Origin of the sequence: Acidovorax sp. SUPP3434, assembly GCF_030159015.1 — a bacterium.
Lineage (GTDB): Bacteria > Pseudomonadota > Gammaproteobacteria > Burkholderiales > Burkholderiaceae_C > Paracidovorax.
Map to the genome: position 1 here is coordinate 342846 of NZ_BQXL01000002.1, position 55443 is coordinate 398288.

Consider the following 55443-nt stretch of genomic DNA (forward strand, 5'->3'; position numbering starts at 1 on the left):
ACTCGGCCATGGTCGATCTCGTCCTGATGGACATCATGATGCCGGAGATGGACGGCTTCACCGCCATGAGCGAGATCCGCAAGCGCCCCGAATGGCGGCGCCTGCCCATCATCGCGCTCACCGCCAAGGCCATGAAGGACGACCAGGAAAAATGCCTGGCCGCCGGCGCCAACGATTACATCGCCAAGCCGCTGGATGTCGAGAAACTGCTGTCGCTCGTTCGCGTGTGGATGCCCAAATGAGCGAAGACCCGGCGGCGCAGCAGCAGCGAAAGAAGACGTTCGACATCGAGCAGCACCTGCTGGTCGAGGCCATCTACCGGCGCTACCACTACGACTTTCGCGGGTATGCGCAGGCCTCGCTCAAGCGCCGCCTGCAGACGGCGCTCACACGGTTCCATTGCCGCACGGTCTCGCAATTGCAGCATCTGATCCTGCACGACCCGGAGGTCTTTCCCGCCATGCTGGAATACCTCACGGTCCAGGTGAGCGAGATGTTCCGCGACCCGACGTACTTTCGCGCACTGCGCGAGACCGTGGTGCCGGTGCTGCGCACCTACCCGTCGCTCAAGATCTGGGTGGCGGGCTGCAGCACGGGCGAGGAGGTGTATTCGCTGGCCATCCTGCTGCGGGAGGAGGGGCTGCTGGAGCGCACCCTGATCTATGCCACCGACATCAACGCCAACGCCCTGCAGAAGGCCGAGGCGGGCATCTACGCCATCGAGCGCGTGCCGGCCTTCACCGAAAACCACGCCAGGTCCGGCGGGCGCACCTCCCTGTCGGAGCACTACACCGCCGCCTACGGGCGCGTGGTGCTCGACAAGAGCCTGCGCAAGCACATCGTGTTCTCGGACCACAGCCTGGCCACCGACAGCGTGTTCGCCGAAGTGCAGCTCGTGTCCTGCCGCAACGTGCTGATCTATTTCGACCGCGACCTGCAGGACCGCGCGCTGGGTCTGTTCCGCGATGCGCTGTGCCGCAAGGGCTTTCTCGGGCTGGGGTCGAAGGAGTCGCTGCGCTTTTCTTCGCATGCCGGCGAGTTCGAAGAGCTCGTGCCGCAGGACCGCCTGTACCAGAAGAAGGGTGGGGCATGAGCGACCGCATCCGCCCGCAGGCGGTGGTGATCGGCGGCTCCGCGGGGAGCATCGAAGCGCTCTCGGTCCTGCTGCCGGCGCTGCCGTCCGGCCTGCGGGCCGCGGTCTTCGTGGTGCTGCACCTGCCGCGCGAGCGGCCCAGCCTGCTGTGCGAAATCTTCCAGCCGAGCTGTGCCGTGCCTTTGCGCGAAGCCCAGGACAAGGAGCCGGTGGAGCCCGGGACCGTTTACTTCGCGCCGCCGGACTACCATCTGCTGATCGATGCCGGGCCTTCGCTGGCCCTGTCCGTGGACGATCCGGTGCATTTTTCGCGCCCGTCCATCGATGTGCTGTTCGAATCCGCGGCGGACGCGTATGGTGAGCGCTTGCTTGGCATCCTGCTGTCGGGCGCCAACAGCGACGGAGCGCAAGGGTTGGCAGCCGTGCAGGCCGCGGGGGGCACCACGGTCGTGCAGGACCCGGACAGCGCCCCCATGCCCTTCATGCCCGAAGCCGCGATGAGCGCCTGCACCCCCGGCCATGTCCTTTCCCCGCAGCGCATCGCTTCGCTGCTCGAGACCCTGTTCCATCGGAGAGCTTCTTGATACCCGCCCCCATCCCGCCGTCCCCCATGCGCACTGCCCCGGTGAAGTGCCTGATCGTCGACGACGTGGAGGAAAACCTGATCGCCCTGGAGGCCTTGCTGCAGCGCGATGACGTGCAGGTTCTCAAGGCCGCTTCGGGCTCCGAGGCGCTGGAGCTGCTCCTCGTGCACAACGACGTGGCCCTGGCGCTGCTGGACGTGCAGATGCCCGAGATGAACGGCTTCGAGCTGGCCGAGCTGATCCGCGGCAGCGAGCGCACCCGGCATGTGCCGCTCATCTTCATGACGGCGGGCTCACGCGACCAGAACTGGCAGTTCAAGGGCTACGAGACCGGTGCGGTCGACTTTCTCTACAAGCCCATCGATCCGCATGTGCTGGTGAACAAGGCCAACGTGTTCTTCGACCTGCAAAAGCAGAAGGTGGCCCTCGCGCGCGAACTGCAGGAACGCACCGAAGCCCTGCGGGTGAACGAGATGTTCATGGCCGTGCTGAGCCATGACCTGCGGGGGCCTTTGAGCGCCCTCCTGGCGAGCGCGCTGGTGCTGCAGCGGCCGCAGGAGCCCAACAAGGTGCAGGCCATCGCCGGCAAGATGCAGTCGAGCGCACAGCGCATGGGCCGAATGATCGAGGACCTGCTGGATGTGACGCGGGCGCGCCAGTCCGGCGGGCTGCCCGTGAAGACCGGGCCCGCCGACCTGGGCGAGCTGGTGCAGCGCCCGGTGCACGAGCTGCACGTCAGCCACCCCGACCGGACCATCGAGATCACGCAAAAGGGCAACCTGACGGGCCAGTGGGATGCCGAGCGCCTGTGCCAGGTGGCGGCCAACCTCCTGGGCAATGCCATTCACCACGGCGATGCGGCCGAGCCGGTGCAGGTGATGCTGGACGGCACGGCGCCCGACCGGGTGGAGTTCACCGTGCGCAATGCCGGCACGATTCCCCCGGCACTGGTGCCCCACCTGTTCGATCCGTTCCGGGGGCGGGAGCGCGAGCCGGGGCAACACCAGGGGCTGGGGCTGGGCCTCTACATCGTGCACCAGATCGTGCAGCGCCATGGCGGCCGCATCGACGTCTGCTCGCGCGAGGGCCACACGGCCTTTCATGTGCAGTTGCCCCGCCAACCGGCCGTGGCCCGGCCCGCAGCGCGCTAATCCCTGCGCCACGGGCCACACGCGGTCTGGGCCGGCTTCAGTGAGTGTTGGGATCTATTGGCGTGGCTGCGGCGGCTGCGCTGCCAGAAGAACGAAAAAAAGGGGGCACGAAGCCCCCTTTCACTGTGGCGGCGCTCTGCGGTCAGGCAGGGTGATTGGAGCTGGATCCGCGCAATTGGTCGCGGATCGAATCCATGAGCTCTTCCAGCTCTTCCAGTTCGAACGGCTTGAGCAGCGCACGCACATTGGGGCCCAGGGCATTCAGTCCATGGCCGAACTGGTAGCCCGAGCACAGCACGATCCAGCGCTGCGGATTTTCCGCCACCAGTTGGCGGCACAGGTCGGTGCCCGACATGCCGGGCAGGCTGACGTCGGTAACGACCAGGTCGTAGGGGCCCTGCGCATCCAGCTTCAGCGCCTCCTCGGCGGTCGCGCACAGCGACACTTCACGGTCGTCCCCCTCCAGCAGCATGCCGATGGTTTCGCGGAGCTCCGCGTTGTCCTCTACGTAAAGGATGCGCAAGGGAGGGGTCATGCTGTGGTCGGTCCGGTCGAGCGGTCTGTGAAGGTCTCCGGCTGGCGGTCGCGCGTCAGTGGAAAACGGGGTGGAGGGGTGGGCCAGCGCTTGCATCATGCCAGCGTGCGCACGGAGGGTTCGCGCGCCCATTGTCGCGTGCTGGCCGCTTGAATGAAAGCTGCTGTCTCAGCGGGGTCCACCACGCCGGCGTCCGGCTGGATGCCGGCGGCCTTCAGGATCGGCTGCGAGCCCTTGCACGCGGCGATGGCCTTGAGGTGGCCGAACGCGTCGCGGAACCAGTCCACGGCAGCGGCTTCGCGCGACAGTTGCTCGCCCGCTTCGGGCGACAGGACCGAGGCCACGGCGTCGAACACCGTGGAGGGCGTGCCGGCCAACTGGCCATTGGCCGGCAGCCGCGAGCCGTCCGCCAGCACGGCGCCGCCCACCTTCGGGGCCACGATCTTGACTGTGGCACCGGCCTTTTCCGCCGCCTTGCGCAGCGCGGCGATGGGTGCGGCGGCCGAGCCGTCCGCCACCAGGATGCCCACGCAGCGACCCTCCAGCGTGGGCTTCATGCGGTCGATGATGCGCAGCGCGGGCGACAGCGGCAGGTCCTGCACGGCAGCAGCGGCAGGGAAGGGCTCGGGTAGCTCGGGCATGCCCAGCCCATCGGCCACGCGGCCGGCCAGGCTATCGTCCACATTGCGCAATTGCGCCACCACGGCCGTCCGCACAGCCGGCGTTTCGACCTTGGACAACTCGAACACCAGGGCCGATGCCATGTGGGCCTGTTCCAGCGGGCTCTGGCTGCGAAAGAACATGCGCGCCTGGCTGTAGTGGTCGGCAAAGCTCTCGGGCCGCACGCGGCCCTTGGCGCCGCCATCGGCCACTTCGGCGAAATGCCGTGTGCCCTGTGCCAGCGAGGCGCGCGGGCTGTCTCCGAGCAGGCTGCTCGGCTCATAGGCCACGCGGCCCTTGGGCACCTGCATCTGCATGTGGCCGTCGCGCTGCATGTTGTGGAAGGGGCACTTGGGCGCGTTGATCGGGATCTGCACGAAATTCGGGCTTCCCAGGCGCGACAGCTGCGTGTCCAGGTATGAGAACAGGCGGCCCTGCAGCAGCGGGTCGTTGGAGAAGTCGATGCCCGGCGGCACGTTGGCGGGGCAGAACGCCACCTGCTCGGTCTCGGCGAAGAAGTTGTCGGGCCAGCGGTTGAGCACCATGCGGCCGATCATCTTGAGCGGCACCAGCTCTTCGGGGATGAGCTTGGTGGGGTCCAGATGGTCGAAAGGAAACGCCTCGGCCTCTTCCTCGGTGAACAGCTGCACGCCCAGTTCCCACTCGGGGAAGCTGCCGGCCTGGATGGACTCGAACAGGTCGCGGCGATGGAAATCGTTGTCCGCCGCCTGCAGCTTCAAAGCCTCGTCCCACACGGTGGACTGGATGCCCAGCTTGGGACGCCAGTGGAACTTCACGAACGTGCTCTGGCCTTCCGCGTCGAGCAGGCGGAAGGAATGCACGCCGAAGCCTTCCATGGTGCGCAGGCTGCGCGGGATGGTGCGGTCGCTCATGGCCCACATGATCATGTGCATGGCCTCGGGCATCAGCGAGATGAAATCCCAGAACGTGTCGTGCGCGCTGGCCGCCTGCGGAAAGCCGCGGTCGGGCTCCATCTTCACGGCGTGCACCAGGTCGGGAAACTTCATCGCATCCTGGATGAAGAACACCGGGATGTTGTTGCCCACCAGGTCCCAGTTGCCTTCTTCGGTGTAGAACTTGACGGCGAAGCCGCGCACATCGCGCGGGGTGTCCACCGAGCCGGCGCCGCCGGCCACGGTCGAGAAACGGCAAAACAGCGGCGTTTGCTTGCCCACCTCGGTAAGGATGCGGGCGGTGGTGTATTTCGACAGCGATTCGGTCAACTCGAAGAAGCCGTGCGCGGCGGTGCCACGGGCATGCACGATGCGTTCGGGAATGCGCTCGTGGTCGAAATGCGTGATCTTTTCGCGGAGGATGAAGTCCTCCAGCAGCGTGGGGCCACGGGGCGTGGACCGCAGCGAATTCTGGTTGTCCCCGACCGGAATGCCCTGCTGGGTGGTGAGCACCGGGTGGGCGCCTCCAGCCTGCTGCTGCAATTCGCCCCCGGTGCCGCGCAGTTCTTCGCCTTCGTGGGCCTGGGACGAGGGGGCGGAGGCCTTTTTCACGGGACGTGGAACTGCGGGTGCTTTTGCCATGGGGGGCCTTTTGGTTGAGATTGCCGTGGGACCGCCGATCTTTTGCCGTGCAGGGGGACGCTGGTGTAGGACAAGCCCGCGTCGGCCGGATTGCCCGCAGGGCGGATCACCGGGCGACCCGCCGCGCGGGCTGGCACTTCGATGCGCTGTCCACTGACAAGGCGCGCCCGCGATGGGGCACATACTCCAGCAGCGGCTGATGCGGCATCGATCGAATGACCGACCCACCAGACGCAGGCCCTTTCCCCTCTACCACCACGGCAGGCCCCATGATCCGAATGAAACTCCAGTTGGAGTTGGAGTACGCGGTAGGCGATCCCGGCGCTGACTTCGTCTTCAACATCCACGCAGCGCAGACGCATTGCCAGACCGTTCAGGACGAGAACCTGATCATCAGCCAGGACATTCCGACGCACTTGCACACCGATCCCGCCACGGGCACCCGCTGCCTGCGGCTGCACGCCGAACCCGGGCCGCTCACGCTGGCCTACACCGCGACGGTGGACCTGAACCACCACACCGCCGATCCGGCGCTCATTCCCGAGGTCGGTGTGCGCCACCTGCCCGACGATGTCGTGGGCTACATCTTTCCCAGCCGCTACTGCCAGTCGGACCGGCTGGCCACGCTGGCCTTTCGCGAATTCGGGCACCTGTGGCAGGGCTACAGCCGCGTGCAGGCCATTTGCGACTGGGTGCGCAACCACGTGGCCTTCCGCTCCAACACCTCCAACTCGACCACCTCGGCCGTAGACACGTTCGTCGAACGCGTCGGCGTCTGCCGCGACTTCGCCCACCTGATGATCGCGCTGTGCCGGGCAGTGAACATTCCTGCGCGCATCGCCACCGGCACCGACTACGGCGCCGACCCGGCGCTGGGCCCGCCGGACTTTCACGCCTACGTCGAGGCCTATCTCGGCGACCGCTGGTACCTGTTCGATCCGTCGGGCACGGCCATTCCCATGGGCATGCTGCGCCTGGCCACCGGCCGGGATGCCGCGGACGTGGCCTTCGCAACCATCTTCGGCAGCGTGCAGTCGCAGCCGCCCAAGATCCGAGCCTGGGCCGTGCAGGACCCGTCGCGGGGCTTTCAGTTGCCTCAGCATTCGTCCTTGGCATTGTCCACCGATGCGCCGCAGAGTTCGGGCGCGTCACCCTTGATGTCCGGTGGCCACTCGGTGATGGCCGGCTGAGGCCTAAGGGCCGGGAACGCAGTGGCTCGGGCCCGGGCTGTTTGCGGCCCTGCCCGGGGGCATCGCTGGCCGGCGGAAGCAGCCGGTATGCCTGGTGACCGTAAAAACTGCTCGATGCCCTAGTAATCATTGGCTCAATTGCTATATATTTCGTAGCAATCGAGACCCCGCCACAGGTGCGCCAAGGCGGTCATGGCATCTCCGATGTCCGGCGCGGGCAGGCCGGCCCTGCTTCGCGCAGTTGCATGGCACTTCGGGTGAATCCCTCCTTTCCGTTCGTGGCAGGGTTGGAATGCAGCCTCACGGAGAGGTGGCCAGGCCCTGCTGTACAGGGCCTGGCGGCAGGTACAGGGCGAACACGGGCTGGAATACCGGCTTCGGGCCCGCGCGTGCGAAACCTTTCTTTCGCCACCCTGCAACGCCGAGCGCCTTTCATGCCATCCGCTGCCCTTCCTTCATTGCTCCCTTCCCGCCGTGTGGCGGTCGACGGCGGTTTGCACGAGGGGGCTGGGTCCGGCAGCCCTTGGGCTGGTCCGCACCCTCGTGCACCGGCCTCTCCCCGTGCTTCGGCGCAACGGCAGGAGCCCACCGCGATCCTGCCGCGCTCGCCCATCCCTCCCGGTGACCCCGCCGCCGCGAGCGCGGCCAGCTTGCCGCCCCGTGCCTTGCCCCAAGCTTCGCCCCCTGGTCCCGCCTGGGGCGCGCTGGCCTCGCGCGGCATGCACCTGCTGCAGCCCCATCCCGCCGTGCTGCGGTTCGGTGCCCGGCACCTGGCGTCTCCCGTCCTGTGGCTGGGCGAGCAGATGCGAACGCATTCCGAATGGACCCTGCTGGCCGTGCACACGCTGCAAGACCCAGCCTCTGCCGCTGCATTGGCGCAGCGTGTGGCGCTGGCGGCCGGGCTGTTGGCCACCGGCACCGCCGCGCTGTCGCGGCAATTGCAGGAGCGCGACGATCCGCAGGCCGTGGCCCGCATCGCGCAAGCGCTGGTGGATCTGGATGCCGCGCGGCTGGCGGGCGAGCTGCTGGGCGAGGCGATCCAGGACCTGCTCCAGCGGCTGCCCGACCGCGACGTGGCAGGGCTTCAACTGTTCGTGGGGATCGGCGCGGTGATGGCCCACTGGCACCTGAAGCACCGCGCCCCGGCGACTGCGCCGATTTCACCCCCGGAAGTGCCGGACACCACCGCGACCCCTGGCACCACCACGCGCGGAGAACCTCCCCGCCCGCGAAGCGCAGGGCTGGACCGCGTGGTCCTGGCCAACGCGGTGGTGGCCCTCCACCATGCGGGGCAGGGCATGCTGGGCGAGGGGTATGCCCGTGGCGTGGCCGAATCGCTGTCCGAGGGCGTGCGGGAGTCCGTGGGCCAGTGGCTGGCGCGGGCACGGGAGCGGCATTAGCACCACGCGCCCGCCGCTCACCCCGCCCGGCGGAAGGTCAGGTTCACGCGGACCGCTCCCCACTCCGCGTGGTGGCCCTGCGCCACGGGCAGCACGCCGTGAAAGCGCAGTCGGTCCTCCCCGCCCCATACCACCACGTCGGCATGGCGCAGCGGCACGCGCAGGGCACGGTCGCCGCGCGCCAGGCCGCCCCAGAGGAACGTGGCCGGGAGCCCGAGCGAGACCGAAACGATGGGCGCCCGCAGGTCGCGTTCGTCGCGGTCCTGGTGCAGCGACAGGCGCGTGCCCGGGGCATACCGATTGACCAGGCAGGCGTCCGGGACGAAATCCGCAAAGCCGGCCGCTGCCGCCGCCTCGCCCGCCAGCGTGGACAGCACGGCAGGCAGGGCGGGCCACGGCCGGCCGCTGTCCGGGTCCACGGCGGCGTAGCGGTAGCCGCGCGCATCGCTCACCCAGCCCAGGGCGCCGCAGTTCGTGGTGGCCACCGACATGCGGCGCCCGCCCGGCGTGGCCATGTGGCGCCACGGCGCCTGCCGCGCGATGGCGGCCACCTGCGCGTGCAACGCCACGGCCACGGGGCGGGCGAAGCCGCGCAGCAGCACCGCGCCGGGCCCGAGGACGAGCCGGCCGCCCGGCGCTTCATCGGTGTCGAACAGGTCGTCGGTCATGGAACGAGCGAAGAATGGCCGAGGCCAGGGCCACCACCGGGGGCCTTGCTATCAGGCCGCGTCATGAAAAATGAGGCCCATGGTATGCCGCTGTCCCGAGCGCACCCGCGACACGCCGTGCCGCATCTGCACGCGGTAGGGCCCGCGCGTGCCCTGCACCGGCCGGTGGTGCACCGCGAACACCACCGCATCGCCCTGGCGCAGCGGCACTACTTCGGGCCGCGACTGCATGCGCGGGCGCTGCTCGGTCAGCACGAACTCCCCACCCGTGAAATCGGTCCCCGGCGCAGAGAGCAGCACGGCCACCTGCAGCGGAAACACGTGTGCGCCATACAGGTCCTGGTGCAGGCAGTTGTAGTCGCCCGTGCCGTACTGCAGCAGCAGCGGGGTGGGGCGCGTCTGGCCGGCCGCCTGGCACCGCGCGATGAACGCCGCGTGGTCCGGCGGAAAGCGGTCTTCCAGGCCCAGGGCCGCCTGCCACCGGTTGGCCACCGGCACGAGGTGCGGATAGAGCCCGGTGCGCAGCGCCGCGATGGCCTCGGGCAGCGGGTACTGGAAGTACTGGTATTCGCCACGCCCGAAGCCGTGGCGCTCCATCACCACGCGGCTGCGAAAGCGCGCAGGCTGTGCGTAGAGGCCGGCGAGGGCGCGGCAGTCGGCCGCGGGCAGCAGGGCGTCGATCACGGCGCAGCCCTGGCTGTCCAGCGCCTGGGCCACGGCGTCCCAGTCGATGGCGCACGGGTCGCGCGCGCTCACGCCTGGGCCTCCTTGTCCAGCAGCGCCCGCTTGCGCTCCACGCCCCAGCGGTAGCCGGAGAGCGCGCCGTCGGTGCGCACCACGCGATGGCACGGAATGGCCACGGCCAGGGCATTGGCCCCGCAGGCCTGGGCCACGGCCCGCACCGCGCGTGGCGCGCCGATGCGCTCGGCGATCTGCGCGTAGCTGGCGGTCTCGCCGGGGGCGATGGCCTGCAGCGCGGTCCACACCCGCTGCTGGAACACCGTGCCCTGCACGTCCAGCGGCAGGGCCAGCCCGCGCCGAGGCGCATCGATGAAGCCGATCACCTGCGCCATCCACTGCTCGAACGCGGCATCGGCCCCGAGCAATTCAGCGCGCGGAAAGCGGTCCTGCAGATCGCGCACCAGCGCGTTGGGGTCGTCGCCCAGCAGCAGGGCGCACAGGCCCCGCTCGCTGGCCGCCGCCAGCACCGCGCCCAGGCTGCACTGGCCCACCGCGAAGCGGATGCGCACCTGCGCGCCCCCGGTGCGGTAGCGGCTGGGCGCCATGCCGAGCACGCGGCCAGCCTCTTCGTAAAAGCGCCCCTGCGATCCATAGCCCGCGGCATAGAGGGCCTCGGTCACCGTGCCGGCGTGGGGCAGGCGCTCGCGCAGCTTTCCCGCGCGGTGCGCTGCGGCATAGGCGCGCGGCGTGAGGCCGGTGGCTGCCTTGAACACGCGGTGCAGGTGGTGCGGGCTGAGCCCGGCGGCTTGCGCCAGCGCGTCCAGCGACGGTGGAGGCTCGCTGGCTTCTATCACGCGGCACAGCCGCGCCACTGTCTCGGCATGCGGATCGAAGCCGGCGGGCCGGTCCGGGTGGCAGCGCCGGCAGGGCCGGAAGCCGGCGCGCGCCGCCGCCTCGGCCGTGGCATGGAAGTCCACGTTCTCCGGCCGGGCGGGCCGGGCGGCGCACGAGGGCCGGCAATACACGCCGGTGGTGCGGACCGAATAGACGAAGCGGCCATCGGCCTGGGCGTCCCGCGCCGCGACGGCCGCCCACCGGGGATCGGCCAGCGTGGCGGCAGCGTGCTGCGCCGCCGGGGAAATGGTGCGAGAGGTGGGGCAGGAGTGGGGGCGGGAAGCCATGGCGTCGATTCCTCGTTCAATGGTAAGGGCCTGCCCTGGAATCTACGCACGGCGCGGCGGGCCCGCACCCCGGTTCTTGCGATCGCATTCGCAAGCCGACGGGCAGTGCCCACAGGCGTGCACGGTCATGGGAGGCGGCCTAGCATCACGCGTTCGACCCTTTGCAATGGAGTTGCCATGACCACCCCCCCGGCCCCTGCCACCCCCGTCCCCCTCAAGATCGATTTCGTCTCCGACGTGTCCTGCCCCTGGTGCGCCATCGGGCTGCACGCGCTGGAGCAGGCCCTGGACCGGCTGGACGGCACGGTGGCGGCGCAGCTGCACTTCCAGCCGTTCGAGCTCAATCCCCAGATGGCGCCGGAAGGCCAGGACATCGCCGAGCACCTGGCCGAAAAATACGGTGCCACGCCCGAGCAGTCGCAGCGCAACCGCGAAGCCATCGCCGAACGCGGCGCCGCGCTGGGCTTCACGTTCGACATGGGGCAGCGCAGCCGCATCTACAACACGTTCGATGCGCACCGCCTGCTGCACTGGGCGGGCGAGGCGGGCGGCGAGGCTGCGCAGACGGCCCTGAAGCACGCACTGTTCAAGGCCTACTTCACCGATGGGCAGAGCCCGGGCGACCACGGCGTGCTGGTGCGCGCGGCGGCCGGCGCCGGCCTGGATGCGGACCGGGCGCAGGCCGTGCTGGCCTCGGGCGAATACGCCGACGCGGTGCGCGAACGCGAGGCGTTCTACCAGCAGCACGGCATCCATTCGGTGCCGGCGGTCATCATCAACGACCGCCACCTCATCCAGGGCGGCCAGCTGCCCGAGGTGTTCGAGCAGGCGCTGCGCCAGATCGCCGCCGGCCAGTGATCCGGATCAGCTGTTTGCTATATAAATAGTAGCAATGGAGGCAATGGGTACTAGGGCATGGGGGCGATTCGGTCACGAATCGCTTGGCCCGTGCCCCGTTGGTCACTTCTTGAGCGGAATCGGCGTGGCGCGGTCCACCGGCACGGCGGTCACCGCGTTCTGCGGCGAGCCTTCGATGAGCCGGTCGGAGTACGTCAGGTACACCAGCGTGTTGCGGGCCGGGTCCACCATCCGCACGATGCGCAGGCGCTTGAACAAAATGGAGATGCGTTCGCTGAACACCTCGTCCTGCTGCTTGAGCGGCGGCTTGGGGAACGCGATGGGCCCGGTCTGCCGGCAGGCGATGGAGGCCTCGGCCTTGTCCTCGGCCAGCCCGAGCGAGCCCTTGATGCCGCCGGTGCGGGCGCGCGACACGTAGCAGGTCACGCCCTGCACGGCTGGGTCGTCGTAGGCCTCCACGATGATGTCGTGGTCGCGGCCCAGAAGCTTGAACGCGGTGTCCACGGTGCCGATGGTCTCGGCCTGGGCGCACAGCGCGGCGGCGGCCAGCCCGAGTGCCAGCGCTGCACGGGGCAGGGCATGGGAGAGGCGGCGGGCGGCGGTCATGCGGCCACCTCCGCGCAGCGCTTGGCCAGGTGCGCCAGGGCTTCTTCCACCTGGTCCACCAGCACGAGGCACAGGTCGCCCGGCTGCAGCCGGTCCAGCGCCGAATCGATGGCGATGAACTCGCCGCGGATCTCCTCGATGTGCTTGGTGCGCGAGGCGCCCGCCAGGCCCTCGCGCAGCAGCGCCATCACCTCGCCGTCGGCACGGCCGCGCTGGGCCGCGTCCTGGTAGAGGATCACGTCGTCGAACGCCGCGCCCAGGATCACCGTCTGGTCGCGGATGTCCTCGTCGCGCCGGTCGCCCGCGCCGCTGATGACCACGCTGCGGCGGTTGCCCGGCAGCGCATCGACGGCGGCCACCAGGGCGCGCATCGCGTCCGGGTTGTGGCCGTAGTCGGCGATCACCGTGGCGCCCTTGAAATCCATCACGTTGAAGCGGCCGGGGGCGTTGTCGCTGTCGTTCACGAAGCCCGAGAGCCCGCGGCGGATGGTCTGCCATGGCAGGCCCGCGCCCCAGGCGGCGGCCACCGATGCCATGACGTTCTCGACCTGGAAACCGATCTTGCCGTTGCGCGTGATGGGCACGTCGCGCAGGTGGATGGTCTCGCGCCACGAGCCTTCGGCCGCGACGATGGACTCGCCGTCCATGTACACCGACCGGTGGCCCTGCGCGCGGTGTGTGGCCATCACCGGGTGGTGTCGGTCGCTGGCGAAGTAGATCACCTTGCCCGGCGTGGACGAGGCCATGGCCGCGACGATGGGGTCGGCCGCGTTGAGCACGGCGTAGCCGTCCGGCGCCACGTTCTGCACGATCACGCGCTTGAGCACGGCCAGGTCGTCCACCGTGGTGATGTAGTTCAGGCCCAGGTGGTCGCCGGCGCCGATGTTGGTCACCACGGCCACCTGGCAGCGGTCGAAGCCCAGGCCCTCGCGCAGGATGCCGCCGCGCGCGGTCTCGAACACGGCCGCATCCACCTCGGGGTGCAGCAGCACGTTGCGCGCGCTCTTGGGGCCGGAGCAGTCGCCGCTGTCGATCTGGCGGCCGTTCACGTACACGCCGTCGGTGTTGGTCATGCCCACGCGCAGGCCCTGGGCCGAGAACAGGTGCGCGATCAGGCGCGCGGTGGTGGTCTTGCCGTTGGTGCCGGTCACGGCCACCACGGGAATGCGCCCGTCCTGCCCGTTGGCGAAGAGCTTGTCCACCATGGCCTGGCCCACGTTGCGGGGCTTGCCGTAGCTGGGCGCCAGGTGCATGCGCAGGCCGGGCGCGGCGTTCACCTCGACGAAGCCGCCGCCTTGCACTTCCAGCGGCTGCAGCACGTTCTCGGCCACCATGTCCACGCCGCAGATGTGCAGGCCCACCATCTGGGCCGCGGCGATGGCGCGGGCCGCCACCTCGGGGTGCACGTCGTCCGTCACGTCGGTGGCGGTGCCGCCGGTGGACAGGTTGGCGTTGTTGCGCAGGATCACGCGCTGGCCCTTGGCCGGCACGGCGTCGGGCGTGAGGCCCTGCATGGCCAGCCGCGCCACGGCGATGTCGTCCAGGCGGATCTTGGTCAGGGAGGTGGCGTGGCCCTCGCCGCGGCGCGGATCGAGGTTGACCAGGTGCACCAGCTCGCGCACGGTGCGCTCGCCGTCGCCCAGCACCTGCGGCGGCTCGCGGCGCGCGGCGGCCACCAGCTGGTCGCCCACCACCAGCAGCCGGAAATCATGGCCCGGCAGGAAGCGCTCGACCATCACCGTGCCGTATTCGGCGGCAGTGCGGAAGGCCTCGTCGAGCTGCGAGCGCTCGGTGATGTTCACCGTCACGCCCTTGCCCTGGTTGCCGTCCTGGGGCTTGACCACCACGGGCAGGCCGACTTGCTGTGCAGCCTTCCAGGCATCATCCACCGACTCGACCGGGCGGCCCAGCGGCACCGGCACGCCGGCAGCGTGCAGCAGGCGCTTGGTGAGGTCCTTGTCCTGCGCGATGGATTCGGCCACGGCGCTGGTCGAATCGACCTCGGCGGCCTGGATGCGGCGCTGCTTGGAGCCCCAGCCGAACTGGACCAGGCTGCCCGACGTGAGCCGGCGCCACGGAATGCCGCGTGCCGCGGCGGCCTCGACGATGGAGCCGGTGCTGGGGCCCAGCCGTTCGTCCTCGTCCAGTTCGCGCAGGCGAGCCACGGCGGCCTCGGCGTCGAAATGGCCGCCTTGCAGCGCGGCCTGGATCAGCGCCTGGGCATCCTCGAAGGCCTGCCGGCCCACGGCCTCTTCGCTGTACTCGACGACGACCTGGTACACGCCGCGGTCCACCGTGGCCGAGATGCGGCTGAAGCTCACGGGGCAGCCGGCCTGCGCCTGCAGTGCCAGGGCTGCGCCGCCGAGGACATGGGCCAGGGAGACATCGGCATCGCTGCCCTCGGGGTGCAGCACGCCTACGGCGGGAAACAGCGCGCGCAGCCGGGATTCGAAGCCATCGATCTGGCGCATGGCGAGTTCGGATTCGGCGCAGGTCACCACGGCCTCGATGGCGGTGTGGCGGCTCCAGAGGTTGGGGCCGCGCAGGGCCCGGGTGCGGGATACGTCCATGGAAAAGCGTCTCTTTCTTGGGGTTGCCGGCGTGGGTGCCGGCTCGAGTCCATGCGGTCGTTGAAAGGGGTCTAGCGGGCCGGGGCGGCGCAGGGCAGCTCGGGCTCAAACGTCTTGATGCCCGCGCCGATCAGGTCCGGCGCGATGTCCAGCGCCCAGGCCGTCGCCACGATGGCCAGCAGGGTGTCGGGCTCGGTCTGCACGGCGTTGCGGCCGAACGTCAGGTCGGCCAGCGCGCCCAGCACATGCTCGGCCGAGCCGGTGGCCAGCACCACCCGGCCTGCCTTCACGAAGACGGCGCGGCCGTTGTCCTGCGCGCGGTGCTCCGCGATCGCGGGTAGCGTGCCGTCCTGGGCGTACAGCACCACGGCGCCGTCCGACAGCGGGGCCAGCTCCAGCACCTGGGGCTCGGCGGCGTTCAGTACGGCGGCGCCGCCGGGCAGCACCACGTCGATCTGCGTGCGCAGCACCTTGAACATCTGGTCCTGTTCGAACACGTCGAACTCGGCCAGCGTGTCCTTGCCGTCCATGTCGGTCACCACGCCCACCTGGCAGCGGTCGTAGGCCAGGCCGTCGCGCAGGATGGTGCGGGCGTCGTTCTCGATCACGGCGGCCTGCACCATCTGGTTCATCAGCAGGCGGTGAGCGGCTTCCCAGTGGGCGCTGTCGGCGGTGTCCACGCAGCGGCGGTCCAGGAACAGGCCCTCGCGGCAGGCCAGGCCCGTGTGGCGCCCGCCCAGATGCATGAGCCAGCCCACCACGCGGGCGATGGTGCTGGTGCCGCGCGTGCCGGCCACGCCGACCAGCGGAATGCGGCCGATCGTGCCGTCGGCGTTTTCCTCGGCCGGGAACAGGTGCTCGGCAATCGCCTGGCCCACCGGGCGCGGCGCGCCGATGGCGGGCTTCAGGTGCATGAGCAGGCCGGGGCCGGCGTTCACCTCGACGATTGCGCCGCTCTGCTCCTGCAGCGGGCGGCCGATGTCGCGCGCCACGAGGTCGATGCCGGCGATGTCCAGGCCCACGACCTTGGCCGCCAGTGCGGCGATGTAGGCCACCTCGGGGTGCACTTCGTCGGTGCAGTCCACGGCCACGTTGCCGTTGCGCTGCACCACGACCTCGCGGCCGGCCTCGGGCACGGCGGTGGCGCTGAGGTCCTGGCGCTTGAGTTCGAGTTGCACGGCCACGTTGGTGTCCACCTGGATCAGCTCGAGCGGGTATTCCTCTTCGTAGCCGCGGCGCGGGTCGGAGTTGAGCTGCGTGTCGATCAGCTCCTGCACGGTGGAGCGGCCGTTGCCGGTGATGCTCACCACCTCGCCGCGTGCGGCGGCCACGACCTTGCCGCCCACCACGAGCACCCGGTGCTCGTCGCCGGGGATGAAGCGCTCGACCATCACGTCGCTGCCCTCGGGGTAGGCCACGTGGTAGGCCGCCTCGATGTCGGCCTGCTTGCGCAGGTCCAGCGTCACGCCACGGCCATGGTTGCCGTCCGAGGGCTTGACGACCACCGGCAGGCCGATGTCCTGCGCGGCTTCCCAGGCCTCTTCGGGGCTGTTGACGACCTGGCCCTCGGGCACGGGCACGCCGCACGATTTGAGGAGGCTCTTGGTCAGGTCCTTGTCGCTGGCGATGCCTTCGGCGATGGCGCTGGTGAACTCGCTCTCGGCCGTCCAGATGCGGCGCTGCGATGCGCCGTAGCCCAGCTGCACCAGGTTGCCGTCGTTCAGCCGGATGTGCGGAATGCCGCGATCAGTTGCAGCGGTGACGATGCACGCGGTGCTGGGGCCGAGGTACTGGTCGTCCACCTCGGTGCGCACGCGCGCCACGGCGGCCTGCACGTCGAACGGGGTGTCATTGATGGCCGCCATGATGAGCTGGTGGCCCTGCTCGAGCGCCACGCGCGCCACGCGCTCGTCGCGCGCCCGGAACACCATGCGGTACACGCCGCGCTGCGAGGTGCTGCGCGTCTGCCCGAAGCCCGTGGGCATGCCCGACAGGTTGAGCAGCTCGATCACGATGTGCTCCAGCACGTGGCCGCACCAGGTGCCGCCCTCCAGCCGCTGCAGGAAGCCGCCGCGCTCGCCCACGCCGCAGTGGTGCTCGATGAGCGCCGGCAGCCAGGTGGTCAGGCGCTCGTTGAATCCCGGCAGGGCGTTGGACGGGTGGTCTTCGAGCGCGCCGAGATCCAGCCAGACTTCGAGCACTGGACGGTAAGTCCAGATGTTGGGACCGCGCAGGTAGTTGATGCGCAGCAGTTGGATGTCATTGAATGTCGCCATGGAGTGCAGCGTAAAGGAAACTGCGGCCCGAAGCGGACCGATTTGCGGAAGGAGTGTCGGTCAATTGTGCGCCCACTCGGGGGTGGCCTAGAGGATGTCAGCGTGGCCAGTGGGGAAGGCGTTACATGCAGATGCCAAAGCGGCCTGTGGAGCATCGGGGAGAATGGGGCCCAGAGCACGGGCTGGCTTCTCGGGCCGTCCAGGGCGGAAAAACCAACCAAAATGCAACATCAACATCCTGTGGACGCCTCGAGTGTCTTGAATGGCCCCGACGGGGCCGAATGGCGAGCCAGGCTCGCCCCCCACGAAAACGTGCTGGCCGCGCTGCAGGTTGACCTGAGCCCGGCCCTGCGCTTCGTGCCCGGCCTGCTGGTGCTGACCTCCCAGCGTTTGCTGTCGCGCACCGATGGCGGTGCCGTGCAGGAGTGGCCGCTGGTCGCCGGCATGGCCTTGCGCCTGTCCGACCATGGCGGCGTGGGCGCCCTGGAACTGCACGACACCGAGCGCCGCCTGGCGCTGTGGCGCTTCACCCTCGGCGCGCATCCGCAGGCCCTGCGCATGCTGCAGAAGTTCGACCAGCGCCTGGCCGCGCTGGGCATGCCGCACGATGCCACGCTCGAGTCCGAGCCCGCGGACGAGGCCCGCTGCGAGGTCTGCCACACCGCGCTGCCGCCCGACACCGAGGAGTGCCCCGCCTGTGCCCGCGCGCCGGCCCCGCAGACCTCTACCTGGGTGCTGCTGCGCCTGTGGCGTTTCGCCCGGCCGTACCGCAAGCAGCTGGCGACGGGCTTCGGGCTCACGCTGGCCTCCACTGCGGCCACCCTGGTACCGCCGTACCTCACGATTCCGTTGATGGATGACATCCTCATCCCCTACCAGAACGGCCAGCAGATTCCGGTGCACCTCGTGGGGCTGTACCTGGGCGGCCTGTTGCTGTCGGCGCTGCTGGCCTGGGGGCTGGGCTGGGCGCGCACCTACATCCTGGCACTGGTGTCCGAGCGCATCGGCGCGGACCTGCGCACCACCACCTACGAGCACCTGCTGCGCTTGTCGCTCGACTATTTCGGCGGCAAGCGCACCGGCGACCTGATGGCGCGCATCGGTTCGGAGACGGACCGTATCAACGTCTTCCTGTCGCTGCACGCCCTCGACTTCATGACCGACGTGCTCATGATCCTGATGACGGCGGCCATCCTGTTTTCCATCAACCCCTGGCTGGCGCTGGTCACGCTGGTGCCCCTGCCGTTCATCGCCTGGCTGATCCACAATGTGCGCGACCGCCTGCGCACCGGCTTCGAGAAGATCGACCGCGTGTGGTCCGAGGTCACCAACGTGCTGGCCGACACCATTCCCGGCATCCGCGTGGTGAAGGCCTTCGCCCAGGAAAAGCGCGAGGCGCAGCGCTTTCGCGATGCCAACCAGCACAACCTGGAGGTGAACGACCGGCTCAACAAGACCTGGTCGCTGTTCACGCCCACGGTCTCGCTGATGACCGAGATCGGCCTGCTCATCGTCTGGGGTTTCGGCATCTGGCTGGTGGCGCACAACCAGATCACCGTCGGGGTGCTGGCGGCGTTCATCGCCTACATCGGGCGCTTCTATACCCGGCTCGACTCCATGAGCCGCATCGTCTCGGTCACGCAGAAGGCCGCGGCCGGCGCCAAGCGAATCTTCGACATCCTGGACCACGTGAGCAACGTGCCCGATCCGGTGCAGCCGGTGACCATGGAGCGCGTCGAGGGCGCCATCGCCATGCGCAACGTGGGCTTTCGCTACGGCAGCCGCTCGGTCATCAAGGGACTGAACCTCGATATCCGGCCGGGCGAGATGATCGGCCTGGTGGGCCACAGCGGTTCGGGCAAGAGCACGCTGGTCAACCTGATTAGCCGCTTCTACGACGTGACCGAGGGCTCGATCCAGGTCGATGGCGTGGATGTGCGCCGGCTGCGCGTGGCCGACTACCGCCGGCACATCGGGCTGGTGCTGCAGGAGCCGTTCCTGTTCTTCGGCACCATCGCCGAGAACATCGCCTACGGCAAGCCCGAGGCCACGCGCGCCGAGATCGTGGCGGCCGCGCGCGCCGCCCACGCGCACGAATTCATCCTGCGCCTGCCCCAGGGCTACGACTCGCTGGTGGGCGAGCGCGGCCAGGGCCTGTCGGGTGGGGAGCGCCAGCGCATCAGCATCGCCCGCGCGCTGCTGATCGACCCGCGCATCCTGATCCTGGACGAGGCCACCTCGGCCGTGGACACCGAGACCGAAAAGGAAATCCAGAAGGCGCTCGATAACCTGGTGCAGGGCCGAACCACCATCGCCATCGCCCACCGCCTGTCCACGCTGCGCAAGGCCGACCGCCTGGTGGTGATGGACCGGGGCGAGGTGGTCGAGGTCGGCCCGCACGACGCCCTGATGGAAAAGCAGGGCGCCTACTGGCGCCTCTACGAAGCCCAGGCCCGCCGGGCCGAGGAAGACGCTGAGGCGTCGGGCCTCGTCATCGACAGCGCGTTGCTGCACCCCGCCCATCCCGCGGGCAACTCCTGATCCTTGAAAGAGAGCGCACGCCCATGACTGCTTCGCCTTCTCCCTTGTCGGCAGCCGCGTCCCCTGCGGCCGCCGTCCCTGCCACCGCTTCGGCCGTGGCCGGCATCCGCCTGCAGCGCAACGCCCACGGCCGCCTGGTGCTCACCCAGGCCGGCGGCGCCGAGCACGCCGAAGTGGTGCCGGTGAGGGCCTTTCCCATCGCCGCGCCGGCCGAGGGCATCTCCCTGGTCGGGGCGGACGGCCATGAACTGCAGTGGATCGAGCACCTGGACCACCTGCCTGCTGCCGCCCGGGCGCTGGTCGAGGAAGACCTTCATGCGCGCGAATTCGTGCCGATCCTGGAGAGGCTGGTCAGCGTCTCGGGGTTTTCCACCCCCAGCACCTGGGTGGTGGAGACGGACCGCGGCCCCGCGCAACTGGTGCTCAAGGCCGAGGAGGACATCCGCCGGCTGGGCGGGCGCACCACCTTGCTGATCGCCTCGGCCGACGGCGTGCAGTTCCGCGTGCCCGATGTGACCGCGCTGGACAAACCCTCGCGCCGGCTGCTGGAGCGTTTTCTATAGCACCCCGGCCGCGCCGGGCATGAGTCGGCGCCGGTTGCTACCGCCCTGTTTTGCGGCGTGGCGGGGCACAGGCGTGGCCGAGATGTAGGGGTAAACCCTGATTTTTGCCTTGATCCGTTAAAAAGGCCTTAATTTCCCTCTCTTTTTGCCGTTATGAAATACGACGAGGGATGAATTTCCCTTGCCGCTCCACTTTCACGAACGGACCCCGCCATGCAAATGCCACCTGTTGACCGATCGCCGAGCTGGCGTCCCCAGGGCGCCGATTTGTATTCCACGGGGGCCTCCGGCGCGGTTCCTGTCCGGCCCATCCATGCGGCCAACCCCGTCGAGTCGATGGACCGGCTGGGCGAGGGCGCCATCGTGCGGGAGCCGGACAAGCCGTCCGATCCGGACACACGCAACCGCGACTGGACCGAGGTGAAGAAGAAGGACACGGTCGAAGAGAAACAGGAGCCGCCGCCGGAGCCCATCTACAAGCAGCTGCTCGAGTTCATCCAGTCGATGTGGCGCGCCAGCGGCAGCGCCGTCGAGATGGCGCAGGAACTCAACAAGACCCCGCTGCAGGAGCGCCTGGCCCAGGAGGCCAAGGACGAGCCCCTCACCTATGCCGACCCCAAGGTCAAGCGAACGGGCGGGCTGTAAGGCGGTTTGCTATTCAATCAATAGCAGGATGCCCTAGTACTGATTGTGCTGGAGGCCGTTTTGGCTATAAATTCCCGAGTCCGGTGGCTGGTGCGGTAGCAAACGGCGCCTAGGGCTTGGCCGCGCTGGCCGGGGTTTTTGCTTCTTCGGCCCGGGCGCGGTCGCGTTCGGCCCGGTACTTGGCGGCGAACGCCCGCACTTCCTCGTACGACACGAAACCGTCGTGGTTGGTATCGGCGTCGTCGAACGCGTTGGCCAGGCGTGGGAACAGCGCCACTTCCGAGCGGCTCAGCTTGCCGTCGCCGTTGAAGTCCAGCATCTTGAATTCTTTTTGCGCCTTGATTTCGCCCTTGCTCAGGGGCTCGCTCGCCTTGGCCTGGGGCGCCGCGGCCGGAGGCGTGGCGGCCACGGCGCTGAAGGCCAGGCCGATGGCGAGCAGGGAAAACAGCGCGATGGCACGCAGGGCGGCCGCACCGGGCTGGACCGGCGCCGCGGCGGCGCGGGCGGCATGGACACGGGACGGCAGGGGAGCGGCAGGGGTGTTCATTCGGGGCATGGTGTCACAGATGGTGGGGCCGGCGGCTTTTTGCAATCGGGGGCGGCAGGGTTTCACCGGCGGTTGCAAAGGTTTGCGCTTCTTTGCCTTTCGATGGCGGGGCCGCTGGGCCGACGGCCTTCAACCGGGGTTGGAGATGCCGCTGTTCACGTGGCCCGAGGGCACGTGCCGCGCCGCCGAAGTGACATGGCCGGTCTGGTCGTCGAAGAAGAAATCGGGCTCGAACTCGCGCAGGAACCCGCCCTTGTCCAGCCCACCCAGGAACATGGCCTCGTCCACGGCGATGTTCCAGTTCATGAGCGTCTGGATGGCGCGCTCGTGCGCCGGCGCGCTGCGGGCGGTGACCAGGGCCGTGCGCAGGCGCATGCCCGACGAACTGCCCGCCGCCTGCTGAAGGCGGTGCAGCGCGGCCAGCAGCGGCTTGAAGGGGCCGTCGGGCAGCGGCTGCGCGGCCTTGTCGGTCTCGTGGCGCTGGAAGGCGGCCAGCCCCTGCGCCTGGTACACGCGCTCGGCCTCGTCGGAGAACAGCACGGCGTCGCCGTCGAAGGCGATGCGCACCTCGTGCGGATTGGCGTGGCTGGCCTGCACCGATTCGGTCAGCACGCGCGCGGCCGGGTAGCCCAGTTGCAGGGCCTGGCGCACGTCGGCCTCGTTGGCGGACAGGAACAGGTGCGCGCCCAGCGGCCGCAGGTAGCGGAACGGGTCGCGCCCCTGCGTGAACACGCCGCGCTCCAGCGGCACGTGCGCGGCGCTGGCCGAACGGAAGATGCGCATGCCGCTCACCGGGTCGTTGCGCGACAGCACCACCACCTCCACGCGCTGGTGGCCGGGCTCGTTGAAGGCCAGCAGCTTCTTGACCAGCGAGAACGCCACTCCGGGGCGCGCGGGCGTGTCCAGCCGGTCGAGCTGCAGCTGCATGTAGGTCTGCGGCTGCAGCGGATCGAACAGGCGGTTTTCCTCCTCGAAATCGAACAGCGCGCGCGAGGAGATGGCGACGACGAGCTTGTCGTCCAGGGTCATGGCCATGGAGGGCTCCGGCGGCGGAGGGAAGGCAGGCCGGTCATTATTTGACGAACTGGTTGAGCTGGATGATGGGCATGAGCACGGCCAGCACGATCAGCATGACGATGAGCCCCATGGCGACGATGAGCAGGGGCTCCAGGATGGTGGCCAGCTGCAGCGCCCGGCGCTGCACCTCGGTGGACAGCTGCGTGGCCGCGCGCTGCAGCATCACGGGCAACTGGCCGGTCTGCTCGCCCAGGCGCGCGAACATGGCGACCAGGCCGGGAAAGCGTTTTTTCTGCGCCATGGCCGAGGCCAGCGGTGCGCCCTCGCGCACCAGCACCAGCGCGTCGAGCGCGTCGGCGCGCATGGCGCGGTTGTTCAGCGTCTCGGCGGCGGCCTGCAGCGCCCGCAGGATGGGCACGCCGGCGCCCGCCAGCATGGCCAGCGTGCCGGCGAAGCGCGCCGCGTTGTAGCCGCGCGCCAGCTTGCCCACCAGCGGCAGGGTCAGCCACACGGCATCGAATTTTTCGCGAAAACGCGGCTGCGCCAGGGCATATCTTGCCCCGAATGCTATGAAAATAATAGCGATCAGCGCTGCCCAGCCGTAGTGGCGCACCGCGTCGCTGAGGGCGAGCATGGCCACGGTGAGAAAGGGCAGGGCACGCTTGGTGCCGGCGAACACGGCCGCCACCTGGGGCACGACGTAGCCCACCAGGAACAGCACGATGACGATGGCCACCACGGTGACGATGGCGGGGTAGAGCGCCGCGCCGATCAGCTTGGCCTTGAGCGCCTGCCGGTCCTCCAGGTCGTCCGCCAGGCGCTCCAGCACCAGGCCGAGGTTGCCGCTGTGCTCGCCGGCGCCGATCACGGCGCAGTAGATGGCCGAGAACTCGCGCGGGTGGGCGCCCAGGGCGCGGGCGAAGGTGGAGCCGGCGTTCACCTCGGCGCGCAGGGTGGCCACGAGGTGGCGCTGGCGTTCGTCGTCGGCCTCGTCGGCCAAGGCGGTGAGGGCGCGCTCCAGCGGCAGGCCCGAGGCGACCAGCCCGGCGAGCTGGCGGGTCCAGATCGAGAGCGGCGTGGCGCCGAACACGGGCCGCGTGAAGAGCCGCTGGCCGAAGGTGGCCGCGCTCCCGCCGGTGGGGCCCTGGCCCGCCGCGAGCGCCTCCACGGCCATGGGCACGAGCGCCTGGGCGCGCAGCAGGCTGCGGGCGGCCTTGGCGGTGTCGGCTTCGATGGTGCCTTTGCGGGTCTGGCCCTGCGCGTCGAGGGCTTCAAAGGAAAAGGCGGGCATGCGGTTCAGTCGGGGTCGGCGAGGGGGATGGGCAACGGGGCGGTGCGTGATGGTAGCCGCTGCCGGTGGCAGGCCGGTGTCGCGCGGCGATGGCGGGCCGGCATGCGCCTGCCGCCCCGGCGCTGTCCGTCGCGCGCGGCGCCGTGCCGGCCGCTCACTCCGCCCGGTTGGCAGCGGCCACGATGTCCAGCGACCGCAGGCGCAGCGCCGGGTCGTACACGTCGCTCACCAGCATGAACTCGTCGGCGCGGGTTTCCTCGGCCAGTTCGCGCAGGCCGGCGCGCACCGTGTCCGGCCCGCCGATCACGCCCGCGGCCAGGAAGTCGCCGATGGCGGCGCGCTCCTGGGGCGACAGCCGCGCCGCGAAGTCCTCCACGGGCGGCTGCAACTGCAGGCGGTTGCCCGTCAGGATGCCCAGCACCCGCTGGTAGGTGCTGCTGGCGAGGTATTCGGCCTCGGCGTCGGTCGGGGCGGCGATCACCGGCACGCCGACCACCACGTAGGGCGCGGCCAAGGTGGGCGAGGGGCGGAACAGGCGCCGGTACAGATCGATCGCCTGGTGCAGCATGCGCGGCGCGAAGTGCGAGGCGAAGGCGTAGGGCAGGCCGCGCTCGGCCGCGAGCTGGGCCGAGAACAGGCTGGAGCCCAGCAGCCAGATGGGCACTTCGGTGCCGGCGCCGGGCGTGGCCACGAGGCGCTGGCCGGCCTGCACGGGCCCCAGCAGGCGCTGCAGCTCGGCCACGTCGCGCGGAAAGTCCTGCTCGGTCTCCACGCGGTCGCGGCGCAGGGCGCGCATGGTGGGGCCGTCGGTGCCGGGCGCGCGGCCCAGGCCCAGGTCGATGCGGCCGGGGTACAGCTCGGCCAGCGTGCCGAAGGCCTCGGCCACCACCAGCGGCGCATGGTTGGGCAGCATGATGCCGCCCGAGCCGACGCGGATGCGCTGCGTGGCGCCGGCGATGTGGCCGACCAGCACGGCCGTGGCCGAGCTGGCGATGCCGGGCATGTTGTGGTGTTCGGCCAGCCAGTAGCGCGAAAAGCCCAGCGATTCGGCACGCTGGGCGGTGCGCACGGCGATCTGCAGGGCCTCGGCCACCGTGCCGCCTTCGCGAACGGCCACCAGATCGAGCATGGAAAGAGCGGGAAATCGTTGCGTGGGGCGTTGCGTAGAGGTCATGCAAACGATTGTGGGGCGCCGGCCAAACCTGTGCTCGCCCGCGGCCATCGGTTCGGTGCTAGGCGCGCCGTGCGGGGCGCTGCGAATGCCGGGTTTGGCGATGGCTGAGCCAGCGTCGATAATCCCAGGCTATGACGGCGGCGCCGTCCCTGTCCCCCGCACCGCCGCAGCCCGCGGCGGTGCCGAGCGGGGCACGCACGAAGACCAAGAAGCCCATGGGATTTTTCAGCCGTTTGTTCACGCCGCGGGCGGATGGCAGGGCCGTGGAAGACGACTGGACCTCGCTGCCCGACAGCAACGCCAGCGAACTGGTGGTGATGGGGGAGGAGGCCGCCAAGCTGCTGGCCGAGATCGACATCGACGCCGCCATCGCCAGCCACGAGCGCTGGCTGCCTTGGCTGGGGCAGGTGCTGCAGGGCGCGCGCGACGAGCGGCTGCGGCCCGAGGTGATCCAGGACGACGGCTGCTCGGAACTGGGCCAGTGGCTGCAGGGGGCCGGGCGCATCGCGCTGGGCCACTTTCCGGCCTTCGACATGATGGCGCGGCGCCACCGCCATTTCCACCAGCAGGCGGCGGACCTGGTGCGGCATGCCGAGGCGGGCGACATGGCGCTGGCGCAGCAGGCGTTCAAGGGTTGCCAGCACGCGTCCAAGCAGGTGGTGCTGCTGCTCAAGGAACTCAAGCGCGGGCTGGGGCGCTGAAGCGGAGCGGCCGGGCGACAGGCACGGCCGCCTCCGGACTCCGACCTGCCCTGGCCGCCGATGGAGATTCGGGTCGAACAGGCCGCCAGTGCAATCAGTACCAGGGCATCGTGCTATTAAAATAATAGCGATCGATGCCTCGCGCCGTGGCTGCTCTCTGGCGTGCCTGCCCGCTCAATCCCGCGTGACGCGCAGCACTTCCTCGGGGCTGGTGATGCCGGCGCGCACCAGGCGATCGCCGTCGTCGCGCATCAGCGTCATGCCGCCGGCCAGGGCCGTGGCGCGCAGGTCGGCCTCGGAGGACTGGTTGTGGATCTGCGCGCGCAGCGTGTCGTCCACCACCAGCATCTCGAACACGCCCGTGCGGCCGCGGTAGCCGCTGGGGTCGGACGGATCGAGCTTGCGCACCAGGCGCTGGGCCAGCACGCCGAGCAGCGAGCTGGACAGCAGGAAGGGCTCCACGCCCATGTCGGTCAGCCGCGTGACGGCGCTGGCGGCGTCGTTGGTGTGCAGCGTGGCCAGCACCAGGTGGCCGGTGAGCGAGGCCTGGATGGCGATCTGCGCGGTTTCGAAATCGCGGATTTCGCCGATCATGATCACGTCCGGGTCCTGGCGCAGGATGGCGCGCAGGGCCTTGGCGAAGGTGAGGTCGATCTTGGCATTCACCTGCGTCTGGCCCACGCCCGGCAGCTCGTATTCGATGGGGTCTTCCACCGTCATGATGTTGCTGCTGGCCGCGTCCAGGCGGCCGAGCGCGGCATACAGTGTGGTGGTCTTGCCCGAGCCCGTGGGCCCGGTCACCAGGATGATGCCGTGCGGCTGGTGAATCAGGTTGTCGAAGCGGCGCAGGATGTTGCCCTGCATGCCCACGGCCTCCAGGCTCAGCTTGCTCTCGCTCTTGTCCAGGAGGCGCAGCACGGCGCGTTCGCCATGGGCGCTGGGCAGGGTGGACACGCGCACGTCGATGGCGCGGGTGCCCAGGCGCAGGCTGATGCGGCCGTCCTGCGGCAGGCGCTTTTCCGAGATGTCCAGGTCGGCCATGATCTTCAGGCGCGAGATCAGCGCGGCGTGCAGCGCGCGGTTGGGCTGCACCACCTCGCGCAGGGTGCCGTCCACGCGAAAACGCACGCTGGAGTGGCGCTCGTAGGGCTCGATGTGAATGTCGCTCGCGCCGTCGCGCGCGGCCTGCGTGAGCAGCGCGTTCAGCATGCGGATGATGGGTGCGTCGCCGGCCGATTCCAGCAGGTCTTCGACCGCCGGCAGCTCCTGCATCATGCGCGAGAGGTCGGCGTCGGATTCGACCTCGCTCACCACCGTGGCCGCGCTCGACTCACCCTGCGAATAGGCCGCGCTGATGCGCTGCGCCAGCCCGTGGGCGTCCAGCGGCATGAGTTCGCGCACGGCGTACTTGCGCAGCACCTCCGACAGGGCGCCGGCATCGGGCGCGGGGCCGTGCCACAGCACGGTGGTCTGGCCGTCGTCCTCGAGCAGCAGCTGGGCGGTGCGCGCGAAGGCGTAGGGAAGCGGGTGGCGCATGGGCTTACTGGGGGCTGAGCTTTTCCGGGGGCGCGGTGTACTCGGACGGCGTGGGCACCGGCCGCGGGATGGCGCGCTGCTCGGGCAGGAGCGGTGCGAGCGGCGCGGTGCGGGTCGGCGCCTGCGGCACCTCCGGGGCGGCGGGCAGGGGTGGCAGCACGGGGGCGTCCGAGACGCTGCGCATCACGGTGCTGGGCGCGGGCTGGGTGGTCTGCTGCAGCGCGCGGATGGCTTCGTAGCGGTCGGTCATCACCGCGTCGCTGGTGGCCGCGTCGCGGATCACGAGCGGGCGCAGGAACACCATCAGGTTGGTCTTCTTGCGCGAGCGGTTCTCGTTGCGGAACAGGCCACCCACCAGGGGCAGGTCGCCCATCACCGGCACCTTGTCCTGGCCGAGCGCGTAGCGGTCTTCCAGCAGGCCGCCCAGCACGATCACGCTGCCGTCGTTCACCAGCACGGTGGATTCGATCGACCGCTTGCTGGTCGTGGGGCCGTTGGCGGAGGTGAGCGTGGCTGAGTCCACCTGCGAGACTTCCTGGTACAGCGTGAGCTTGACCTGGCCGTTCTCGTTGATCTGCGGGCGCACGCGCAGCATCAGGCCCACGTCCTTGCGCTCGACGGTGGTGAACGGGTTGACGGTGCTGCTGCCGGTGCTGTTGGCGTAGGAGCCGGTCACGAACGGCACGTTGTTGCCGATGATGATCTGGGCCTCTTCGTTGTCCAGCGTCATCAGGTTCGGGGTGGAGAGCACGTTGGCATCGCCCGTGTTCTCCAGGAAGTTCGCCAGCGCGCCCAGGTAGTAGTTGCCGTTGATGCGCGGCGCGACGGCCACGTTCAGGCCGTTGCCCAGGCTGCTGCCGCTGGAGGTGAGCGCCGAGGCGATGCTGGTCGAGTTGCCGCTGGCCGCCGCCAGGGCGAGGTTGATGATGTTGGAGCCGCCGCCCTGCGTGGAGTTGGTGCCGATCACGCCCACCGTGCCGCTGCCCGTGTTGCCCACCACGCTCTGCCACTGGATGCCGAACTCGGCCACCTTGTTGGCGGCGACTTCGACGATCAGGCTTTCCACCAGCACCTGGGCACGCCGACCGTCGAGCTGGTCGATCACCGCGCGCAGCTGCCGGTACTGCGGCTCGGGCGCCGAGATGATGAGTGAGTTGGTCGTCGGGTCGGCCTGGATCTGCCCGCCGGTGGAAGGCTGGTTGCTGTTGGACGAATTCCCCATGCTGCTGGCGTTGCTGCCCAGCCCGCCGCCGCTGCTGTTGCTCCCGCCGAACGTGGAGTTGTTGTTCATGGAGCTGCTGCCCCCGGTCTGCGACATGCCGCCCGTCAGCCCGGTCGAGCCCAGGCCTGAGCCGGTGGGCGCGCTGGAGGTGGTGCCCGAGCCCGAAGACCCGCTGCCCGTGGCCGCCGACAGCGCCGCGCGCAGCGTGGCCGCAAGCTTGGTGGCGTCGGCGTTCTTGAGGTACACCACATGGATGTTGCCGCCCGCGGCGCTGCTGCCGGGCGTGGCGGGCTGGTCGAGCTTTTGCACCAGCGACCGCACGAGCGCCAGGCGCGCCGGGTTGGCCGCGCGCAGGATGAGCGAGTTGCTGCGCGGCTCGGCCAGCAGCGTGGTGCGGAACGACGTGTCCGACTGCCCCTGGGCCACGGCCGGCACGGCCCCGGCGGCGGTGCCGCTGCCCTCCAGCAGGCGCGACACCAGCGGTGCCAGTTCGGTGGCCAGCGCGTTCTGCAGCGGGATCACCTCCACGTCGCTGGCGTTGGAGACATCCATGGCCGCCACGATGCGCGCCAGGCGCTGCAGGTTGTCGGCGTAATCGGTGATCACCAGCGAGTTGTTGCCGGGGTTCACGTTGATCGTGTTGTTGGGGCTGATGAGCGGGCGCAGCACCGGCACCAGGTTGGCCGCGTTCTCGAAGTTGAGCTTGAAGATCTGCGTGACGATCTGCCCGCCGCCGCGCGTGCCGCCGAGGCCGCTTTCCGACACGTTCACGCTGCCGGCCTGCAGCTTGGCATCGGCCTCGGGCACGACCTTGTACAGGCCCGCGGCCTCCACCACCGTGAAGCCCTGCAGCCGCAGCGCGGCCAGGAACTGCTGGAAGGCGGCCGCGGGCGTCACCGCGCGTTCGGTCACCAGGGTGAGCTGGCCCTTCACGCGCGGGTCCACCACCACGTTGCGGCCGGTGATGGTGGCCATGGTGCGTGCCACGGCCTCGATCTCGGCGTTGGCGAAGTTCAGCGTGACCGGCTCGCCGGCGCGCACGCTGCTGGTGCCGGTGCCCACGGCCGTCTGGGCCTGGAGCGTGCCGCCCGCGCAGGCCAGCAGGGCCCCTGCGGCCAGGGAGTGGAGCGCGAACCGCAGGCGTTGCGAAGTCAAGGAAGTCATAGGGTCAACCCACGGTGATGATGGAGCGCGCGCCGGTGCGCCGCCCGATGATATTGAGGAGATTGGCCAGCGCGCCCTCGCGCTCGGGCGCCGCGGTGGCCTCGCCGGTGAAGCGCAGGCGCTGGCCCACCCACTGGCCGCTGCCGGACAGGCGCAGCGCGCCGTCGAGCGTGGACAGCGCCAGGGTGGGCGCCTGCCCGCCCTGCAGCACCAGCCGGTAGCTGCCCATGGGGCGCAGCGTGGACAGGCGCGAGGACATGTCCAGCGCATCGACCTGCGCCTGCCCGTCCACCACGAGGCGGCCGGCGGACCAGTCGAACGAAAGGCTCTGCGTGCCCAGGGCCAGCTGGCCCTGCGGCTGCAGCGTGTTCCAGGGCGTGCCCAGGCCGGCGAGCACGGCGGCCGGCCACTGGCTGCGGCCGTCGGCCACGGTCACGCGGGCACCGCCCCAGTGCGGGCGCAGCCGCAGCTGCACCGGCTGGGGCGTGCAGCAATCGGCCCGCAGTTCGGCGCGGGCGCCGTCCCACGCCGGGCGCAGGCGCCACTGCAGGCGGCCGGGCAGGGCGGCCTGGTCCTGGCTGCCGCGGCCGCCGGTGAGCACCATCTGGGCCGAGCCGGTCCACACCGTGCCGCGCGCCTGCGCCAGCCGCACCTGCCCGCCGCTGGCCTGCTCCACGGCGCTGGCCAGCCACTGCGCGGGAGCGAAGACCAGCAGCGCCGGCAACGCGCCCAGCAGCACGCCGGCCAGCGCCCAGCCGCGCGGCGAGCGCGGCACGGCGGAGCCGGCGAACGGAGGGCGGGGGGCGGTGCTGCGGGACACGGTGGCGTTCAAGAAGGGGGCTCGGGGAAGGGGTGGGCGAAAGGAGGGATGGCAAGGACCAGCGGATCAGCCCGGCGGCAGCGCCAGCACCAGCGTGCCGTCCCAGCGCGGCATGTCGGGCGCCGCAGGCTGGTTGGACAGGGCCGCGGGCGGCTTGCCGGCCGGCGTGGGGCCGACCACGGCCGCGCTGCTGCGCGCCAGGCGCGCTTCAATGGGCACGGTGCGGGCATTGCTGCGCGCCTGCGAAAGCCACAGGGCCAGCGCATCGGCGGGTGCCCCTTTGAGCGTGACAGTGGCGCGGTCGCCCAGCACCGCCATCTGCGCGGTGGTGCCCAGGCGCTGTGTGAGCGAGCTGCGCAGCACCTGGGCGGTGTCGCCCAGCGGCGCACGCGGCGCGCTCTGCAACTGCAGGGCCTCGGCCTGCAGCGACTGCATGTGCTGCAGCTGCGCATCCAGTTCGGCATGGCGGGCGGGCGCGCTGCGCAGGGTCTGCAGTGCGGGCGCGACCGCCACCCACCACAGCAGCGCGGCGGCGACCAGGCCGCCGGCGGCCAGCACCAGCGATTGCTCGCGCGGGGCCAGAGCCTTCCAGCGCGCCTTGAGGGGCGCGACGGCGCTGGAGGGCGAAGAGGGCGCGGCGGTTACGGGGCGCTTCATGGCTGGCCTCCGGTGCGCAGCAGCCACTGGCCGTCCTGCATGCGGGAAGAATATCCAGCGGCGGACAGCCGCTGATTGGCGCTGGCCAGTGCCTCGGCGGGCAGTTCGAGCCCGCGCAGGCGCAGGTCGCCCGCGCTGTAGTCGAGCGCGGTGGGCAACTGGCCCGGCGGCAGCGCGGCGCCCGCGGCGGCCAGCATGGGTTCGAGGTCGCGCGGCGAGACGCTGCCGGCGGCCTGGCGCAACTGGGCGAGTTCGCGCTCCATCTGCACGGGCGCATCGACCACCACCTTCACCTGGGGAAAGGTCTGCGTGAGTGCGGCGCGCACGCCGGCCTGCTTGGCCTCCAGCGCCTGGCGTTCCTGCCAGGCCCAGGCGTTGAGGCCCACGAGCTGCGTGGCCACCAGCAGCCCGAGGGCCCAGCGCGCGGCGCGCCATTGCGGGGCGCGCGCGAAGGTGCCGAGCGTGGTGCCGGCCTTGCGCAGCGCGCGGGTGCGGCCGCTGCTGGCCAGGTCGAACTGCGCCAGGTCCCAGTCGCCGCGGGCGGCGTCCAGGGCGCGCTGGCTGGCGGTGTAGAGCGCTGCGGGGCGGCCCAGCATCTGCTCGGCCAGCGCGGCCACGGCGGGTTCGGCGCGCACGGCGGGGGGCTGTCCCCCCGCATCCGCACCGGCCATCGCACCCGTGAGCTGCAGGGCCATGGGCGACAGCGGCAGCACCGCCACGGCCTGATCGGGGCCCTGCGCGGTGGCCACCAGATGGGCGTCTTCGGGCGTGCCCAGGGCGAAGTGGTCGGGCGCTCCGCTGGCGGTGGGGCCGGGCGCGAACTCGGGCACCACCCGCTGCACCGGGCGGCCGGCCGCCTCCAGGGCCTGCAGCGCGGCGCGCAGCCAGGCCCGGTCGCACACCGCGACCCAGGCGGGCGCGCCGGGGCGGGCGCCGGGCTCCAGCGCGAAATGCAGCGCGGCGGGATCGTCCAGCAGGCGCTCTTCGAGCAGCCCTTCGAGCACGGCGCGCAGGCGCGGCGCCTGCGTGCCGGCACCGGGCGGCAGGGTGACGCGCTGCCACGACAGGGCGCGGGCCGGCACCACGGCCACCACCTCGCCGGCGCGGCCCGGGTCGGGCAGCAGCGCGGCGGGCGCGTTCGCGTGTCGTGTGGCGGTGTGGCCGTCGGTGGTCAGCGTGTAGCCGTACTCGGTGGCCGACCCCGGGTGGCCCGGGGGCAAGGAAAGGATGAGGGTGCTCATGGATGGGTTTCGCGGGCCATTTTAGGGGCGTGGCATGACGGATCGCGCGGCCGGGGTCAGCGGGTGGCCGCGGCGGCGTCGTTGCGCGCGAAGACCCCGCGTTCACGCCACAGCGTACGGGCTTCGCGGCCGGCCTTGTAGACCAGGGAGCGTTCCTGCACCACGGTGCTTCCCAGCCGCAGCCGGCCAAGCACTTCGTAGTACGACGAGGAGACGGTGTGCGTGGTGGTGTCCATCTGCGCCGAGCCGCTCAGCAGCTTGCGCGCGTCTTCCTCGTTGCGAAAGTGCCGGGCCTCGCGCGCCTGCACCAGTTGCTGCGCGCCGGCCATGTCCAGCCCCTCGATGCTGGCCTGCAGCACCTGGGCGCTGGCCGTGTTCAGGTTCACCCGCGTGCTGCGCGGCAGCACGGTGGCGTAGGGCTCCAGCGCCGCGATGGTGGCGGCGTCCACGCCCAGCCAGGACAGCTGCGACAGGGTGCGCGGCATCAGGGGCGCGTTGCCCGCATCGCCGCCCGTGGCCTTGGCCTGGCGCAACCCGTCGGCCAGCAGGTTCAGCTGCTGGCGCGGCAGGCCGAGCTGCTCGAAAAGGCGGGTGAACTGGCGCAGGGGGATCTCCTGCACCGCATTGCCGTCCACCAGGTTGAAGAGGTTCAGGCGCGACTGCAGGTCGATGATCCGGCCGGACAGGAAGGCATCGGCCGTGTCGGTGCTCGCATCCTCGGGCTGGCTCACGTTGCGGTCCGCCGCGAGGAAGGTGGACAGGCGCGCTTCTTCCAGCGGCACCGCCCAGGGCTCGGCCAGGTGGTCGGTGCCGTCGCTGTCGCGCGCGGCGGCGTCCTCGCGCAGGATGAGCCGCGACCAGTCGAGCGCGCCGGCCAGGATCCAGGCCGACTGCGCGCGTGCGCGCTCGGCGGTCTCCACCTCGACCGCGCGCCACTGCTGCCACATGGCTGCGGCCGCGAACGTGGCCACCAGCGTCACCGTGAGCATGGCGGCCAGCAGCGCCGCGCCGCGTGCGGCGGGGCGGCGGGGGGGCGTGCGGCGGGCGCGGGTCATGTCTTGCCTCCACCGTTCACCGGGTTGACCCAGTCGCGGGTGAGCGTGCCCGCCAGCGCGCGGCCGGGTGGCAGCGTCAACTGCAGGCGCACGCCTTCGGGGATGTTGGTGGCGGCCGTCGGGCCCTGCGATTGCGGCAGGTTGGCGGTCGTCTCGCTGCTGGACAGGGCGTTGTACCAGGCGCCGTCGCGGTAGTAATAGATCTGCCAGTTCACCAGCGGCATGAGCACGGTCTCGGCGCGCCGCTCGGCCTCGCCCGGCGTGCGGGCCCACTGCGCCGCGCGCTGCCAGGCCTCGCGCCATTGCGCCCGCGTGCGCACCGGCGGCGACTGCCAGCGCAGCCACTGGTCGATGCCGTTCACGTTGCGCCGGGTCCAGGCCACGACCACCGGGCCTTCGTCGGGCTCGGCGCTGCTGCGGCGCGTCATGCGCAGCACCTGGCCATCCCAGTCGAGCGGCTCGGTCTGGTCGATGGCCTGCAGCGCATCCAGGTCGGTGCCCCACTGGGCGAGCGCCGCCTGGATGACGAGCAGGCCGTCGGCCCGCTCCCGCGTCTGCTCCTGCGCGCGCACCATGCCGTCGAGCCCGCGCCAGCTCATGATCGCCAGGATCGCCATGATGGCGATGGCCACGAGCAGCTCGATCAGCGTGAAGCCGCGCGAAAGCCGGTTCGGGCGGCGCATGTCAGTACCTCCCCACGATGGTGGGCAGGCGCAGCACGGAGTTCTGCCCGTCGGACACCTGGGCATCGACCCGGCGGAACTGGGGGTTGGGCGTGGGCCGCACGACCAGCGTGACGTCGTAGCGGCGCCCGGCCTGCTCGCAGGCCAGCGTGCTGTCGCCGATGGCCGGCATCTGGCGCGACAGGCGCACCTTCACGAGTTCGTTCTCGGCGCACAGGTGGGCGAGCAGCACGTCGGTCTGCCGCGCGGCATTGCGCGTCAGGGCCGACGTGGCCTGCAGCCCCGCCATGAGCGCGATCGCCACGATGGCCAGCGCCACCATCACCTCGACCAGCGTGAAGCCGCGCTCGCGCGGCCGGCGCGGCCCGCCGGGGCGGCCGGTCATGGCGCGGGCTCCACGGCGAAGGGCCGCAGCCCGTCGGTGACCACGCGCACCGCGCGCCCCGGGTGGCCCTGGTTGGCCAGCACGACCTGCTGCGGGCCGATGAGCGGCTCCGGCCCGAGCTGCAGCAGGCCCGGCCCCAGCACCTGCGTGCCAGGGTCCAGCCAGGCGCCGGCCGACGGATTGCCCGGCAGCCCTTCGAAGCGAAAGCCGCCCGCGAACGCGCGCCAGCGCACGGTGGCGCCGGACGCCCGCGATTGAGCGCGTGCCGCCTCCAGCAGCGCCGAGAGCCGTTCGCCCTCGCGGTCCAGAAGCGTCTGACCGTTGTCGCGCAGCGCAAAGCCTACGCCGGCCGTGGCCAGCGCGATGATCGAAACCACCACCAGCAGCTCGAACAGGGTGAAGCCCCGGGCGCGGCGGAAAGGATTCGGGGTCACAGGACGTCGATCGCCACAGGGGCGGGGGACGGCGCGTTCATGCGGGCGGCGGCCGCAAGCCGGGGCCCCGTGGCGCAGCCGTCACTGCCAGCTGCCGATGTCCGCATCCTTGCCCTCGCCGCCGGACTGGCCATCGGCCCCGAACGACATCACATCGACCTCGCCCTTGATGCCGGGGCTGAGGTACTGGTAGGGGCGGCCCCAGGGGTCGTTGGGCAGCTTCTCGAGGTAGGGGCGCCAGTTGCCGGGCGCGGGGCCCGAGGTGGGCTTGGCAATGAGCGCCTGCAGGCCCTGCTCGGCCGTGGGATAGCGCTGGTTGTCCAGCCGGTACAGCTTCAGGGCCTGCACGATGTTGGTGATGTCGGTGCGTGCCGCCGTGCTGCGGGCGTCGTCGGCGCGGTCGAGCACGTTGGGCACGATCAGCGCGGCGAGCACGCCGATGATCACCAGCACCACCATCAGTTCGATCAGGGTGAAACCGGCCGCCAGGCGGCGGCGTGCGGTGCGGGCAAGGGAGAAAGCGTGTGAATTCACTGAGGGGCGACTCGGATAGGGCAGATGCGGTCAATCATAATCGTGCGATGGTGACAAACACATACGGCAGGTGGGGCGTGCGCCTGGGCACGATGGCCCTGTGGGCATTGGCGGGCGCCAGCGTGGTCTATTGGGGCCTGCGCCTCTCTGCCCGGCCGGCGGGCCCGGGCGTGGCGGCGGCAGCGCCCGCGCCCCTGGCCCCCGATGCCCAGGCCCTGGCGCGGCTGCTCGGGGCAGGGCCCGCCGCGCCGTCCGCGCCGGCGGTGCGCGAACCCAGCCGGTTCGCGCTGGTGGGCGTGCTGGCGGGCACGTCCAGCGGTGGCGGCGCGGCCTTGATCGCCGTGGACAACCAGCCGGCCAAGCCGTTTCGCGTCGGGGCCACGGTGGCCGAAGGGCTGGTGCTCCAGGCCCTGGGCCGCCGCCAAGCGCGGCTGGGGCCGTCGCACGACGGCGCGGCCACGGTCACGTTGGAAATTCCGGACAAGCGGTAGCGGTTCGGGGGCCGCACGCGGGGTGTGCGGCACAAAGAAAGACACCTGTTTCAGGTGGGGCGAAAGCCGCTGTTTCCGAAGCGGTCAGCGCGTTGGCCCGTCCAGCGGCACCGTGGTCCATTCCCCATAGGCCGGTGCGGCCACCGGCCATTCGTCGGCCCGCGGCAGGCGCCCGGGCCGGGCCTGCAGCCACTGCACGCAGCGCGCCACCCCCGCATGCGTGATCCACAGCACATCGCCACCCCGGTCTTTGGACAACTGGCGTGCCTCGGACAATGCCGCATCCACGCGCAGCAGCATCGCGGCCAGGCTGTCGCCGCCGCTGGCGCGGGGGGCGCCGAAATTTGCTGTCCACGCATCGATGTCGGCCCGGGCAATGGTGTCCCAGGCGCGTCCTTCCCAGGTGCCGAAATCCATCTCGGCGAGGCGGGCGTCGGGCTCGCTGGCCGAATCGGCCTTTAGCGCCATCAGGGCATGCGCAAGCTGCTCACATCTTTGTAGCGGCGAGTGGCGCATGTCCGCGAGCGTGCCGGGCAGCGCGTGGGCCAGCCGGCGGGCGGCATCGGCCGTCGCGGCAGGGTCGGCGGGCACGTCGAGCGCGCCGTAGCACACGCCCGGCGCCACGAGCGGCAGCGCATGCCGCACCAGCCACAGGCGCCGCTGCGTCACCGCAGGCCAAGCCCCAGCGCGACGGCGGTGGCCAGGTAGATGGCAATTTCGCCGATCTGCTGCGTGGCCCCCAGGCAGTCGCCCGTGAAGCCGCCCAGCCGCCGCGCGAACCAGCGGCGCATGCCCAGCGCGGCCAGGGCGCTGGCCGCGAGGGACGCTATCCATACCGCAATGCCCAGCGCATAGCCCATCAGCGCCAGAGACCCGATCGACCACAAAAGCGCGGTGGCCAGCGAGCGCCCGCTGATCTGGTCCGCCAGCGGCTTGCTCTTGGAGGTGGCCGTGTCGCCCACATGGGCCAGGGTGCGCACCAGCACCAGGGGCCAAAAGCGCGACAGCACATGGGCTGCGGCCAGCGCCGGCAGCACCACGCCCAGGCCGCCGGCGCCCAGCAGCGCCAGCAAGGCCAGCTTGGCGGCCAGCGCCAGCACCAGCGACATGGCCCCGAAGGCGCCGATGCGCGAATCCTTCATGATCTCCAGCGCCCGCTCGCGCTGCAGGCTGCCGCCCAGGCCATCGGCCACGTCGGCCAGGCCGTCTTCGTGGAACCCCCCCGTGACCAGCACGGTGGCCACGGTGCTGAACACCGCACACACCCAGGGCGCGGCGGGCTGGGGGCCCAGCGCCCACGCGAGCGCGGCATGCACCGCCACCGCGACCGCCGCCACCAGCCAGCCCACGCCCGGCAGGTGTCCGGCGCTCGCGCGCAGCAGGGCAGGGCTGTAGCCCACCCAGGCCGCGGTCCGGCCGGTGACGGGAATCCGGGTGAAGAACTGCACGGCCAGCAGATAGTGGCGAAGCGCCTGCATGCTGTTTGCTATCAAATAAATAGCTATATGCCCTAGTACTAATTGTGCTGGAGGCCGTTTTGGTACCAAGCCTTCGGACTAGGCGCGCCCGGCCTGCAGGAACAACTGGTAAGCCGGGTTCAGCGTTTCTTCCACATAGGGATAGCCCAGCGTGGCCAGGAAAGCGTCGAACGCCGCCGCATCGCCCGGCGGCACCTGCATGCCCACCAGAATGCGCCCGTAGTCGGCGCCCTGGTTGCGGTAGTGGAACAGGCTGATGTTCCAGCTCGGCTGCATCAGGCTCAGGAACTTGAACAGCGCCCCCGGCCGCTCGGGGAAGACGAAGCGCAGCAGCCGCTCCTCCTGCGCGAGCGACGAGCGGCCGCCCACCAGGTGGCGCAGGTGCTCCTTGGCCAGTTCGTCGTGCGTGAGGTCGAGCGCCTCGAACCCGTGGCGCTGGAAGTTGCGGGCGATCTTTTCCGACTCGCCCTTGCCGTGCGTGGTCAGGCCCACGAACACGTGGGCGCGCGTGGCGTCGCTGATGCGGTAGTTGAACTCGGTCACGTTGCGCGGGCCGCCGGGCAGTTTCCCCACCACCTCGCAGAACCGCTTGAAGCTGCCGCGCTCTTCCGGAATGGTGACCGCCAGCAGGGCTTCGCGTTCCTCGCCCACCTCGGCGCGCTCGGCCACGAAGCGCAGGCGGTCGAAATTCATGTTGGCGCCGCACAGGATGGCCGCGTAGGTCTCGCCCCGCGTCTTGTGCGTATCCACGTACTGCTTGATGGCGGCCACGGCCAGGGCGCCGGCCGGCTCCACGATGCTGCGCGTGTCCACGAAGATGTCCTTGATCGCGGCGCACACGGCGTCGGTGTCCACGGTCATGAATTCGTCCACCAGGCCCTGGGCCACGCGGAAGGTCTCCTCGCCCACCAGCTTGACGGCCGTGCCGTCGGAGAACAGGCCCACGTCGGCCAGTGTGACCCGGCTGCCGGACGCCACGGATTGCGCCATGGCGTCGGAATCGTTCATCTGCACGCCGATCACGCGGATCTCGGGGCGCACCGCCTTGATGTAGTTGGCCACGCCGCTCACCAGCCCGCCCCCGCCGATGGCGACGAACACGGCATCAAGCCGGTTGCTGCCCAGGCTCTGCAGCTGGCGCAGGATTTCCATGGCGATCGTGCCTTGGCCGGCGATCACGTCGGGATCGTCGAAGGGATGTACGAAGGTCAGGCCCTGGGCCGCCTGCAACTGGGCCGCGTGCTCGTAGGCGTCGGAATAGCTGTCGCCGTGCAGCACGACCTCGCCGCCCAGCGTCCGGACGGCATCCACCTTGAGCTGGGGCGTGGTCGTCGGCATGACGACGACGGCGCGGGTCCCCAGCTTGTGCGCGCTCATCGCCACGCCTTGGGCATGGTTGCCAGCCGAGGCGCAGATCACGCCCTTTTGCAACTGCTCGGGCGACAGGTGCGCCATCTTGTTATAGGCGCCCCGCAGCTTGAAGCTGAACACCGGCTGCTGGTCCTCGCGCTTGAGCAGCACCTGGTTGTGGAGCCGGCGGCTCAGCGCCTTGGCGGGCTCCAGGGCCGATTCGACCGCCACGTCGTAGACGCGGGCCGTGAGGATCTTCTTCAGGTAGTCCAGGGGCGTGAGGTGCTGGGTCATGTCGTGCGGATCGTTGCCGCGCCGGTCGCGGGCAGGGCCGCCATCATAGGCGGTGGCCCGACGCTGCTGCCGTCGTGCGCTGGGCAAAAAAAACGGCCCCGGACTGTGAAGTCCGGGGCCGAATCCATCCTTTGAGGAGATGGAGGAGACAATCGGTGCGAACAAGCCGTTTGGGCTTGCTGTCCACCCTTTCGGGCAACGCATGGTGCGAAGTGTAGCCCAAACCATGCTGCGTTGCAGCAAAATTGACGGACCATCTGGGGATGGAAATGCCGTTTTCGCTTTTTTTGATGGAGAAAAACAACATGGAATGCACAGTCACCTGGACGGGCGCCACGGGCACCCGGTCCGGTATGGGATTCATCGCCGAAACCGGCAGCGGCCATGTCCTGGCCATGGACGGCGCGCCCGATGCCGCCAACCCCGCCAACGGGGGGCAGAACCTGGCGCCGCGCCCCATGGAGACAGTCCTGGCCGGCACGGGGGGATGCACGGCCTACGACGTTGTTCTGATTCTCAAGCGCGGCCGGCACGACGTGCGCGGCTGCAGCGTCAAGCTCACCTCCGAACGCGCGCCGGTCGATCCCAAGGTGTTCACCCGCATCCACATGCAATTCACCGTGACGGGCAAGGCGCTGCCTGCTTCGGCGGTCGAGCGTGCGATCGCCATGAGCCACGAAAAATACTGTTCCGCCAGCATCATGCTGGGCAAGATGGCAGAGATCACTACGGGCTTCGACATCGTCGAGGGGTGATCGGCCTGGCGGCGCTCCAACGGCCGCCGCTCCGGGGGCCTTTGCTCAGATGCGGTGCGCCACCGTGGTCATGCACTTGGCGGCAGCCTTCATCAGCAGGCGCACGGGGGCCGGCAACACCTGGCCACCCGCCGCCAGGGCACCGCTCGCGTGCCGCTCTTCATCGCTCTTCATGCGTGCCACGACCGAGCGGGACGCCAGGTCCTGCGCCGGCAAGCGCTCCAGATGGCTTTGCAGGTGCTGCGCCACCTGTCGCTCGGTTTCCACAACGAACCCCAGGCTCACCCGGTCGCTGACCTGGGCCGCGGTCCAGCCGATGGCGAACGCCCCGGCGAACCAGAGCGGATTGAGCAGGCTGGGCCGGTCGCCCAGGGCGTCGAGCCGCTCGCGCGTCCAGGCGAGGTGATCCGTTTCCTCTCGCGCCGCCTCCAGCAGGTGGGCGCGCAGGTTCGCATCGCGCGTCACAGCGGCCTGGCCGGTGTAGAGTGCCTGGGCGCAGACTTCGCCCACGTGGTTCACCCGCATGAGCGCGCCTGCCAGGCGTTTTTCCGCGGGTGAGAGATTGCCTTCAGAATGGGCGCGGGCCGGTGACGGCTCCCCGGCTCGGGGCTTGGCGAAGAGGGTGCGCAGTGCGGTATCGACCGCCGTCAGAAGTGGATCCATGGAAAAATCGGGTGGAGTTCGAAAGCGCTACAGAATTTTCGAATGGATACAAAAATGCGAGCATCCTTTGCCCGCTGGGCGCCGCAATAAGTCAGTTCCGTGACGCCCCAAGGGTTGTTGCAACACAGCAACGATTTGGGCCTTTCGGTGCAATTGTGAGGGAATTCCTTTGCGAAACGGACGTGGCTCTGTTGCAATAAGGACAACTTCCCCACCAGGAGGTTGGCCCGGGGATCCGGCGGACTGCGCTTGTGCATCTCAGCCCCCCGAACCGGCGCCCTCGTTTAACCTTGGAGTAACTCGCAATGAAAAAATCCCTGATTGCCCTGGCTGTGCTGGCTGCTTCCGGCGCTGCAATGGCTCAATCTTCCGTCACGATGTTCGGTATCGTTGATGCAGGCGTTGGCCGCATCTCCGCCGACAATTCCGTGACCGGCGTGTACAACAGCGGCAATGCAACCAGCCGTCTGGGTTTCCGCGGCGTTGAAGACCTCGGTGGCGGTCTGAAGGCTGGTTTCTGGCTCGAAGGCGCTATCCAGAACGACACCGGCACTGGTGCTGGCGGCGGCGCTACGGGTCCTGGCTTCGAATTCAAGCGCCGTTCCACGGTGAGCCTGATGGGCAACTTCGGTGAAGTTCGTCTGGGTCGTGAACTGACGGCTGGCTACGACAAGCCCAGCTCGTACGATCCGTTCGGCCAAGTCGGTGTGGGTAACTTCCTGGGCTTCGGCATCGGCGGTCAACCTTTCCGTATCGGCAACGGCGTGAGCTACCGTACCCCTGGCAACCTGGGTGGCTTCTTCGGTACCGTGCACTACGCTTTCGGCGAAACGCCTTCCAACGCTGCCTATGACAAGGCTGGCAACTACCTCGGCCTGGCCGGCGGCTACGAAAACGGTCCTCTGAGCGTGACGCTGGCAGCTGACAAGCTGCGCGGCGCTACGGCTCCCCAAGACGTGACCACGTACTCCATCGCTGGTTCGTACGACCTGGGCGTCGTGAAGCCAATCTTCATCTGGCACCAAGAAAAGAACAACGCTGCTGTGCAAACGAAGTACAGCACGTACCTGATCGGCTTGACCGCTCCTGTCGGTCCTGGCACGGTGAAGGCTTCGTTCGCGAACCTGGACCTGAAGAACAGCAGCGCCGATTCCCGCGTGCTGGCTCTGGGCTACGTGTATGACCTGTCCAAGCGCACCGCTGTGTACGGCACGATCGCTCACATGCAAAACAAGGGCGGCGCAACGCGCGTTCTGGCCAGCAACGGCCTGACCGGCGCTACCGCTCTGCCTGGCGAGAACGTCAACGGCTACCAAGTTGGTATCCGTCACTCCTTCTAATAGGGCGCTGACGCAAGTCAGCAGTTCTTAGGAAGAAAAAAGCCGCCGACCTTCGGGTCGGCGGCTTTTTGCATTGGTGTCCCCTGTGTCGCGTATGTAACAAAAAACTAGGGAAAACGCCTGTGGGTATGCTGCCATACGGTCTGTTCTGCAAAAACCGGGATTTCTAAAATGAATTTCCCTTATTCCAAGCAGAAAGAGACAACACATGCGTACTTCGTTTGTGACAAAAACCATCGCTGCCGCGGCGCTGGGTGTGGCCTCGCCATTGCTTTTCGCCCAGGCCAATACCAGTAGCGTGCAGCTGTACGGTATTGTGGATATGGCATATCGCCACACGAACAACGAAGGCCCGGCCGGCAGTCCCGGGGGCTCGCTGAACCAGATGGTGGGCGGCGGCATGTCGCAAAGCCGTTGGGGCATCAATGTGACCGAGGATCTGGGCGGTGGCCTGAAGGCCTTGGTCAATCTGGAAAACCGATTCGGGGCAGACACGGGAACCCCGGCGACGCCCTATTTCCAGCAGTCCTGGGTGGGCGTGCAGGGAGGCTTCGGACGGCTGACCATGGGCCGCCAGTACAACATCCTGTTCGACCTGGTCACGAGCACCTACGCCTCCTATCCCTATTCCCCCTACATGGACGTGTACAAGCCGGAAATCGGCTTCGCACTGGGCGCGCGGGCCGACAACATGCTCAAGTACATGGCCGAGGTCGGTCCGTGGCGGGGCGCATTGCAGTATTCGTTCGATGAGAAGAGTCCCACCGGCGGCAAGACGGCCGGGGGCTATCTGCGCTATGCAGCGGGCGGCCTGGCCGCTGGCCTGGGTTACCAGAACTACGAGTTCGCCTCGGGCAAGAAGGTCGATGCCTGGACGGTCGGTGGCTCCTACCGCATGGGCGATTGGTACTTCAATGCGGGCTACGGCCAGAACAAGGTGGATGACGGTCTCACAGCGGTCGACCGGGCCGTGCTGGGCGCCATGTGGCAGGGCACGATCAACGGCGGCTTCGGCGGGCCGGCCTTCCTGGCTGCCAACAAGCGCACCATCTACAAAGTCGGTGCGGGTTATCAGATCACGCCCCAGTTGAACATCGGCGCGCACTACTTCCGTGCCGACCAGAAGGGCAACACGGCGGCCGCCAAGGGCAAGGCGGACTTCTTCACGATGGCCTTCGACTACGCGTTCTCCAAGCGCACGGACGCGTACCTCGAACTCGACCACACCAAGCTCAAGGGCGACCAGATCAGCCTGAGCAACGCGGCGGGCCAGGTCAATGGCGCCAAGAGCCGCACGGGCTACACGATCGGCCTGCGTCACCGCTTCTGACGTGCCCTGGCTGCGCCCCGGGGCGCTGCCGATCATCGATGCGAACGTCAGCCTCTTCGAAAGAGGCTGTCTGCACTGATTGCACACGAAGGGCCGGGTGGCCCGCCAGCGCCGATCCGCGCAGGGCGGGGACTGGCACCTTCCTTGCATGGGTTTCCCGCTCATGCCAGATCCTGGGCCGGCCAGACCCCGGCTTCCAGCGACCTTCCGCATTCCTCACAAAGGAAGCGGCATGTTCCACGCTTTATCCAAGAGGGTTCCATGAAGCTCATCACTGCCATTGTTTCGGGCGCTGCCGCCTGTGCGATCCTCGCGTCGCCCCTGGCCCACTCCAAGACGTTCAAATGGGCCAGCCAAGGCGAAATCTCCACCTGGGACATCCACTCGCAGAACAATGCCCTGCAGAACGGGCTGCACGCGAACGTGTACGAAACGCTGACGTACTACAACAGCCGCACCTTCGAGATCGAACCCGTGCTGGCGACTGCGTGGCGCGAGGTGAGCCCCACGCAGGTGCGCTTCACGCTGCGGCAGGGCGTCAAGTTCCATGACGGCTCGGCGTTCACGGCCGACGATGCGGTGTATTCGCTCTCCCGAGCCATGGCCAAGACCTCCAACTACACGCCGTTCGTGCAAGGTTTCGACCGGATCGTGAAGGTCGATGCCCAGACGTTCGACATCTTCCTCAAGTCGCCCAATCCCGTGCTGCTGCGCCAGTTGACCGAGCTGCGCATCATGAGCAAGGCCTGGGCCGAGAAGAACAAGTCCGTGGAACCCAAGGACATCAAGGGCACCGACGAGAACTTCGCGCACCGCAATGCCATGGGCACGGGACCCTACACCCTCGAATCCTGGCAGCCGGACGTGCGCATGGTGTTCAAGCGCAACCCGAACTGGTGGGGCACGATGGAAGGCAACGTGACGGAGATCGTCTACACGCCCATCAAATCCGCGTCCACGCGCGTGGCGGCCCTGCTCTCCGGCGAGGTGGACATGGTGCTCGATCCCTCGCCGCAGGACCTGGCACGGCTGCGCTCCGGCGCCGACCTGAAGGTGGTCGATGGCGTGGAGAACCGCACCATTTTTCTGGGCATGGACCAGTTCCGCGATGAGTTGGTGGGCTCCAGCGTGAAGGGCAAGAACCCGTTCAAGGACGTGCGCGTGCGCCGTGCGCTCTACCAGGCCGTCGATGTGAACACGCTCACCCGCAGCATCATGCGCGGCCTGGGCAAACCGACCGGTACGCTGGTGGCGCCCCAGGTCGCGGGATGGACCGAAGCGGTAGGCAAGCGCATGCCCTATGACGTCGATGCCGCGAAGAAGCTCATGGCGGACGCCGGCTACGCCGATGGCTTCGAGGTGGACTTCGCCTGCCCCAACAACCGCTACATCAACGACGAGGCCATCTGCCAGGCCGTGACGGCCATGTGGGCGCGCATCGGCGTGAAAGCCAAGCTGCGCACGCTGCCGCAGGTGACGTATTTTCCGATGATCCAGCGCAGCGAAGCCAGCATCTACATGCTCGGCTGGGGCGTGCCGACGTTCGACGCGCTCTACAGCCTGCAGTCGCTGGTGCGCACCGTCGGCACGGGCGGCGACGGCAACTACAACGTGGGCCGCTACAGCAACGAGCGCATGGACTACCTCGTGGACCGCATCAAGGCGGAGACGGATGCACCGGTGCGTTCGCGCATGCTGACCGAGGCGCTGCAGCTGTCCAACGACACGGTTTCGCACATTCCGCTGTACGACCAGGTCATTCCCTGGGCGATGAAAAAGACGGTGGACGTGGTCCACCGGGCCGACAACCGCGTGGACATGCGCACGGTCAAGATCAATTGATGCACGCGCTCCTGCCCAGGCTGCCGACCCGGCCTGGCGCTTGCCCAACTGCCGGCCGGGGGGTATTCGCGGCGATGGCCCATCCCCCTGCTAGCATGCCCGATTCACTCACGGTTCACTGATGCTTGCCTTTATTCTGCGACGCCTGATTCAGGCCGTCATCGTGATGATCGCGGTGGCCTTCATCTCCTTCATGCTGTTCCAGTACGTCGGAGATCCCGTCACCTTCCTGCTCGGCCAGGATGCCACGCCCGAGCAGATCCGTGAGCTGCGCGCGGCGCTCGGCCTGGACAAGCCTTTCATCGTGCAGTTCTGGCACTTTCTGGTGAACGCCGCGCAGGGCGAGTTCGGCCTTAGCCTGCGCCAGGGCGCGAAGGTGTCGCGGCTGATCGCCGAGCGCTTTCCCGCCACGCTGGAGTTGGCCCTCGTGGCCGCCGTGCTCGCGCTGCTGATCGGCGTGCCGATGGGCGTGTATGCCGCCCTGCGGCGCGGCAGCTTCGCGAGCCAGCTGTTCATGACGCTGTCCCTGCTCGGCGTGTCGCTGCCCACCTTCCTGATCGGGATCCTGCTGATCCTCGTGTTCGCCGTGCACCTGGGCTGGTTCCCGAGCTTCGGGCGGGGCCCCGTCACGCAATTGGGCTGGTGGAGCACCGGGCTGCTGACCCCCAAGGGCTGGCACCACATCACGCTGCCGGCGATCACGCTGGCGATCTTCCAGCTCACGCTGATCATGCGGCTCGTGCGCGCCGAGATGCTGGAGGTGCTGCGCACCGACTACATCAAGTTCGCCCGCGCGCGCGGCCTGTCCGACCGGGCGATCCACTTCGGCCATGCCCTCAAGAACACGCTGGTTCCGGTGATGACCATCACCGGCCTGCAGCTGGGCGGCCTCATCGCCTTCGCCATCATCACCGAGACGGTGTTCCAGTGGCCGGGCATGGGCCTGCTGTTCATCCAGGCGGTCACCTTCGCGGACATTCCGGTGATGGCGGCCTACCTGTGCCTGATCGCGCTGATCTTCGTGGTGATCAACCTCGTGGTCGATCTGCTGTATTTCGCCGTCGATCCGCGCCTGCGCGTGGGCAAGGCCGGAGGGCACTGAGACATGGCGCAGGCGCTTCGCTTCAAGGCCGGGGGCCGGGCCTTCGCGCACATCGCGCAGTACCACCCCGAACTCACCGCATTCCGGCGGGACCTGCACGCCCACCCCGAACTCGGCTTCGAGGAGGTATACACCGGGGCCCGCGTGAAAGAGGCCCTCAAGGTCTGCGGCGTGGACGAGATCCACGACGGCATCGGGCGCACGGGCATCGTCGCCGTCATCCGGGGGCAGGGCCGCGGCAGCCGCAGCATGATCGGCCTGCGTGCCGATATGGACGCGCTGCCGATGACCGAGCAGAACGATTTCGCATGGAAGTCCTGCAAGTCCGGCCTCATGCACGGGTGCGGGCACGACGGGCACACCGCCATGCTGATCGGCGCGGCGCGCTACCTGGCCGCCACGCGCCAGTTCGACGGCACCGCCGTGCTGATCTTCCAGCCCGGCGAAGAAGGCTTTGCCGGCGCGCGGGTGATGGTGGAGGACGGCCTGTTCGAACGCTTTCCCGTGCAGTCGGTGTACGCCATGCACAACTGGCCCGCCATGAAACCCGGCACCATCGGCCTGAACTCGGGCGCCATGATGGCCGCGGCCGACCGCGTGACGATCGAGATCACCGGCCGGGGCGGCCACGGCGCCCATGCCTACCAGACGGTGGACGTGGTGCTGGTGGCGGCGCACATCATCACCGCGGTGCAGGGCATCGTCTCGCGCAACGTGCGCCCCATCGACAGCGCCGTGATCAGCCTGTGCGCGATCCAGGCGGGCGACCTGGGCGCCTTCAGCGTGCTGCCCGGCACGGCCACGCTGGTGGGCACGGTGCGCAGTTTCGATCCGGTGGTGCAGGACATGGTGGAGCGGCGCATCCAGGAGCTGTGCAGCGCCATTGCGCTCGGCTTCGGCGCCACCGCCACGGTGCGCTACGAACGCATCTATCCGGCCACCATCAACACCGAAAGCCATGCGCAGTTCGCGGGCGACGTGGCCGAATCGCTGGTGGGCGGCGAGAACGTGGTGCGCGACATGGACCCCAGCATGGGCGCGGAAGACTTCTCCTTCATGCTGCAGAACAAGCCCGGCGCCTACCTGCGCATCGGCCAGGGCACGGGCCCGGGCAACAGCGCGCTGCACAACAACCGCTACGACTTCAACGACGACATCCTGCCGCTGGGCGCCGCGCTGCATGCCAGCCTGGTCGAGCAGGCCATGCCGCTGGCGAGCGCCTGACGCCCGCATCGGCCCGTGTGCGCACATCCCCCTTTTCTTCCTCAGGAGTCCCCATGAAATTCCAGACAAAAACGGCGTTGGCCCTGGCGATGGTCGCCATGGTGTCCGTCGCAGGGGCGCAGACCATCCGCGTGGCGAACCAGGGCGATGCCCTGTCGATGGACCCGCACTCGCTCAACGAATCGCTGCAGCTGAGCGTGACCGGCAACGTCTACGAGCCGCTCGTGGGCCGCAACAAGGACCTGAGCCTGGCGCCCGCGCTGGCCACCAGCTGGAAGATGACCTCGCCCACGGTCTGGCGCTTCGAACTGCGGCGCGGCGTGCAGTTCCACGACGGCACACCCTTCACTGCGGACGACGTGCTGTTTTCGCTGGGCCGCACGCAGGTCGAGGGCTCGGACATGAAGAGCTACACGAACGACTTCAAGGAAGTGCGCAAGATCGACGACTACACGGTCGAGATCGAGACCCGCTCGCCCTATCCCATCCTGCCGGACGTGCTCACGCTCGTGTACATGATGAGCAAGAAGTGGTGCGAGACCAACCAGGCCACGACGCCGGTGGACCGCCGCAAGGGCATCGAGAACGCCGCGTCGTTCCGTGCCAACGGCACCGGGCCGTTCCGCGTGCGCGAGCGCCAGCCCAACGTGCGCACGGTGTTCACGCGCAATGGCAGCTACTGGGGCGCCATCGAGAGCAATGCCAGCGAGATCATCTACACGCCGATCGGCAACGACGCCACCCGCGTGGCGGCCCTGCTGTCGGGCGAGGTGGACGTGATGGAGCCCGTGCCGGTGCAGGACATCGAGCGCGTGAACACCAGCCCCAACACCCGCGCCGTGACGGGCCCCGAGCTGCGCACCATCTTCCTGGGCATGGACCAAAAGCGCGATGAGTTGCTGTATTCCAGCGTGAAGGGCAAGAACCCCTTCAAGGACAAGCGGGTGCGGCAAGCGTTCTACCAGGCCATCGACATCGAGGGCATCCGCAAGACCGTCATGCGCGGCGCGGCCAACCCGTCCGCCCAGCTGGTCGGCCCCGGCATCAACGGCTTCCAGGCCGACATGAAGCGGCTGCCCTACGACGTGGATGCGGCCAAGAAGCTCATGGCCGAGGCGGGCTACGCCAACGGCTTCGAGCTGACGATGAACTGCCCCAACGACCGCTACGTGAACGACGGCCGCGTGTGCCAGGCGGTGGCGGCCAATCTTGCGCGCATCAACGTCAAGATCAATCTGCAGGCCGAGACCAAGGGCACCTATTTCCCGAAGGTGCTGCGCCGCGACACGAGCTTCTACATGCTCGGCTGGTCGCCCGCCACCTACGACGCGCACAACGCGCTGAACGCCCTCATGACGTGCGTGGACGACAAGGGCGCCGGCCAGTTCAACCTGGGCGCGTACTGCAACCCCAAGGTCGACGAGCTCACCCGGCGGATCCAGGCGGAAACCGACAAGACCCAGCGCAACGCCATGATCCGCGAGGCGTTCGCGATCCACGCCGCCGACATCGGCCATGTGCCGCTGCACCAGCAGGCGCTGGCCTGGGGCGTGAGCAAGAAGGTCAAGCTGGTGCAGATGGCCGACAACTTCATGCCCTTCAAATGGATGAGCATCGTCAAATGAGTGCCGCAGCGGCGTAGCCAACCAAGCAGGGCGCGCCGGCAAGGTGCCCGACCGAGGCGGTGGCCAGCCGGCGCCGCCGCAGTGAGTTTCCTGGGGTTTCCAAACACGATGAAAAAAACGCTCTTCCGATGGTTCGACAGCGATGTCGGCCACAGCTTTCGCACCTCGCCCGTGGCCATCGGCGCGGCGGTGATCGCGCTCATCTGCGTGTTCTGCTCGTTCTTCGCGGGCTGGGTCGCGCCGCACAACCCGTTCGATCTGACCACGCTCGAACTGGGCGATGCGCGGCTGCCGCCGGCCTGGAGCCCTGAAGGATCCACCAAGTACCTGCTGGGCACCGACGACCAGGGCCGCGACATCCTGTCCGCGGTGATCTACGGCGCGCGCATCTCGCTCATCGTGGGCTTCGCCTCGGTGGTGCTGTCGGTGGTGGTCGGCGTGGCGCTCGGGCTGCTGGCGGGCTTTCGCGGCGGCTGGGTGGATGCGGTGCTCATGCGCCTGTGCGACGTGATGCTGTCGTTCCCGGCCATCCTGGTGGCGCTGCTGATCGCCGGCGTGGGCCGCGCGGTGTTTCCCAATGCGCACGAGTCGCTGGCGTTCGGGGTGCTGATCATCTCGATCTCGCTCACCGGCTGGGTGCAATATGCGCGCACCGTGCGCGGCTCCACGCTGGTGGAGCGCAACAAGGAATACGTCCAGGCCGCGCGCGTGACGGGTGTCAACTCGCTGCGCATCATGCGCAAGCACGTGCTGCCCAACGTGATGGGCCCGGTCATGGTGCTGGCCACCATCCAGGTGGCCACGGCCATCATCACCGAGGCGACCCTGTCGTTCCTGGGCGTGGGCGCGCCGCCCACCTCGCCCTCGCTGGGCACGCTGATCCGCATCGGCAACGACTACCTGTTCTCGGGCGAGTGGTGGATCACGGTGTTCCCGGGCGCGATGCTGGTGTTGATCGCGCTGTCGGTGAACCTGCTGGGCGACTGGCTGCGCGATGCGCTCAACCCCCGCCTTAGATAAAAAAACATGGGCGTCCACGCTCGAAAAAGTACACCCATGAGCCTTCTCGAAGTCAAGAACCTCGTCGTCGAATTCCCCAGCCGCCGCGGCACCCTGCGCGCGCTGGACGACATCTCCTTTTCCATCGCGCCCGGTGAAATCCTGGGGGTGGTGGGCGAGTCGGGCGCCGGCAAGTCGCTCACGGGCGCGGCCATCATCGGCCTGCTGGAACCGCCGGGGCGGGTCGCCGGTGGGCAGATCGTGCTGGAGGGCCAGCGCATCGACAACCTGTCGACCCGCGAGATGCGGCACATCCGCGGCCGGCGCATCGGCGCGATCTTCCAGGACCCGCTGACCTCGTTGAACCCGCTGTACACGGTGGGCCAGCAACTCATCGAAACCATCCAGGCCCACCTGCCGGTGAACGCCGCCGAGGCCCGCCGCCGCGCCATCGACCTGCTCAAGGACACGGGCATTCCGGCCGCCGAGCAGCGCGTGGACCATTACCCCCACCAGTTCTCGGGCGGCATGCGCCAGCGCGTGGTGATCGCCCTGGCGCTGGCGGCCGAGCCGCAGCTCATCGTGGCGGACGAGCCCACCACGGCGCTGGACGTGTCGATCCAGGCCCAGATCATCCAGCTGCTGAAGAACATCTGCAAATCGCGCGGCGCGGCCGTGATGCTCATCACCCACGACATGGGCGTGATCGCCGAGACCTGCGACCGCGTGGCGGTGCTGTACGCCGGCCGCGTGGCCGAGATCGGCCCCGTGCACGAGGTCATCAACCACCCGGCGCACCCCTACACGGCCGGCCTGATGGCGTCCATTCCCGACATGGAGCAGGAGCGCGAGCGCCTGAACCAGATCGACGGCGCCATGCCGCGCCTGAACGCCATTCCCCAGGGCTGCGCCTTCAATCCGCGCTGCCCCCACACCTTCGACCGCTGCAAGGTGGAGCGCCCCGAACTGCTGCAGGCCGGCGCCACGAAAGCCGCCTGCTGGCTGCACGACCTGCCCAAGAAAGCCGCCGCATGAGCGCCCACACTCCCATCCCTTCCGCCAGCGCCAATGCCGCCACCGGCAAGCCCCTGGTGCAGGCGCACGACCTGGCCAAGACCTTCGACGTGTCCGCCCCCTGGCTCAACCGCGTGCTGGAGCGCAAGCCCCGCACGCTGCTGCACGCCGTCGACGGCGTGAGCTTCGAGATCGAGCGCGGCAAGACGCTGGCGCTCGTGGGCGAATCCGGCTGCGGCAAGAGCACGGTGGCGCGGCTGCTGGTGGGCCTGTACGAGCCCACGCGCGGCGGCCTCACCTTCGACGGGCAGGATGCGCACGCGGCCTTCAAGGGCAAGGACGCGCAGGCCATGCGCCGCCGCATCCAGATGATCTTCCAGGACCCCTATGCCAGCCTCAACCCGCGCTGGCTGGTCGAGGACATCATCGGCGAGCCGCTGCGCGAGCACGGCCTCATCACCGACAAGGCCGAGCTGAAGGCCCGCGTGGGCGAGCTGCTGCAGTCGGTGGGCCTGTCGCCGCTGGACATGGTGAAGTACCCGCACCAGTTCTCGGGCGGCCAGCGCCAGCGCATCTCGATCGCGCGGGCGCTCGCCACCGAGCCGGAATTCCTCGTGTGCGACGAGCCCACGTCGGCGCTCGACGTGTCGGTGCAGGCGCAGGTGCTCAACATCATGAAGGACCTGCAGCGCGAGCGGCACCTGACCTACCTGTTCATCTCGCACAACCTCGCGGTGGTGCGCCATGTGAGCGACCAGGTGGGCGTGATGTACCTGGGGCGCCTGGTGGAGCTGGCCGACAAGCGCGAGCTGTTCGCCACGCCGCGCCACCCCTACACGCGCATGCTGCTGGACGCCATCCCCAAGATGCACGACACCGGCCGCTCGCGCACGCCGGTGCAGGGGGAGGTGCCGAATCCGCTGAACCCGCCGCCCGGTTGCGCGTTCAACCCGCGTTGCCCGCACGCCGACGACCGGTGCCGCACCGAGCGCCCGCAGTTGCTGAACCAGGGCGGCGCCCGCGTGGCCTGCCACGGCATCGAGGAAGGGCGCATTCCGCTGGTGGCGGTGCCCGTTCCCGCCGCGGTTTGATCGAAATCGGGCCGATGCCCTAGTGGATCATGTTCCTTTTGCTATATTTTTTATAGCAAAAGGGGTGGTTCGGGTGGATTCGGGTGAGCGGCGGTGGGCGCCACCGCCCATCCCCCTTCAGTTGAATTTGCCGTTCACACCGCCCACGCTGTAGCGTCCGGCGCCCAGCAGCGCCACGCTCAACGCGCCGAACAGGTACAGGCCCTGCAGTTCCAGCGCCCAGCCGCCCTGCTTGTTGAGCGCGAACAGGTCGGCCATGTGCACGAGGCCGAACGCCACCAGCATGTTGACCACCACGATGGCGGCGCCGGCACGGGTGGCCAAGCCGACGATCATCAGCACCGGCGCCAGGATCTCCCCGACGAACACCAGGTAGCCCAGCGACCCGGGCAGGCCGGCTTTCTCCAGCAGGCCGCTGACAAAGCCCACCCCGTTCTGCAGCTTGAAGATGCCGTGCAACAGCACGAGCACGCCGACGGCGACACGCAAGATGAGTTTGCCGGCATCGTCGGATGCGGCGGCGGAAGCGGGGTGGCGGGATGTGTTGTTCATGGGGTTCTCCTCTCTAGGTCAAAAAACCGCAGTATGCGGGGACGCGCCGGGGCTGTCAGTGCGTTTTCGCACAACTTTGCGCCCGGGAGATGGCCGTGCATGCGGCCGCCCGATGGGGGAGGGCGCCGGCATGCTGGTCTGGCGCATGCGCTGGTCAACGGCTTCGGCTTCGGCGGCGTCAACGCCTCGCTGGTATTCCGCCGATTGATGTCCTGAAATGCTATAAAAATAATAGCTATATGCCCTAGTGGATATTGCGCTGGAGGCCTGAAAGCCTCTGCCTCTTGGCGGGCGTCCCGGATCAGGTGTACCGCTTGGCCCGCAGGTTGTCCTTCATCTGCTGCAGGCGAGGCTGCAGCGGCTCGCCGATGCGCAGGGCCACGCAGGTGGCGAGCACGTCGATCACCAGCAGGTGCAGCAGGCGCGACACCATCGGGCTGTAGCGGTCGTAGCCCTCGGGGTGGTCGGCCGCCAGGTGGATGTGGCAGGCCAGGGCCAGGGGCGACCCGCTCGCGGTGATGGCGATGGTGGTGGCGCCGTTCTTGCGCGCGATGTCGGCTGCGTCCATCAGGTCGCGCGTGCGGCCGGAGTTGGAGACGATCACCGCGCAGTCGCCCGGGCCGAGCAGGGTGGCGCTCATGACCTGCATGTGGCCGTCGCTCGTGCTGATGCTGGTGATGCCCAGCCGAAAGAACTTGTGCTGCGCGTCCTGCGCGACGATGCCCGAATTGCCGGCGCCGTAGAACTCGATGCGCCGGCCGGTCTGCCAGGTGTCCGCGATGGCCTTGGCGGCGCGCTCGATGGCACCGGTGCTGGCGGCGTTGCGGTATTGCAGGAAAGCGGCGGCGGCGTTGTCCACCACCTTCACCAGCACGTCGCCGGTCTTGTCGTCGGCGTCCACGCTGCGGTGGATGAAGGGCACCCCTTCGCTCACGCTGCCCGCCAGCTTGAGCTTGAAGTCGGCCAGGCCGTCGTAGCCCATGCTGCGGCAAAACCGTACCACGGTGGGCTTGCTCACGCTGGCGCGGGCGGCCAGTTCGCGCACCGGCAGCCGGGCGAAGGCCCGCGCGTCGTCCAGCACGAGCTGGGCCACGCGCTGCTCGGCCGGGGCCAGGGATGGCAGGGATGCGGTGATGCGTTCGAGCATGTCAGTGCTCCTGCGCGCAGCCCATCGCCTGCAGCCCATGCGCCCGCTGCGGCCTGACCCGTCGAATGGCCGCGGAGCAGGCCACGCCCGCAGACGCCGTGGAACTGGCTTTGCCAGGCCACGGGCGTCGTCCCCCCTTGGGGGGAAGGCGCCGCAGGCGACTCAGGGGGGGCCTCACGCTTCTTCCATCCAGGTGTGGCCGTCGCGCGCCACCATGGCGCTGGCGGCGCTGGGGCCCCAGCTGCCGGCGGCATAGGGGCGGGGGCCGTCGTCGGAGTCGCGCCAGGCCTGCATGATGGGCTCCACCCAGCGCCAGGCGGCCTCCTGCTCGTCGGCCCGCACGAAGAGGTTCAGGCGCCCGCCGATCACGTCCAGCAGCAGGCGTTCGTAGGCGCCCACGCGCTCGGTGCCGAAGCGCTGCTCGAAGTCGAGGTCCAGGTGCACCGGCGCGAGCGCCTGCGCCTCCGACACGCGGGTGCCGCGCTTTTCCTGGCCCGCTGCGAACAGGTGCAGGGCCACGCCGTCGCGCGGCTGCAGGTGGATCACCAGGCGGTTGGCCGCGCCCATCGGCGAGCGGTAGATGGGGTGGGGCGTGGGCCGGAAGTTGATGGCGATGTGCGCCTCGTGCGAGGCCAGTCGCTTGCCGGTGCGCACGTAGAAGGGCACGCCGGCCCAGCGCCAGTTGGCGATCTCGGTGCGCAGGGCCACGAAGGTCTCGGTGCGGCTGCCGGGCGCCACGCCGTCCTCGTCGGCGTAGCCCTTCACGCGCTCGCCGCTCAGGCTGCCGGCCGTGTACTGGCCGCGCACCACGTCGCGTGCCAGGGTGGCGGGCGTCCAGGGGACCAGCGAGCGCAGCACCTTGAGCTTTTCGTCGCGGATGGCATCGGCATGGGCGTTGATGGGCGGCTCCATGCCGATCGCGCACAGCAGCTGCAGCGCGTGGTTCTGCACCATGTCGCGCAGGGCGCCCGTGCCGTCGTAGAACGCGCCGCGCTTTTCCACGCCCAGCTTTTCGGCCATGGTGATCTCGATGCTGGCGACGGTCTCGCGGCGCCACAGGGGCTCGAAGAGCGCATTGCCGAAGCGCAGCGCCAGCAGGTTCTGCACCGACGGCTTGCCCAGGTAGTGGTCGATGCGGAAGATCTGCCACTCGTTGAACACCGTGCGCACCGCCGCGTTGATGGCGCGGTTGGATTCGAGGTCGTGGCCCAGCGGTTTTTCCAGCACCACGCGCGTGTTCGGGGTGGCCAGCCCGGCGGCGCCGAGCTGCTCGCAGGCGGTGGTGAACAGGCCCGGGGCGGTGGCCAGGTACATCACCACGGTGTCGGCCTGCCGCTCGCCCAGCCGCTCGGCCAGCCGAGCGTAGTCCTCGGGCTTGGACAGGTCCATGCGCTGGTATTGCAGCAAGGCCGCGAACTGCTGGAACTCCTCCGCGCTCGGGCGCTTGTCGTCCACCACGGCGGCGAAGCGGCTGGCGATCAGTTCGCGGTAGGCGGCGTCGGTCAGGTCGTCCCGCGCCACGCCGATGATGCGGCCGCCCGCGGGCAGCGAGCCGTGGCGGAACGCCTGGAAAAGGGCCGGCAGCAGCTTGCGCCATGCCAGATCGCCCGTGCCGCCGAACAGAACCAGATCGAAACTCATCGTTGTCGCGTCCCAGAAAATTGGTAATCAAGCTGCCGGGCATGTTACCGAGTTTCATGATGAGGCGGCGACTGACAGGAACCCGGGTTACCGCGCAATACACTCTGCGGTTGCCGTGCCGACGGGGCCCGCCCGAGCGCCCCCGCACGCCACCTCACGGGAGCATTGCATGAACCAACTCGACGCCCTCAAACAAGTCACCACCGTTGTGGCCGACACGGGCGACTTCCGCCAACTGAGCGCCTACCAGCCGCAGGATGCGACGACCAACCCCTCGCTCATCCTC

General features: G+C 69.2%; 52 protein-coding genes (2 of these 52 running past the window's edge). 23 read left to right on the plus strand and 29 right to left on the minus strand.

All coding sequences use genetic code 11. The annotated features are described in order from the left end of the window. The 4 genes in view from AVKW3434_RS05325 to AVKW3434_RS05340 are tightly spaced (at most 26 nt apart) and all read left to right on the plus strand, a layout consistent with a single transcriptional unit that may run on beyond the window. Positions 1–242: the final stretch of a response regulator gene (locus tag AVKW3434_RS05325; RefSeq protein ID WP_284405023.1), read on the plus strand. It extends 3244 nt beyond the left edge of the window; the window shows 242 of its 3486 coding nt (coding positions 3245–3486); its start codon lies off the left edge, out of view; the stop codon is at positions 240–242. Continuing rightward, positions 239–1093, plus strand: coding sequence for a CheR family methyltransferase (locus AVKW3434_RS05330; protein WP_272567401.1), 855 nt, complete (start codon positions 239–241; stop codon positions 1091–1093). Before AVKW3434_RS05325 ends, AVKW3434_RS05330 begins: the two co-directional genes overlap by 4 nt. Beyond that, positions 1090–1677, plus strand: coding sequence for a chemotaxis protein CheB (locus tag AVKW3434_RS05335; protein ID WP_284405024.1), 588 nt, complete (start codon positions 1090–1092; stop codon positions 1675–1677). Before AVKW3434_RS05330 ends, AVKW3434_RS05335 begins: the two co-directional genes overlap by 4 nt. Positions 1678–1703: 26 nt before the next feature. Further along, a complete protein-coding gene (locus AVKW3434_RS05340) occupies positions 1704–2828 on the plus strand; it encodes a hybrid sensor histidine kinase/response regulator (protein ID WP_284405025.1) in 1125 nt (374 codons plus the stop codon). Positions 2829–2970: 142 nt separating this feature from the next. Here the strand turns inward: AVKW3434_RS05340 and AVKW3434_RS05345 are convergent, their stop codons facing one another. After that, positions 2971–3363, minus strand: coding sequence for a response regulator (locus AVKW3434_RS05345; protein WP_372588161.1), 393 nt, complete (start codon positions 3361–3363; stop codon positions 2971–2973). A gap of 95 nt (positions 3364–3458) precedes the next feature. Continuing rightward, positions 3459–5579 (minus strand): catalase, encoded by a 2121-nt coding sequence (locus tag AVKW3434_RS05350; protein ID WP_284405026.1) that lies wholly within the window; start codon positions 5577–5579, stop codon positions 3459–3461. 269 nt (positions 5580–5848) lie between these two features. On the opposite strand from AVKW3434_RS05350, the gene AVKW3434_RS05355 reads away from it, so the two are divergent. Continuing rightward, positions 5849–6769, plus strand: coding sequence for a transglutaminase-like domain-containing protein (locus AVKW3434_RS05355; protein WP_284405027.1), 921 nt, complete (start codon positions 5849–5851; stop codon positions 6767–6769). Between the two features lie 665 nt (positions 6770–7434). Continuing rightward, positions 7435–8169, plus strand: coding sequence for a hypothetical protein (locus tag AVKW3434_RS05360; protein WP_284405028.1), 735 nt, complete (start codon positions 7435–7437; stop codon positions 8167–8169). Positions 8170–8186: 17 nt separating this feature from the next. Here AVKW3434_RS05360 and alkB read toward each other — a convergent pair whose 3' ends face one another. Genes alkB through ada form a run of 3 tightly spaced genes read right to left on the minus strand, consistent with a single transcriptional unit; the run spans position 8187 to position 10699 of the window. Then, positions 8187–8837, minus strand: a complete 651-nt coding sequence (gene alkB / locus AVKW3434_RS05365; protein ID WP_284405029.1) for a DNA oxidative demethylase AlkB — start codon at positions 8835–8837, stop codon at positions 8187–8189. Positions 8838–8888: 51 nt separating this feature from the next. Beyond that, the gene (locus AVKW3434_RS05370) at positions 8889–9593 is read right to left on the minus strand and encodes a 2OG-Fe(II) oxygenase (RefSeq protein ID WP_284405030.1); all 705 of its coding nucleotides are present in this window, start codon (positions 9591–9593) and stop codon (positions 8889–8891) included. After that, the gene (ada, locus tag AVKW3434_RS05375) at positions 9590–10699 is read right to left on the minus strand and encodes a bifunctional DNA-binding transcriptional regulator/O6-methylguanine-DNA methyltransferase Ada (protein WP_284405031.1); all 1110 of its coding nucleotides are present in this window, start codon (positions 10697–10699) and stop codon (positions 9590–9592) included. Before ada ends, AVKW3434_RS05370 begins: the two co-directional genes overlap by 4 nt. Before the next feature lie 177 nt (positions 10700–10876). Between ada and AVKW3434_RS05380 the strand changes: the two genes are divergently transcribed. Beyond that, positions 10877–11557, plus strand: coding sequence for a DsbA family oxidoreductase (locus AVKW3434_RS05380; RefSeq protein ID WP_284405032.1), 681 nt, complete (start codon positions 10877–10879; stop codon positions 11555–11557). 102 nt (positions 11558–11659) lie between these two features. Here AVKW3434_RS05380 and AVKW3434_RS05385 read toward each other — a convergent pair whose 3' ends face one another. The 3 genes from AVKW3434_RS05385 to AVKW3434_RS05395 all read right to left on the minus strand — a co-directional run bounded on the left by AVKW3434_RS05385 (position 11660) and on the right by AVKW3434_RS05395 (position 17009). Beyond that, positions 11660–12163 carry a CreA family protein gene (locus tag AVKW3434_RS05385; protein WP_284405033.1) on the minus strand — a complete coding sequence of 168 codons (504 nt, stop codon included), beginning with the start codon at positions 12161–12163 and terminating at the stop codon, positions 11660–11662. Then, positions 12160–14733: a cyanophycin synthetase gene (gene cphA / locus AVKW3434_RS05390; RefSeq protein WP_284396383.1), complete on the minus strand. Its 2574-nt coding sequence runs from the start codon at positions 14731–14733 to the stop codon at positions 12160–12162. Before cphA ends, AVKW3434_RS05385 begins: the two co-directional genes overlap by 4 nt. Before the next feature lie 71 nt (positions 14734–14804). Continuing rightward, a complete protein-coding gene (locus AVKW3434_RS05395) occupies positions 14805–17009 on the minus strand; it encodes a cyanophycin synthetase (RefSeq protein WP_284405034.1) in 2205 nt (734 codons plus the stop codon). A gap of 222 nt (positions 17010–17231) precedes the next feature. Here AVKW3434_RS05395 and AVKW3434_RS05400 point away from each other — a divergent pair, with 222 nt between their 5' ends. The 3 genes from AVKW3434_RS05400 to AVKW3434_RS05410 all read left to right on the plus strand — a co-directional run bounded on the left by AVKW3434_RS05400 (position 17232) and on the right by AVKW3434_RS05410 (position 20758). Then, positions 17232–19550 carry a cyanophycin metabolism-associated ABC transporter gene (locus AVKW3434_RS05400; RefSeq protein WP_284405035.1) on the plus strand — a complete coding sequence of 773 codons (2319 nt, stop codon included), beginning with the start codon at positions 17232–17234 and terminating at the stop codon, positions 19548–19550. A gap of 23 nt (positions 19551–19573) precedes the next feature. Then, on the plus strand, positions 19574–20113 hold the full coding sequence (locus AVKW3434_RS05405; RefSeq protein WP_284405036.1) for a cyanophycin metabolism-associated DUF1854 family protein: 540 nt from the start codon (positions 19574–19576) through the stop codon (positions 20111–20113). A 213-nt stretch (positions 20114–20326) separates the two neighbouring features. Then, complete coding sequence (locus tag AVKW3434_RS05410; RefSeq protein WP_284396393.1) at positions 20327–20758, plus strand: hypothetical protein; 432 nt, start codon at positions 20327–20329, stop codon at positions 20756–20758. A 109-nt stretch (positions 20759–20867) separates the two neighbouring features. Here the strand turns inward: AVKW3434_RS05410 and AVKW3434_RS05415 are convergent, their stop codons facing one another. From AVKW3434_RS05415 to AVKW3434_RS05430, 4 genes are all read right to left on the minus strand, one after another. After that, a complete protein-coding gene (locus AVKW3434_RS05415; RefSeq protein ID WP_284405037.1) occupies positions 20868–21305 on the minus strand; it encodes an EF-hand domain-containing protein in 438 nt (145 codons plus the stop codon). Positions 21306–21434: 129 nt separating this feature from the next. Further along, on the minus strand, positions 21435–22340 hold the full coding sequence (locus AVKW3434_RS05420; RefSeq protein ID WP_272551189.1) for a 5'-nucleotidase: 906 nt from the start codon (positions 22338–22340) through the stop codon (positions 21435–21437). A gap of 37 nt (positions 22341–22377) precedes the next feature. Continuing rightward, a complete protein-coding gene (gene gspF / locus AVKW3434_RS05425) occupies positions 22378–23613 on the minus strand; it encodes a type II secretion system inner membrane protein GspF (protein WP_284405038.1) in 1236 nt (411 codons plus the stop codon). 154 nt (positions 23614–23767) lie between these two features. Next, a complete protein-coding gene (locus AVKW3434_RS05430; RefSeq protein WP_284405039.1) occupies positions 23768–24787 on the minus strand; it encodes an LLM class flavin-dependent oxidoreductase in 1020 nt (339 codons plus the stop codon). Positions 24788–25002: 215 nt separating this feature from the next. On the opposite strand from AVKW3434_RS05430, the gene AVKW3434_RS05435 reads away from it, so the two are divergent. After that, positions 25003–25488, plus strand: a complete 486-nt coding sequence (locus AVKW3434_RS05435) for a CZB domain-containing protein (RefSeq protein ID WP_284405040.1) — start codon at positions 25003–25005, stop codon at positions 25486–25488. 174 nt (positions 25489–25662) lie between these two features. Here the strand turns inward: AVKW3434_RS05435 and AVKW3434_RS05440 are convergent, their stop codons facing one another. The 10 genes from AVKW3434_RS05440 to gspG form a co-directional block, all read right to left on the minus strand. Beyond that, positions 25663–27024, minus strand: a complete 1362-nt coding sequence (locus tag AVKW3434_RS05440; RefSeq protein WP_284405041.1) for a GspE/PulE family protein — start codon at positions 27022–27024, stop codon at positions 25663–25665. Between the two features lie 4 nt (positions 27025–27028). Beyond that, positions 27029–29410, minus strand: coding sequence for a type II secretion system secretin GspD (gspD, locus tag AVKW3434_RS05445; protein WP_284405042.1), 2382 nt, complete (start codon positions 29408–29410; stop codon positions 27029–27031). 4 nt (positions 29411–29414) lie between these two features. Beyond that, the gene (gene gspN, locus AVKW3434_RS05450; RefSeq protein WP_284396420.1) at positions 29415–30242 is read right to left on the minus strand and encodes a type II secretion system protein N; all 828 of its coding nucleotides are present in this window, start codon (positions 30240–30242) and stop codon (positions 29415–29417) included. Between the two features lie 54 nt (positions 30243–30296). Then, positions 30297–30887: a type II secretion system protein M gene (locus tag AVKW3434_RS05455; protein WP_284405043.1), complete on the minus strand. Its 591-nt coding sequence runs from the start codon at positions 30885–30887 to the stop codon at positions 30297–30299. Continuing rightward, positions 30884–32128: a type II secretion system protein GspL gene (gspL, locus tag AVKW3434_RS05460; protein WP_284405044.1), complete on the minus strand. Its 1245-nt coding sequence runs from the start codon at positions 32126–32128 to the stop codon at positions 30884–30886. Before gspL ends, AVKW3434_RS05455 begins: the two co-directional genes overlap by 4 nt. A 56-nt stretch (positions 32129–32184) precedes the next feature. Beyond that, on the minus strand, positions 32185–33183 hold the full coding sequence (gspK, locus tag AVKW3434_RS05465) for a type II secretion system minor pseudopilin GspK (RefSeq protein ID WP_284405045.1): 999 nt from the start codon (positions 33181–33183) through the stop codon (positions 32185–32187). After that, positions 33180–33866, minus strand: a complete 687-nt coding sequence (locus AVKW3434_RS05470) for a PulJ/GspJ family protein (protein WP_284405046.1) — start codon at positions 33864–33866, stop codon at positions 33180–33182. Before AVKW3434_RS05470 ends, gspK begins: the two co-directional genes overlap by 4 nt. Before the next feature lies 1 nt (position 33867). Beyond that, entirely contained in the window at positions 33868–34251 is a 384-nt protein-coding gene (gene gspI / locus AVKW3434_RS05475; RefSeq protein ID WP_284405047.1) for a type II secretion system minor pseudopilin GspI, read from the minus strand. Next, positions 34248–34685 (minus strand): prepilin-type N-terminal cleavage/methylation domain-containing protein, encoded by a 438-nt coding sequence (locus AVKW3434_RS05480; protein ID WP_284396432.1) that lies wholly within the window; start codon positions 34683–34685, stop codon positions 34248–34250. Before AVKW3434_RS05480 ends, gspI begins: the two co-directional genes overlap by 4 nt. Before the next feature lie 81 nt (positions 34686–34766). Then, positions 34767–35219: a type II secretion system major pseudopilin GspG gene (gspG, locus tag AVKW3434_RS05485; protein WP_284396434.1), complete on the minus strand. Its 453-nt coding sequence runs from the start codon at positions 35217–35219 to the stop codon at positions 34767–34769. A gap of 47 nt (positions 35220–35266) precedes the next feature. Here gspG and AVKW3434_RS05490 point away from each other — a divergent pair, with 47 nt between their 5' ends. Further along, on the plus strand, positions 35267–35710 hold the full coding sequence (locus AVKW3434_RS05490) for a general secretion pathway protein C (RefSeq protein ID WP_284396437.1): 444 nt from the start codon (positions 35267–35269) through the stop codon (positions 35708–35710). A gap of 84 nt (positions 35711–35794) precedes the next feature. On the opposite strand, the gene AVKW3434_RS05495 is transcribed toward AVKW3434_RS05490, so the two are convergent. The 3 genes from AVKW3434_RS05495 to ilvA form a co-directional block, all read right to left on the minus strand. After that, positions 35795–36379, minus strand: coding sequence for a histidine phosphatase family protein (locus AVKW3434_RS05495; RefSeq protein WP_284405048.1), 585 nt, complete (start codon positions 36377–36379; stop codon positions 35795–35797). Further along, positions 36376–37188, minus strand: a complete 813-nt coding sequence (locus AVKW3434_RS05500) for an adenosylcobinamide-GDP ribazoletransferase (RefSeq protein WP_284405049.1) — start codon at positions 37186–37188, stop codon at positions 36376–36378. The genes AVKW3434_RS05495 and AVKW3434_RS05500 overlap by 4 nt, the downstream gene beginning before the upstream one ends. Positions 37189–37266: 78 nt before the next feature. Next, a complete protein-coding gene (ilvA, locus tag AVKW3434_RS05505; protein WP_284405050.1) occupies positions 37267–38832 on the minus strand; it encodes a threonine ammonia-lyase, biosynthetic in 1566 nt (521 codons plus the stop codon). Positions 38833–39137: 305 nt separating this feature from the next. Here ilvA and AVKW3434_RS05510 point away from each other — a divergent pair, with 305 nt between their 5' ends. Further along, the gene (locus tag AVKW3434_RS05510; protein WP_284405051.1) at positions 39138–39587 is read left to right on the plus strand and encodes an OsmC family protein; all 450 of its coding nucleotides are present in this window, start codon (positions 39138–39140) and stop codon (positions 39585–39587) included. A 45-nt stretch (positions 39588–39632) separates the two neighbouring features. Here AVKW3434_RS05510 and coq7 read toward each other — a convergent pair whose 3' ends face one another. Then, entirely contained in the window at positions 39633–40250 is a 618-nt protein-coding gene (gene coq7 / locus AVKW3434_RS05515) for a 2-polyprenyl-3-methyl-6-methoxy-1,4-benzoquinone monooxygenase (RefSeq protein WP_272567453.1), read from the minus strand. A gap of 305 nt (positions 40251–40555) precedes the next feature. On the opposite strand from coq7, the gene AVKW3434_RS05520 reads away from it, so the two are divergent. The 9 genes from AVKW3434_RS05520 (at position 40556) to AVKW3434_RS05560 (ending at position 51817) form a co-directional block, all read left to right on the plus strand. Beyond that, entirely contained in the window at positions 40556–41590 is a 1035-nt protein-coding gene (locus AVKW3434_RS05520; RefSeq protein WP_284396449.1) for a porin, read from the plus strand. A gap of 208 nt (positions 41591–41798) precedes the next feature. After that, positions 41799–42920, plus strand: coding sequence for a porin (locus AVKW3434_RS05525; RefSeq protein ID WP_284405052.1), 1122 nt, complete (start codon positions 41799–41801; stop codon positions 42918–42920). Positions 42921–43181: 261 nt separating this feature from the next. Beyond that, positions 43182–44762, plus strand: coding sequence for an ABC transporter substrate-binding protein (locus AVKW3434_RS05530; protein WP_284405053.1), 1581 nt, complete (start codon positions 43182–43184; stop codon positions 44760–44762). Positions 44763–44883: 121 nt separating this feature from the next. Then, a complete protein-coding gene (locus AVKW3434_RS05535; RefSeq protein ID WP_272567456.1) occupies positions 44884–45864 on the plus strand; it encodes an ABC transporter permease in 981 nt (326 codons plus the stop codon). Between the two features lie 3 nt (positions 45865–45867). Further along, positions 45868–47088: a M20 aminoacylase family protein gene (locus AVKW3434_RS05540; RefSeq protein WP_284396458.1), complete on the plus strand. Its 1221-nt coding sequence runs from the start codon at positions 45868–45870 to the stop codon at positions 47086–47088. Positions 47089–47141: 53 nt separating this feature from the next. Then, positions 47142–48713 carry an ABC transporter substrate-binding protein gene (locus AVKW3434_RS05545; RefSeq protein ID WP_284396460.1) on the plus strand — a complete coding sequence of 524 codons (1572 nt, stop codon included), beginning with the start codon at positions 47142–47144 and terminating at the stop codon, positions 48711–48713. A 108-nt stretch (positions 48714–48821) separates the two neighbouring features. Further along, positions 48822–49733 (plus strand): ABC transporter permease, encoded by a 912-nt coding sequence (locus tag AVKW3434_RS05550; RefSeq protein ID WP_284405054.1) that lies wholly within the window; start codon positions 48822–48824, stop codon positions 49731–49733. Between the two features lie 36 nt (positions 49734–49769). Further along, positions 49770–50747 (plus strand): ABC transporter ATP-binding protein, encoded by a 978-nt coding sequence (locus AVKW3434_RS05555; RefSeq protein WP_284405055.1) that lies wholly within the window; start codon positions 49770–49772, stop codon positions 50745–50747. Beyond that, positions 50744–51817, plus strand: a complete 1074-nt coding sequence (locus AVKW3434_RS05560; RefSeq protein WP_284405056.1) for an ABC transporter ATP-binding protein — start codon at positions 50744–50746, stop codon at positions 51815–51817. The genes AVKW3434_RS05555 and AVKW3434_RS05560 overlap by 4 nt, the downstream gene beginning before the upstream one ends. Before the next feature lie 117 nt (positions 51818–51934). Here AVKW3434_RS05560 and AVKW3434_RS05565 read toward each other — a convergent pair whose 3' ends face one another. The 3 genes from AVKW3434_RS05565 to zwf form a co-directional block, all read right to left on the minus strand. Then, positions 51935–52369, minus strand: a complete 435-nt coding sequence (locus tag AVKW3434_RS05565) for a DoxX family protein (RefSeq protein ID WP_284405057.1) — start codon at positions 52367–52369, stop codon at positions 51935–51937. 301 nt (positions 52370–52670) lie between these two features. Continuing rightward, entirely contained in the window at positions 52671–53516 is an 846-nt protein-coding gene (locus tag AVKW3434_RS05570; protein ID WP_272551228.1) for a MurR/RpiR family transcriptional regulator, read from the minus strand. 174 nt (positions 53517–53690) lie between these two features. Then, positions 53691–55157, minus strand: a complete 1467-nt coding sequence (gene zwf / locus AVKW3434_RS05575; protein ID WP_272567467.1) for a glucose-6-phosphate dehydrogenase — start codon at positions 55155–55157, stop codon at positions 53691–53693. A gap of 169 nt (positions 55158–55326) precedes the next feature. On the opposite strand from zwf, the gene tal reads away from it, so the two are divergent. After that, on the plus strand, positions 55327–55443 hold the 5' end (the start) of the coding sequence (gene tal / locus AVKW3434_RS05580) for a transaldolase (RefSeq protein WP_284405058.1). It continues 831 nt past the right edge of the window; only the first 117 of its 948 coding nucleotides appear in the window; its start codon is at positions 55327–55329; its stop codon lies beyond the right edge, outside the window.

Excerpts from the sequence above, each read along its gene's own strand:
- gspF (WP_284405038.1), bottom strand. The coding sequence starts at position 23,613 with ATGCCCGCCTTTTCCTTTGAAGCCCTCGACGCGCAGGGCCAGACCCGC.
- AVKW3434_RS05560 (WP_284405056.1), top strand. The coding sequence starts at position 50,744 with ATGAGCGCCCACACTCCCATCCCTTCCGCCAGCGCCAATGCCGCCACC.
- AVKW3434_RS05395 (WP_284405034.1), bottom strand. The coding sequence starts at position 17,009 with ATGGCGACATTCAATGACATCCAACTGCTGCGCATCAACTACCTGCGC.
- AVKW3434_RS05545 (WP_284396460.1), top strand. The coding sequence starts at position 47,142 with ATGAAATTCCAGACAAAAACGGCGTTGGCCCTGGCGATGGTCGCCATG.
- AVKW3434_RS05455 (WP_284405043.1), bottom strand. The coding sequence starts at position 30,887 with ATGAAGCGCCCCGTAACCGCCGCGCCCTCTTCGCCCTCCAGCGCCGTC.
- AVKW3434_RS05340 (WP_284405025.1), top strand. The coding sequence starts at position 1,704 with ATGCGCACTGCCCCGGTGAAGTGCCTGATCGTCGACGACGTGGAGGAA.
- cphA (WP_284396383.1), bottom strand. The coding sequence starts at position 14,733 with ATGGACGTATCCCGCACCCGGGCCCTGCGCGGCCCCAACCTCTGGAGC.
- AVKW3434_RS05335 (WP_284405024.1), top strand. The coding sequence starts at position 1,090 with ATGAGCGACCGCATCCGCCCGCAGGCGGTGGTGATCGGCGGCTCCGCG.
- AVKW3434_RS05440 (WP_284405041.1), bottom strand. The coding sequence starts at position 27,024 with ATGCGCCACCCGCTTCCCTACGCCTTCGCGCGCACCGCCCAGCTGCTG.
- AVKW3434_RS05405 (WP_284405036.1), top strand. The coding sequence starts at position 19,574 with ATGACTGCTTCGCCTTCTCCCTTGTCGGCAGCCGCGTCCCCTGCGGCC.
- AVKW3434_RS05490 (WP_284396437.1), top strand. The coding sequence starts at position 35,267 with ATGGTGACAAACACATACGGCAGGTGGGGCGTGCGCCTGGGCACGATG.
- gspD (WP_284405042.1), bottom strand. The coding sequence starts at position 29,410 with ATGACTTCCTTGACTTCGCAACGCCTGCGGTTCGCGCTCCACTCCCTG.
- AVKW3434_RS05565 (WP_284405057.1), bottom strand. The coding sequence starts at position 52,369 with ATGAACAACACATCCCGCCACCCCGCTTCCGCCGCCGCATCCGACGAT.
- zwf (WP_272567467.1), bottom strand. The coding sequence starts at position 55,157 with ATGAGTTTCGATCTGGTTCTGTTCGGCGGCACGGGCGATCTGGCATGG.
- ada (WP_284405031.1), bottom strand. The coding sequence starts at position 10,699 with ATGGCTTCCCGCCCCCACTCCTGCCCCACCTCTCGCACCATTTCCCCG.
- AVKW3434_RS05435 (WP_284405040.1), top strand. The coding sequence starts at position 25,003 with ATGGGATTTTTCAGCCGTTTGTTCACGCCGCGGGCGGATGGCAGGGCC.
- AVKW3434_RS05380 (WP_284405032.1), top strand. The coding sequence starts at position 10,877 with ATGACCACCCCCCCGGCCCCTGCCACCCCCGTCCCCCTCAAGATCGAT.
- AVKW3434_RS05420 (WP_272551189.1), bottom strand. The coding sequence starts at position 22,340 with ATGGCCATGACCCTGGACGACAAGCTCGTCGTCGCCATCTCCTCGCGC.
- AVKW3434_RS05520 (WP_284396449.1), top strand. The coding sequence starts at position 40,556 with ATGAAAAAATCCCTGATTGCCCTGGCTGTGCTGGCTGCTTCCGGCGCT.
- gspI (WP_284405047.1), bottom strand. The coding sequence starts at position 34,251 with ATGACCGGCCGCCCCGGCGGGCCGCGCCGGCCGCGCGAGCGCGGCTTC.
- AVKW3434_RS05330 (WP_272567401.1), top strand. The coding sequence starts at position 239 with ATGAGCGAAGACCCGGCGGCGCAGCAGCAGCGAAAGAAGACGTTCGAC.
- AVKW3434_RS05550 (WP_284405054.1), top strand. The coding sequence starts at position 48,822 with ATGAAAAAAACGCTCTTCCGATGGTTCGACAGCGATGTCGGCCACAGC.
- AVKW3434_RS05410 (WP_284396393.1), top strand. The coding sequence starts at position 20,327 with ATGCAAATGCCACCTGTTGACCGATCGCCGAGCTGGCGTCCCCAGGGC.
- AVKW3434_RS05540 (WP_284396458.1), top strand. The coding sequence starts at position 45,868 with ATGGCGCAGGCGCTTCGCTTCAAGGCCGGGGGCCGGGCCTTCGCGCAC.
- AVKW3434_RS05470 (WP_284405046.1), bottom strand. The coding sequence starts at position 33,866 with ATGCGCCGCCCGAACCGGCTTTCGCGCGGCTTCACGCTGATCGAGCTG.
- AVKW3434_RS05570 (WP_272551228.1), bottom strand. The coding sequence starts at position 53,516 with ATGCTCGAACGCATCACCGCATCCCTGCCATCCCTGGCCCCGGCCGAG.
- AVKW3434_RS05385 (WP_284405033.1), bottom strand. The coding sequence starts at position 12,163 with ATGACCGCCGCCCGCCGCCTCTCCCATGCCCTGCCCCGTGCAGCGCTG.
- AVKW3434_RS05355 (WP_284405027.1), top strand. The coding sequence starts at position 5,849 with ATGATCCGAATGAAACTCCAGTTGGAGTTGGAGTACGCGGTAGGCGAT.
- AVKW3434_RS05430 (WP_284405039.1), bottom strand. The coding sequence starts at position 24,787 with ATGACCTCTACGCAACGCCCCACGCAACGATTTCCCGCTCTTTCCATG.
- AVKW3434_RS05500 (WP_284405049.1), bottom strand. The coding sequence starts at position 37,188 with ATGCAGGCGCTTCGCCACTATCTGCTGGCCGTGCAGTTCTTCACCCGG.
- AVKW3434_RS05535 (WP_272567456.1), top strand. The coding sequence starts at position 44,884 with ATGCTTGCCTTTATTCTGCGACGCCTGATTCAGGCCGTCATCGTGATG.
- gspK (WP_284405045.1), bottom strand. The coding sequence starts at position 33,183 with ATGACCCGCGCCCGCCGCACGCCCCCCCGCCGCCCCGCCGCACGCGGC.
- gspL (WP_284405044.1), bottom strand. The coding sequence starts at position 32,128 with ATGAGCACCCTCATCCTTTCCTTGCCCCCGGGCCACCCGGGGTCGGCC.
- AVKW3434_RS05400 (WP_284405035.1), top strand. The coding sequence starts at position 17,232 with ATGCAACATCAACATCCTGTGGACGCCTCGAGTGTCTTGAATGGCCCC.
- ilvA (WP_284405050.1), bottom strand. The coding sequence starts at position 38,832 with ATGACCCAGCACCTCACGCCCCTGGACTACCTGAAGAAGATCCTCACG.
- AVKW3434_RS05350 (WP_284405026.1), bottom strand. The coding sequence starts at position 5,579 with ATGGCAAAAGCACCCGCAGTTCCACGTCCCGTGAAAAAGGCCTCCGCC.
- alkB (WP_284405029.1), bottom strand. The coding sequence starts at position 8,837 with ATGACCGACGACCTGTTCGACACCGATGAAGCGCCGGGCGGCCGGCTC.
- coq7 (WP_272567453.1), bottom strand. The coding sequence starts at position 40,250 with ATGGATCCACTTCTGACGGCGGTCGATACCGCACTGCGCACCCTCTTC.
- AVKW3434_RS05555 (WP_284405055.1), top strand. The coding sequence starts at position 49,770 with ATGAGCCTTCTCGAAGTCAAGAACCTCGTCGTCGAATTCCCCAGCCGC.
- AVKW3434_RS05345 (WP_372588161.1), bottom strand. The coding sequence starts at position 3,363 with ATGACCCCTCCCTTGCGCATCCTTTACGTAGAGGACAACGCGGAGCTC.
- AVKW3434_RS05530 (WP_284405053.1), top strand. The coding sequence starts at position 43,182 with ATGAAGCTCATCACTGCCATTGTTTCGGGCGCTGCCGCCTGTGCGATC.
- AVKW3434_RS05510 (WP_284405051.1), top strand. The coding sequence starts at position 39,138 with ATGGAATGCACAGTCACCTGGACGGGCGCCACGGGCACCCGGTCCGGT.
- AVKW3434_RS05525 (WP_284405052.1), top strand. The coding sequence starts at position 41,799 with ATGCGTACTTCGTTTGTGACAAAAACCATCGCTGCCGCGGCGCTGGGT.
- AVKW3434_RS05415 (WP_284405037.1), bottom strand. The coding sequence starts at position 21,305 with ATGAACACCCCTGCCGCTCCCCTGCCGTCCCGTGTCCATGCCGCCCGC.